Origin of the sequence: Streptomyces sp. NBC_00029 (assembly GCF_045160505.1) — a bacterium.
Lineage (GTDB): Bacteria > Actinomycetota > Actinomycetes > Streptomycetales > Streptomycetaceae > Streptomyces.
On the sequence record NZ_CP108292.1, the window covers coordinates 7,518,935 to 7,576,605 of the forward strand.

The window sequence follows — 57,671 nt, forward strand, 5'->3', positions numbered from 1 at the left end:
TGTTGTAGTCGTACGGCAGGGCGCCGACCGAGCCGTCCTTCAGCACCGCGCGGCGCACGGCGAAGGCACCCGCCAGCCGCTGTCGGTAGAAGGGGTGCAGGCTGAAGGTGGTCTGGTCGATGACGAGGGTCAGCACGATCAGGGCGATCGGCACCCCCCACTTCCACCCCGCGTGCCAGCTGCCCGCGTAGACGGCCGCCCAGGACATGAGGGCGAGGCCGAAGAACGCGACCAGGAGCAGCACCAGCCAGCACACCACGGCTTTCACCCAGCTGGTGCCGACCTGTGTGACGAGGGATGTGCCGCCCCTGGCGAACGGAGACGCCTGCTCACCGTCGGGCTTCAGCCTCTTCACCGTCCGGTGGACCGCGGTGAACCACGTACCCGCAGCGGTCGCCGCCGCCGTGATCGCGCCGAGCAGGGCGACTCCCGCCCCGCTGTCGTCCCAATATCCCCCCTTGCCGGCTTTGTGGGCCAGAGAGGCGAAGAACCAGATCACCGAAGGGAGGACGACGGAATACAGGGCCACCGCCAGTGCGAGGCCGGTGAGCGTGTTCACCGTGCTGCGCAGCCATGCGGGGCGGGACTTGCCGCTGCCGGCCCGCGTGAAGGCGTACCCGACGGACACCAGGCCGGCCAGGCCGAGCAGGGCGAGCACGGGGTACCAGACGTTCGGGTACAGATCGAGGGACGAGTCGAAGCGCTCCCCCTCCGCTGTGAGGGGGCGGAGCTCGGTCAGCGGAACGTACGCATAGAACAGGTGCAGGAACTGACCCGCCACGGTGAAGACCAGCGCCAGCATGCCGAAGGAGACGGCCATCCCCCGGAGCACCGCCCCCGCGGCGTTCACCTTCTCCTTGGGCGCGTCCGCCAGGTACTTCGCGTGCCGGCGGATGTGGTCCTCCTCCGGGCTGCCCGGCGCGAACACATCCGCGGGCTTCGAGAGACCGGGCCGAGCCGAAGGGCTCCCGCCCGGGGCCCGGAGCCCGGCATCGGTCAGAGCCAGTTGGAAGGCCCCGGCGGTGTACCCGCCGCCGGACACCGACACCAGATACGCCGCCTTGAGCAGTTGCCCCCGCAGTGCCTGCAGCGCGCCGAGGGCGACCGATGCCGACCGGATGCCGCCGCCGGAGACACAGAAGCCGAGCTCTGCGGGCTGCCGGCCGGGCGGCTGGTACGCGCGGGTGCGCCAGCGGGCCACCGCGCTGTCCTTCGGGTCCCGGGCCGCGGGCCGGCCCGGTTGCGCAGGGCCCGGGGCGGTCCATTCGGCCCGCGGCTCCCAGTCGTGGGGCGCGGCAGGCGGGAGGATCACGTCCGGATCGCTCCACCGGCTCTCCGTGCCGTCCACGAGCCTGTGTGCGTGGGCCACGACCGGACGGGGACGGTCCTCCCGCGCACTGTGCACGAAGGAGGGGTCCAGCACCCGGCGGCAGCAGAGGGTGACGACGATCAGGACGGCCGCTGCCACCAGCGGGACGACGAGCGCCCATTTCATCTGGGCGAAATGGGCCGCCCGCGTCAGGTCCGGTACCGGGTCGGCGGCCAGCCGGTTCAGAGCTCTCCAGAGGAAGACGTTCTCGACGCAGTCCGCTGCCACCGGCACGGAGGTGAGGACGAGGGCGCGCCGGGCCCACAGCCGCGTGGACTCCCGGTAGAGGAAGAGGTGCCCGAGTCCGAAGGACCCGGCCAGGGCCACCGCGTACCCGGGGATGAGCATGCGCCAGTCGAGCACGAGGCCGTTCCGGAACAGCTCGTCCCCGTTCCCGTCCGCGCCGCCGTCCACCACGGCGCGGGCCTCTTCGGCCGTCGTCGCGAACTGCAGGAGCAGTTCTCTGTTGCCCGAGGGCTTGTCCAGGAACGGCGGATTCACCGCGTACCAGACGATCACGCAGAGACCGGCTGCGAGCCCGAACAGACACAGCCCCACCGCCCAGCCCGGAATCTCTCGCAACCTCGACTGCGCCGGAGCATTCGACATGCACACAGAGTAGTCATGTGATTGCGCATTGTGGTGACACGAGGGGCTGTGGCTGCTGCCATCGGCTTTCGGACCGGGCCGGGGCGTCGAAGCCGTCGAGGGGGGTCACTCCGGTCGTTCGTACGGTGCCCGCAAATGGACGGGATCGCCGCCCCTCCACGCCATGGTCACCGTCAGGTGGCAGCCTGCGCCGGTCTTGGCGATCACGGCCCCGGCGGCGACCGAGAGGTCGATGCCGAACTGGACGGTGATGTCGTCGGGGCGGGCCTTGCGCAGCTGATCGAGGGCCACGCGCGCTGCTTCCGTGACCGGACCGAGCGCCTCCTGCAGCGTTTCCGGGAGGTCGTGGATGGCGTCGCTGATGCGGCCGGCCTTCACGGGCCCCTCGGCCGTGTCCGGAGCCTCGACCAGGACGTAGCCCCCGCCCTCCAGCGGGATCCGAGCGAGAGGTGCCACGACTCCTCCTCCGTCCGTCCTGCACGGCGACGACCCGTCCGGGCCTGCCGGCCCGGATCCCGGCCAGCGTTGCAGGGGCGGGGGCCTGTCGCATGGCACGGAGGGCCGTTCGCGTGAGGACCGGTCCCCACCCGACAGCCGTCGCACCGGGCGCGGCGGCCCGACAGCCTGATACCAGGGCGGCCCGGTCCGCCTCCTGGCCGGACCTGGAGGATCCTTCAGCGTCGGTGGCAGCAGGCAGTGGTGAGGCCCTTTCAGCAGATGCGCACGCACGTCGAGCCGGGGGCGGCCGGGGGGCGGCCGGCAACACGCGCCGAGTCCACGGCCGTTTCCGGCGAAGGCCGGCCGACGGTCCATACCCCGGCGCGGTGCTCGCTCCCGTCCCGGCCGGAGGAGTTCCAGGCCGCCGAGAGGGAGGGCAGTATCCGTGGCCGCCCGCGGCCGCCCGGGGCGTGTGCGGGTCGCCGGACCGCCTGGTAGCGTCGATTACGTGCGTTCCGTCCATATCGCCGCGGCGTCGCCCGGCGGGGCAGCCGTTGACCGGCAGAGGAACGGGATCATATGGCAGAGCACCGTTTCCGCATCGGGGCAGCAGCTGCCGCGACCGCTCTGGGATTCCTGACAGCACTGGCCCCGAGTCCGGTGGGCGCCGCACCGCCCCGCACCGGTGCCACCGGTGTCGATATCACCGGGCCCGGCAAGGCCCCCGCGTCACGCTTCGTACCGGGTCCCTGCCCCAGGACGCCTGAGCCGATCGAAGCGCTGGCCACCGCCCGGTGCGGATTCCTGGAGGTCCCGGAGAACCGCACCGGCCCCGGCGGCCGGACCATCCGGCTGGCCGTGGCGGTCATCCCGGCCACCTCCGCGAACCCGGCCCGGGATCCCGTGGTGTTCATGTCGGGCGGCCCCGGTGGTGAGACCTTCGACGACATCCCGTTCCTGGTCTCCTCCGGCCTGAACCGGGATCGCGACCTGATCATCATGGCCCAGCGCGGCAATCTCTACGACAAGCCCGACCTCGCCTGCCCGGAGCTGGACCGCTTCTACGCCACGTCCGTGGGGCTCCCCTCCTACGCGCCGCAGACGGAACGGCTCCTGCTCGACGCGGTGAAGCAGTGCCGGGACCGTCTGACCGCCGACGGGACCGACCTGAGTGCCTACAACAGCACCGAGAACGCCGCCGACTTCGCCGACCTGCGCACGGCGCTCGGCATCGAGCAGTGGAACGTCTACGGCCACTCCTACGGCAGCAACCTGGCCATGACCTACCTGCGCCTGCACCCCCAGGGGATCCGCGCGGTCGCGCTCGATTCCATCGCCCCTCCCCAGTCCGTCTCCCTGCCCTTCGCCTGGACCGGCGCCCGGGAGGGCCTCGACCACCTCTACAAGGCATGCGCTGCGGAGCCCCGTTGCAAGAGCCGCTATCCGGACCTCGAGCGCACCCTGAACGAGCAGGTGCGCAAGCTGGAAGCCCGGCCGCTGACGCTGAACGTCCGGCCGCCGCAGGGCGGAGACCCGGTGAAGGTCGTCCTCGACGGCGGCGCGCTGGTGAACCTGCTGGTCGCCAAGGCGATTCCGTTCGCCGACGTCCCGGCGGCGATCGACGAACTCCGCAGCGGACGTCCGGAGCGCTTCGCCCGGGCCCGCGCCGCCGGTTCGCTCCAGGTCGTCGGCCAGACCGCCCACGGTCTGACGAATTCGGTGGTGTGCAGCGAGTGGGTGCCGGATCACTCGGCGTCCGACGTGCTGAAGGCGGGCCGCGAGGCGTTCCCCGACTGGCCGGAGCCGGTCCTGGCCCAGGCGCCTCAACTGGCCTTCCAGGAACAGGCGTGCCGGGTCTGGAACGTCCCGGACCGCACTGCCACGCAGCGGGTGGCCCCCGTGAGCTCGGTGCCGACGCTCTTCCTCAACGGGACGTTCGACATGAAGACCGGGGCGAGCTGGGCGCAGAGGACGGCCCGTACGCTGCCCCGATCGGCCACCGTGCAGATCCCCGGCATCGGGCACTGGGTGGTCCCGCAGTCGCCCTGCGCCCAGAAGGTGCTGGCGTCCTTCCTCACCCGTCCGACCGCGCCCGACACCGGCTGCGTGGCGAGCCTCAGGTGGGAACCGTTCACGATCATCCCGAAGTGACCGGGAGGGCAGATGGCACGCCCGCACGTACGACGGTTGCGCACCGGGTCGGCCGCAGTGGCGACCGGAATCCTCGTGACCGGCTTGCTCTGCGCGCCCGCGAGCGCGCAGGAGGAGACGCCCGGAGGAGCGAGCGGCACGGTCGCCCGGACCGTGGGCGACGCCCGCTACGAGCCGGGGGCCTGCCCGAATACGCCGGAGCCGATTCCCGAACTCGAGGGGGCCCGCTGCGGAACGCTCACCGTGCCCGAGAACCGCACCGAGCCGGGCGGCAGAACGATCAAGCTCGGCGTCGCGATCGTCCCGGCGGCTGCCGCCGACCCGAAGCCAGACCCGATCGTGTGGCTGGCCGGCGGACCCGGCGACAACGCCGTCTGGGCGGCGAAGAGGGCGGTCGACGGCGGCCTGAACCGCGACCGGGACGTGATCCTCATGTCCCAGCGCGGGACGTACTCGGCCGACCCGGCGCTCACCTGCCGAAACATCGACGAGTTCGACGCACGTGCGGTCGGCCTCGTCTGGGACGCGCCCTCCACCGGGCGCGAGCACGTCGATGCGACGAAGGCCTGCCGGGAGAAGCTGGCGGGCAGCGGGGCCGACCTCACCGCCTACAACGGCATCCAGAGCTCCGCCGACCTCGCGGACCTGCGCACCACGCTCGGCCTCGAGGAGTGGAACGTCTTCGGCCTCTCCTACGGTACCGACCTGGCGCTCACGTACATGCGCCTGCACCCGGAAGGTATCCGGTCGGTCGGCATCGACGGCATCCTGCCACCGTCCAAAGCAGGACCGGCGGCGACGTGGCGCAGCGCCCGGCAGGGTTTCGACGGTGTGTTCAAGGCCTGCGCGGAGCAGCCGGCGTGCAACAAGCGCTACCCGAATCTGTCCGCCACCTTCGACCGCCTGGTCCGCGAACTGGAGGCCGATCCGGTCACCACCACCGTCACGCTCCCCGACAGCCGGACGCCGGTGAAGGTCGTCCTGGACGGCGGAGCGCTGGTGAACTGGATGGCCTCCGCCACCCACGTCGCCCCCGGCATCCCCCGCTCCCTCGACGAGCTGGCCCACGGCAACCCGCAGCGCGTCGCCGAGCACTGGGTGGGCGCCAAGACCGATCCGCACAACTTCGGCCACATCTCCCACGGCCTCGCCTACGGCGTGTTCTGCAGCGAGTGGATGCCGTACGAAACCGACGCCCAGGTCCTGCGGGCCGGCCGGGAAGCGTTCCCGGCCTTCCCCTCCTCGGTCCTGGCCCAGGCGCCGCAGCTTCCCTTCCTGCGCGAGGACTGCGACGAGGCCTGGAACATCCCGGCGGCCCCCCGCTCGGTCCGGGACGTCACGCGCAGCGACATCCCTACCCTCGTTGTCTCAGGCGGCTTCGACGCCCAGACCGGCGCCGACAACGGCCCGTACGTCGCCCGCACCCTGAGCCGCGCCACGGTCGTCACGATCCCCTACGTGCCCCACGGGGCGATCGCCTACTCGAAGTGCGCCCAAGCCATCACCGTCTCCTTCTTCGACACCGCGACCGCCCCGGACACTGCCTGTGTCAAGGACCTCAAGCCCCCGCAGTTCGAGATCGCTCCATGAGACGACCCGGCTCCGGCGTGCCCCCGAGGGACCGGTTGACGGTGGCTTTCCGGGCATCGATCGCGTCGTGGCCGCTGGACTTCAAGAAAGAAGGTGGTGTCCGTGAATCGGATGGTGTCGCTCTGCACCGCCGGGGGCGCCATGGTTGCGGTAGTACTGGCCGGTGTCGCAAACCCGCAGGCACACGCGACCGCTGACGACCGCGAGAAGCGGAGCGCGGAGGTTCTCCACGAGCTGGTGCCTTCTCCTGCCGGTCCGGGCTGCGCGGCAGCTGTCGGCAGGCGGGGAAGCGTTGTCTGGGAGGCGGGGAGAGGGAAGGCCGATCTGACGGCCGGGCGAGCCATCACCTCCAAGACGGTCTTCGACATGGCATCCAACTCCAAGCAATTCACCGCAGAAGCCGTCCTTTTGCTGGCCGGGCGGCACCAACTCGCGTTGAACGATCCCCTGTCCAACTTTCTCGACAACCCGCCCGCCTGGACGCGGGACGTCACGCTGGGTGATCTGATGCGTCATACCAGCGGCATCACCGACTACCAGGATCTGCTGGAGGCCAAAGGCGTCAAGCTGACGGATCCGGCAGGCCAGAAGGAAGCGATCGCAGCCATCCTCGGCTCACGGCCGGAAGATCCGCCAGGTGAGCGCTTCTCCTACTCCAACTCCAACTACGTTCTCCTGGCGCATGTCGTCGAGAGGGTCACCGGCAAGCCGTTCGCGACCTTCCTCCAACAGGAATTCTTCGCCCCGCTGCACCTGCGCATGGCTCTGTCCCCTGCGGTGGACGTTCCCGGCAAGGCGAAGTCGTACGACGAGAAGGACGGCTCCTTCACTCCCGTTTCCTCCCCCTGGAAACAGTACGGAGACGGGTCCGTCCAGACCACTCCTGGGGAATTCGTCCGCTGGGCCGACAATTACCGCACCGGTCGCATCGGTGGAAAGGAATTGCTCACCGGCGTCACCGAGGGAGCGGTGAGTGTGGGTGACGTTCTGCGCCGGCGTGGCATCGAAGAAGGGCGGTACGGGGCCGGCATCCTCCTTCTCCCCGACAAGAGCCTGGTGCACCGCGGCGACTGGGAGGGATTTCACAGCACCTTCATCGTGAGCCCGGACCGCAACACTGCCGTGACCGTCGCGTGCAACGTGGATTCCCCCGACAATTTCCGCGCGGCCAATCAGTTGCTGGACATATGGGCCAAATGATCGATGGGTATCATCCGTCGACCGGTTCGGACAGACCGGGGGGTCACGGATCGTGACCGCTCCGCGTGCACCCGAACGGGTCACCCGGTAGCGTCGAAGATGCGCGTTCCGCCCAAACCGTTGAGGCCCGGTCCGTCAGTGGCCGCCGCCGAAGTCGGCAGAGGAACGAGATCACATGCCAAAGCCCCGCATCCACGCGGTGACCGCTGCGGCTGCTCTGGCCTTCCTGGCAGCATGGGGCCCCACACCGAGCAGCGCCTCATCGACACCTGCCCAGGCCGCCGGGCCCGGCCCGGCAGCCCCCCGGTTCGTGCCGGGCGCCTGCCCGAAGCCGCCCGAGCCCATCGAAGCGCTGAGCGACGCGGAGTGCGGATTCCTGGAGGTCCCCGAGAACCGTTCCCGCCCCGACAGCCGGATCATCGGACTGGCCGTGGCGAGAATTCCGGCCGCGGCGGAGAAGCCGGCCGCCGACCCGGTGGTGTTCATGGCGGGCGGCCCCGGCGCCGACACGTTCGACGACATTCCGTTCCTCATCGACTCCGGTCTGAACAAGGACCGCGAGTTGATCGTCATGGCCCAGCGCGGCAACCTCTACGACCGGCCGAACCTCGCCTGCCCGGAGGTCGACCGGTTCAACGAGCAGGCTGTGGGCCTGGGGTCCGACTCACAGCAGGCGGAACAGATCATGCTGAAGGCGGTGAAGGACTGCCGGGACCGTCTGACGGCCGACGGCGCCGACCTGAGCGCCTACAACAGCACGGAGAACGCGGCGGACTTCGCCGACCTGCGGCGCGCGCTGGACATCCCCCAGTGGAACGTCTACGGCTACTCCTACGGCAGCGATCTGGCCCTCACGTACCTGCGCCTGCACCCCGAGGGAATCCGCGCGGTGGCGATCGACTCGGTCGTACCTCCCCAGACCGTGACCCTGCCGTGGGGATGGAGCAGCGCCGCTGAGGGGATCGACAACATCTTTGCGGCGTGCGCGGCGCAGCCCGCCTGCAAGGACCGGTACCCGGACCTTCCCCGACTCCTGACGGAGCAGGTGCGCAAGCTGGAGGCCAACCCCCTGACGCTGAACGTCACGCCGAAGGGCGGGGACAAGCCGGTCAGGACCGTCCTCGACGGGGGCGCGCTGCTGAACCTGATCGTCGCCTCCAACCCCCGGCCCAAGGACCTGCCGGCTGCGCTCGACGAGCTCAGCCGCGGCAACCCGGAACGCTTCGCACAGGCTCGCGCCGCCGGCTCGGTCCAGAAGACCGGCGAGTTCGCACACGGCCTGACGAACTCGATCGTGTGCAGCGAGTGGGCGCCGGGGTACTCGGAAGCCGACGTGCTGCAGGCGGGGCGCAAGGCCTTCCCCGGGTGGCCGGACACGGTCCTGGCCCAGGTGCCGCAGCTGCCGTTCGAGTATCCGGCGTGCGGGATCTGGAACGTTCCGGACCGCACGGACGTCCAGCGGGTGGCCACGGCCAGCTCGGTGCCGGCACTCGTCGTCTCCGGCACGTTCGACGTGAAGACCGGAGCGAGCTGGGCGAAGGACGCGGCCGGGAACCTGTCCCGCTCGACGGCCGTGGAGGTCCCCGGCATCGGCCACTGGGTGGTAGCGCAGTCGCCGTGCGCGCAACGCGTACTGGCCTCGTTCCTCGCTCGCCCGACCGCGCCCGACACCGGTTGCGTGGACGGTCTCGAACCCGGACCGTTCACGATCATCCCGAAGTGACCGGGAGGACAGATGACTCTCCACCAAGCGCCCCGTCGTCGCCGCACGACAGGTCGACTCCTGGCCACCTCGGCCGGAATGGCGACCGGCCTCCTCGTCACCGGCCTGCTCGCAGCGCCCTCCCAGGCTGAGCCGAGCCCCGACACCACCACCGGAGCGCCGATCGGCACGACCGCCCGGACGGTGGGTGACGCCAGGTACGAACCCGGGCCCTGCCCGAAGACGCCGGAACCGATCGAAGCGCTGGAAGGGGCCCGCTGCGGAACGCTCACCGTGCCCGAGAACCGCGCCGAACCGGGCAGCCGGACGATCGAACTCGGTGTTGCGATCGTGCCCGCCAAGTCCGACCATCCGAAACCCGACCCCATCGTGTGGCTCGCGGGCGGCCCCGGAGACGACGCGGTGGGGGAGGCGAAGCTGGCCATCGACGGCGGCCTGAACCGCGACCGTGACGTGATCTTCATGTCCCAGCGGGGCACGTACTCGGCCGACCCCGATGCCCTGTGCCCCAACATCGACGAGTTCAACGCACGCGTGGTCGGCCTCGTCTACGACGCGCCGTCCACCGAACGCCAGCACGTCGAGGCCACGAAGGCCTGCCGCGACAAGCTGGTGGCCAGCGGCATCGACCTCAGTGCCTACAACGACACCGAGAGCGCCGCCGACTACGACGACCTGCGCAAGGCGCTGGGCATCGGGCAGTGGAACCTGTACGGCATCTCCTACGGCACCAACCTGGCGCTGGCCTACATGCGCCTGCACCCCGACGGGCTCCGCTCAGTGGGCCTCGACGGCATCCTGCCGCCGTCCACCGGCGGCTCGGCCTCGACCTGGAAGAGCTTCCGGCAGGGCACCGACGGCCTGTTCAAGGCCTGCGCGGAGCAGCCGGCGTGCAACAAGCGCTACCCGAACCTGTCGGCCACCTTCGAGAAGCTCGTCAACGACCTCGAGGCCAAGCCGGTCACCACCACTGTCACGCTCCCCGGCAGCGACAAGCCGGTGAAGGTCGTGCTGGACGGCGGAATGCTGGTGAACTGGCTGACCTCCGCCACCCACACGGCCGAGTCCGTGCCCCGGGCCCTCGACGAGCTGGCGAACGGAAACCCGCAGCGGGTCGCGCAGCAGTGGGCGTCCTGGAGGACCAACCCCAAGGGCATCGGAGTGACTTCGCACGGCCTCGTCTACGGCGTCTTCTGCAGCCAGTGGACCCCGTACGAGACCCAGGAACAGGCACTCAAGGCCGGCCAGGAAGCGTTCCCGGGCTTCCCCGCCTCGGTGCAGGCCCAGGCCCCGCTGCTCACCTCCCTCCGTCCGGACTGCGACGTCTGGAACATCCCCCCGGCCGCGCGCTCGATCCGGGACGTCACGAGCGGCGACATCCCCACCCTTGCCCTGTCCGGTGCGTTCGACGCCCAGACCGGCGCGGACAACGGGCCGTACGTCGCCCGCACGCTCAGCAACGCCAAGGTCGTCACGATCCCCTACGAGCCGCACGTGGTGTTCGCCACCTCGAAGTGCGCCCAGGACATCGCCGTCTCCTTCTTCGACACCCCGGCCGCACCGAAGACCGAATGCCTGAACGGCCTCGAACCGCCCGAGTTCGAGATCGGCCCCTGAGCCGGCAGCCGCTCGACGGCGAACAGCCCGGGCCCAGCTGACCGGACACGCGAATCGTTGTAGGCTCCGGGGACCGCCCTTGACCCGCGAGAGCAGGCAGGGAGCAGACACATCGGGAGTATTCGCATGCTTCGTACCATGTTCAAGTCCAAGATCCACCGGGCCACCGTCACCCAGGCTGACCTGCACTACGTCGGCTCCGTGACCGTCGACGCCGACCTGCTGGACGCGGCCGATCTGCTGCCCGGGGAGCTCGTCCACATCGTGGACATCACCAACGGGGCGCGGCTCGAGACCTACGTCATCGAGGGCGAGCGCGGGTCCGGGGTCATCGGCATCAACGGCGCCGCCGCGCATCTGGTGCACCCCGGTGACCTGGTCATCCTCATCAGCTACGCGCAGGTCGAGGATGCCGAGGCCCGGGTGTTCAAGCCCCGCGTCGTGCACGTGGACGCCGACAACCGGATCGTCGAGCTGGGGGCGGACGCCTCCGCTCCGGTGCCGGGTACGGATCAGCGGCGCAGCCCGCACGCCGTGGCTCTCTGAGAGAGGTCCAGGAGCATGCCGATCGAGTTCCGGGACGACCGTGAAGCCGGACGGCTGCTCGCCGTCGAGGACGGGGCGGTCGTCGGCCACATCGCGTACTTCGTGCTCGCCGATGCGCCCCACGCCCTGGTCGCGGTGCACACCATCGTCGACCAGGGCCACGAGGGCCGCGGGATCGCGGGCGGGCTGGTGAAGACCTTCTACCGGATCGCCGCCGCCGAGGGCGTTCCCGTGGTGCCGCTCTGCCCGTACGCGGCGAGCTGGGCCGCGAAACACCCCGACCAGGCGCCCGAGCCGGCCGACGGGGTCGTCCTGGCGGCCAAGGCGCAGCTCGCCTCGGCCTCCGACCTCTGGTGACCGGGCTGCTCCTGCTGCACACCTCGCCCGTGCACGTCCCGGTCTTCGACGCCCTGCGCGACCGCGACCATCCGGGAGCCGTCCTACGGCACCTGGTGGCGCCGGAGCTGTTGGACCGGGCTCGCGCCGAAGGGCCGGAGTCGGTGGCTCCGGCCCTGTTGGGGCTGCTCGCCGGAGCGGGACCCGGGCCCGTGCTGGTCACCTGCTCGACGATCGGGGCGACGGCCGAGTCCCTGGCCCCGGCGCTCGGCGCCCCGGTGCTGCGGGTGGACCGGCCGATGGCCGCCTACGCGGTACGGGCCGGTGCGCGGATCGCCGTACTGGCGGCCCTGGAGTCGACCCTCGCCCCGACCCGGGAGCTGCTGGCCGAGGAGGCCGGTGAGCGGCCCGTGTCGATCGTCACGCACCTGGTCGACGGGGCCTGGGACCGCTTCGAGGCCGGGGACACCGCCGGCTACCTCGCCCGCGTGGCCGAGGCCGCCGAGGAGGCCGCCGTCACCGGCGCCGACGTCATCGTGCTGGCCCAGGCCTCCATGGCGGGGGCCGCGGACCTGGCCACGGGCCGGATCCCCGTACTCTCCAGTCCGGCCCCGGGCCTTGCCGCAGGCCTGGCCATGTGTTCGGCCTGCTAGGGGGGTGTCCTGGGCAGGCATACCTGCCGGATTCGGGGGAAAGTGGCCCGTATGGTGCGAAAGCGAGACGCAGAAGAGACGCAGCCGCCCGTCCCGGGCCCCGACCCGGTACCGGGGCCAGGGCCCGGACCGTTCCCCGACCCCGAGCCCATGCCGCGGCCCGCGCCGCCCGTGCCCGGCCCGGTTCCCGAGCCGGACCCGATCCCGCCGCCGCCGGGGCCCGCGCCGATCCCGCAGCCCGGACCCCTCAGCTGACGGTGCCCTAAGAGGAACGGACCTCGGAGCGGTCGCCGCTCCAGAGCGTGTGGAACGAGCCCTCGCGGTCGGTCCGCCGGTAGGTGTGCGCCCCGAAGAAGTCCCGCTGCCCCTGGGTGAGGGCCGCAGGGAGCCGCTCCGTGCGCAGCGCGTCGTAGTAGGAGAGTGAGGCCGCGAAGGCCGGCACGGGGATGCCCTGGCGCACCGCCGCCACCAGGACGGAGCGCCAGCCCTCCTGGGCCGCCGCGATCTCCTCGGCGAAGTACGCGTCCGCGAGCAGGCTCGGCAGCTCCGGCTGCGCCTGGTACGCCGCCCGGATCCGGTCCAGGAACGCGGCCCGGATGATGCAGCCGCCGCGCCACAGCGAGGCCACCGCGCCCAGGTCCACGTTCCAGCCGTACTCCTCGCTGCCGGCCCGGATCTGGTGGAAGCCCTGGGTGTACGAGACGATCTTCGACGCGTACAGCGCCTGCTCCACCTGGGCGGCGAACGCCTCGGCCTCCTGAGGCGAGAGCGCGGCGGCCGTCGGGCCCGCGAGCCCGCGGGCGGCCTTGCGCAGGTCGGCGTGGCCGGAGACCGCGCGGGCGAAGACGGCCTCCGCGATCCCCGACACCGGCACGCCGAGGTCGAGCGCGATCTGCACCGTCCAGCGGCCGGTGCCCTTCTGCTCGGCGGCGTCGGCCACGATGTCCACGAACGGGCGCCCGGTCCCGGCGTCCGTGTGTGCGAGCACCTCCGCCGTGATCTCGATCAGGTACGAGTCCAGGCGCCCCCGGTTCCACTCCCGGAAGGTCTCCGCGATCTTCGCGGGGGAGTAGCCCGCGACCTCGCGCAGCAGGTGGTAGGCCTCGGCGATGAGCTGCATGTCGGCGTACTCGATGCCGTTGTGCACCATCTTGACGAAGTGTCCGGCGCCGTCGGGCCCGATGTGAGAGGTGCACGGCGTGCCGTCGGAGGCCTTCGCGGAGATCTTCTCCAGCAGCGGGCCGAGGGAGGCGTAGGACTCCGTCGAGCCGCCCGGCATGATGCTCGGGCCGAGCAGCGCGCCCTCCTCGCCGCCGGAGATGCCCACGCCCACGAAGTGGATGCCCTGCTCGCGCAGTTCCCGCTCCCGGCGCCGGGTGTCCTCGAAGTGCGCGTTGCCTCCGTCGATGATGACGTCGCCCTCCTCCAGGAGCGGGGCGAACTCGTGGATCACCGCGTCGGTCGGCTCCCCGGCCTTCACCATGATGACGATGCGGCGGGGGCGCTCCAGCGCGTCGACGAACTCCTTCGCCGACTCGGCCGCCACGAAGCTGCCCTCGTGCCCGAATTCCTCCACGAGTGCGGTGGTCTTCGCGGCGGTGCGGTTGTGTACGGCCACGGTGAATCCGTTGCGGGCGAAGTTGCGGGCGAGGTTGCTTCCCATGACTGCGAGGCCGGTGACGCCGATCTGGGCCGTGCTGGTGCTCATGTGTGCGCTCCTGCGTGCTTCGGTGTGCGGGCTGTGCCGACGCTACCCCGCCGTCGGCCGCGCGGCGCTCCCGCCTCTCGGTGGATTGTCAAGTTCCGCTGAATAGCGCCCCGTTGCTCCCCTTGTCGTGCAATGATCCCGGCGTTACGTTGTGCGATTCCTGATGTCTTCCAGGGGGGCTCCCATGGGCGTACGGGGCCGGCACCGCCGGTATCAGCCGAGCAGCATCAACCGGGCCTCGCTGGCCGTGACCGCCGGCGGCGCGGGCATCGCGCTCCCGCTCATGGGAGCCGGAGTCGCGAACGCGGCCTCCGTGGACACCTGGAACAAGGTCGCGGCCTGCGAGTCGACGAACAACTGGCGCATCAACACCGGTAACGGCTACTACGGCGGCCTCCAGTTCAGCCAGAGCACCTGGCGGGCCTTCGGTGGCACCGCGTACGCGCCGCGCGCCGACCTGGCCACGAAGGACCAGCAGATAGCGGTGGCGGAGAAGGTGCTGAAGGGCCAGGGGCCCGGCGCCTGGCCCAGCTGCGGGAAGGCCGCCGGGCTCTCGCGCAGCGGCCCGGCGCCCGCGGTCGCCCCGCAGGCCCCGTCGCAGCCCAAGGCGCAGGCGCAGGCGCAGACCCCGACGCGGTCACAGGTGCAGACGAAGGCACAGGCTCCGGCCGACGGACCCCGGCCGACGGGGACCTCCGTCCTGCCGAACCCTTACGTCGTCGCACCCGGCGACTCGCTCTCCGCGATCGCCACCGACCAGCACGTCGAAGGCGGCTGGCAACGGCTGTACGAGACCAACCGGGCCACCATCGGCGGCAACCCGAACCTGATCTTCCCCGGCCAGCGGCTCACCCTGCGGGTCACCACGGCGCCGGCCGCACCGCCGCCGCCCGCCCAGAATCCGGAGAAGCCGCCGCGGACCGCCGACCCGGTGAAGCCCGTGGAGCCGGCGGCCGACAAGCCCGCCGAGAAGCCGGTGCCCAAGCCGGTCGAGAAGCCTGTCGAAAAGCCGGTCGAGAAGCCGGTCGAGAAGCCGGCGCCGGAGCCCGCCTCAGTGCAGCAGAAGCCGGCTGCGGGAGGGTTCTCCGCCCCCGTCGACGCCGCCCTCGGCACGGCGTACCGCGTCTCGGGATCCTCTTGGTCCAGCGGCTACCACACGGGCGTCGACTTCCCGGTGGCGACCGGCACCACCGTCAAGTCCGTCGGACCCGGCCAGGTCGTCTCCGCGGGCTGGGCCGGGGCCTACGGCTACCAGGTCGTGATCCGGCACACCGACGGCCGGTACTCCCAGTACGCGCACCTCTCCGCCCTCGGCGTCAAGGCCGGCCAGCAGGTCTCCGGGGGCCAGCGCATCGGCCGCTCCGGCTCGACCGGCAACAGCACCGGACCGCACCTGCACTTCGAGATGCGCACGGGACCCGGCTACGGCTCCGACATCGACCCGCTGAAGTACCTCCGCAGCCATGGGGTCCGCATCTGACCCGCGCACGTGCGAGGGCACGACGGTGAGCAGGATCAGGCCGGCGGACGCGAGCGCGGCGCTGGCCACGGCCGCCGTCGCGCCCGCCGCCCCGTACCGGAAGCCCTCGTCGAACAGCGTGATGCCGACCGTCGCCGCCACCATCGGGTTGACCACGGTCACCGTGGCCAGCGGCGCGGTCAGGCCGGCGCCCCGGTAGGCCGCCTGCGACAGCAGCAGCCCGCCGGCCGCCAGTACCGCGATCGCCGCCAGGCCGGGCCACAGGCCGGGCAGCGCGCCCGGCCCGAAGTCCTCGGCCACCGACTTGGTGAACACCGAGGCCATGCCGAAGGCCGTACCGGCGGCCGCCGCCAGCAGCACGCTGTGCAGCACCGCCCGGTGCATCCGGTGAGCCGCCAGGAACAGCGCCAGCACCACCGCCGCGGTCACCATGAGCAGGACGCGCCGCTCGTCCCCCGCCAGCGCCTGCTCGGCCCGCCCGTCCCCGCCGGTCAGCGCCAGCAGCCCGGCCAGGCCGACCGTGGCCAGTACCGCCCCGCGCCAGGCCGCCGCGCCCGCCCGGCGCCGTACGAAGACGGCGGCCATCGGCAGGGCGAAGACGATGGTGAGCGCGCCGAGCGGCTGGACCAGGCTCAGCGGCCCGTACGCGAGCGCCACCACGTGCAGCAGGGCGCCGAGGCCGTTCAGCCCCACCGCCACCCACCAGCCACCCCGGCGCAGCGGGGCGTACGGGCGGTCCGGCGTGCTCGCCGCGACCCGTTCCTGGACGATCGCGCCACCCGCGTACGCCAAGGCGGACACGAGGCACAGCAGGACCGACAGCGCCAGTGCACTCATAAGGTCCACAATGCCGGACCCACCTGCGCTATTCCTCCGCCCACAGGTGGTGATCAGTCATACTCCCGACGTAGTACGGGAGTACGCAGCGTGGCCGTGCCGACAGCGGAAAGCGACCCCTGCCGTGCCGCAAAGTCACCGGTCCGCCCCGCACAGTGACACTCCGCTCGCCGTGGGTGAGGTCGGGAGAACGGGTTTGGCTCCGGGCAGGTCGGATCCGTACAGTTGCCCTTTTGAGGACTTCCGCAGCAGGCGGATGCGGACGAGTGATCAAGGAACGGCAGCGGCAATGACGGTGACCGAAGACAGCCAGGACTACGGGCATGCCTACGGGCCCGGTATCGACCCGGACCGCCTGGCCCTCTGCCTCAGCGTGCTCGACGAGCTCGACAAGCTCGACGTCGACCACCCCGACGCGATCACCGTACGCCGCGCCACCGCCGGCCTCTACCGCACGGTCAAGCAGCGCCGCCGCCAGGAGCGCCGCGCCGCCAAGACCGCCAACGACAAGGCCGTCACCGAGGCCACCGCCACCGGTTCCGCCGAGCGGATCGACGACGAGACCGAGGGCATCCTGCCCTCCTCGGTCACGGAGGCCGGCCGGATCGCCGGGATACTCCAGCGCCCGCGCTCCTGCTACGTCTGCAAGACGCGGTACGTCGAGGTCGACTACTTCTACCACCAGCTCTGCCAGGCCTGTGCCCTCGAGAACCGGACCAGGCGGGAGGCCCGCGCCGACCTGACCGGCAAGCGCGCGCTGCTCACCGGCGGCCGTGCCAAGATCGGCATGTACATCGCGCTGCGGCTGCTGCGCGACGGCGCCCACACCACGATCACCACGCGCTTCCCCAAGGACGCCATCCGTCGCTTCAAGGCGATGGAGGACTCCGCGGACTGGATGCACCGCCTGGAGGTCGTCGGCATCGACCTGCGCGACCCGGCCCAGTCCGTGGCCCTCGCCGAGCAGGTGGCCGGGGCCGGCCCGCTCGACATCCTGATCAACAACGCGACGCAGACCGTGCGCCGCCTGCCCAGCGCCTACGCGGCACTGGTGGAGGGGGAGGGCGCCCCGCTCCCCGCCGGTGAGCTCCCCGCCCACCACGTCATCGGCGCCTTCAACTCCGGCGCGGTCGACGGCCTGGCGGCGCTGCCCGTCGGAGTGAGCGGGCTCGAGGCGCAGAAGGTCGCCGACCTCGCCCTCGTCGCGGGCAACGCCAGCCTGGAGCGGCACCTCGCCGGCACCGCCATCGACGCGGGCGGTCTGCTGCCCGACGTCGTCGACAGCAACACCTGGGTGCAGACCATCGACCAGATCTCCCCGGTGGAGCTGCTCGAGACCCAGCTGTGCAACTACACGTCGCCGTTCATCCTGATCAGCGCGCTGCGGCCGGCCATGGCGGAGGCGGCCCGCAAGGCGGCCAACGGCCGGGCGTACATCGTCAACGTCTCCGCGATGGAGGGCGTATTCAGCCGCGGCTACAAGGGCGCGGGGCACCCGAACACCAACGCCGCCAAGGCCGCCATGAACATGGTGACCCGGACCAGCGGCCAGGAGATGTTCCAGACCGACCGCATCCTGATGACCTCGGTCGACACCGGCTGGATCACCGACGAGCGCCCGCACTTCGACAAGCTGCGCCTCGCCGAGGAGGGCTTCCACGCCCCGCTCGACCTGGTCGACGGTGCGGCGCGCGTCTACGACCCGATCGTCCGCGGCGAGGCCGGCGAGGACCTGTTCGGTGTCTTCCTCAAGGACTACGCCCCGGCGAACTGGTAGCCCCGAAGCCTCCCGCTCCTAAGGGAGGCCTCCGGCCGGCCTTCGCGACCCCCTCGGCACGCCGAGGGGGTCGCGTGCGTTTCCGGCGGACCGGAGCCGGCGGGCCCCGGCGGCGACCAGCTCCAGCAGCGGCCGCCAGTCCTCCGGCACGCCCGCGTCCAGGACCGCCGCGGCGGCCGATTCCCGGGCCTGTCGCAGGGTGGCCACCGCCTCGGCGTCGGCCCCGCCGTGGGCGCCGTACCCGCCGGGCGCGCCCGACAGCCGTACCAGCCGGGTCACCCGCTCGCCCAGCAGCGGGCGGACCGACTCCGCCGCCACTCCGTGGGTAACCGCCCCGTCACTCAGACGGAGCAGTCCGTCGAGGCCGTGCACCAGGCCCGCGATCTGCAGTTCCTTGTCGAAGGGGTGCGAGCGGCGCAGCAGCGCCGCGGTCCTCAGGCCATGGCCCTCGGGGTCGGCCCGCAGAAGATCCATCAGCTCCGACACGCTTGTGATGTACGGGACTTGAGCATCGTGCACTCCGGACTCCGTCACCGTCGGCCCCCTCCGTCGCACCCTGCGCGTCCGGGGTCGAGCAGATCACCCGTTACGTGCCCGCAGCCCGACGACTTGCTGAACCAGGGGCGAAAGTATGAGGGCGCAGCGGATTTTGCCTTCCTATCGAGCGGAGGTCCGCTCATATGTGTACTCTGGGGCATCAAGACGGCCCCCATCCGGGCCGCGCTCCACTAAGGCGCCACCGCGTCCGGAAACCCTTTACATCCCTTGCCCGGCGCGCGGTCGCTCGCCGGGTTGCGCGACACAAAGGAGTGCGCGGTGACTGAGAAGACCAAGCCCGAACCGACGGTCATGGAGCGGACGGGAACGCGGGCCAAGCCCCGAACCGACGAACTGGGAAGCCTTGAGGTCTGGGCACGATCCGCCCCGATCCGGCTGGCCGGCTACGAGGACGACCTGGCGGAAGCGCACATCCTGCCCGGGATCGACTAGTCAGTACAGCGGTGCCAAGCGCCCCCTCGTGCCCACGCGCACCGGGGGCGCTGCCCTGCCCGCCGGGTCCGCCCGCAGGGTGCGCGCGAGTTCCCCCCACCACTACGCCCTGAGCGTCATCGCCGAGGGCGATCAACACTTCCGCCGCCCCACCCGCCCCGGCAGGCTGGCCCGCATGAAGCTGCTGATGCTGGGTGGTACCGAATTCGTCGGACGCACGATCACCGAGGACGCCCTCGACCGGGGCTGGGAGGTGACCGTCTTCCACCGCGGGCACCACGCGCCACCGCCGGGCACCTCCGCCCTGCACGGGGACCGCACCGCCCCCGGCGGCCTGGCCGCCCTGGAGGCGGGGGAGTGGGACCTCGTCGTCGACACCTGGAGCGGGGCCCCCACCGCGGTGCGCGACAGCGCCCGCCTGCTGCGCGAGAGGACCGGAGGGTACGCGTACGTCTCCAGCCGCTCGGTGTACGCCTACCCCGCCCCGGCCGGCCTCGCCGAGGACGGCCCCCTGGTCGAGGGCTCGCCGGACGCAGGGCCGACCGCCTACGCGGAGAACAAGAGGGGCGGCGAACTCGCCGCCGTGGACGCCTTCGGGGACCGCGCCCTGCTCGTCCGCGCCGGGCTGATCATCGGCCCGTACGAGAACGTCGGCCGGCTGCCGTGGTGGCTGGACCGCACCGCTCGCGGCGGCCCCGTGCTCGCCCCCGGACCGAGTGAACTCCCGCTCCAGTACATCGACGTACGCGACCTCGCGCGCTGGACCCTGGACGCCGCCGCGGCGCGGCGCGGAGGCGCGTACAACCTGGTCTCCCCGTCCGGGCACGCCACGATGGGCAGTCTCCTGGAGGCCTGCGCCGCCGTCACCGCGGGCGGGGCCGAACTGCGCTGGACCGGGCCGGACGGGATCCTGGAGGCGGGCGTGGAGCCCTGGACCGAGCTCCCGATCTGGATCCCCGAGGGCGAGTCCCACGACCACATGCACCGCGGGGACGTCTCCAAGGCGCTGGCGGCCGGACTGAAGTGCCGCCCGGTGGAGGAGACCGTGGCCGACACCTGGGCCTGGCTGCGCTCGCTCGGCGGAGTCGCCCCGCAGCGGCCCGACCGGCCGGTCAAGGGTCTGTCCGCGGAGCGGGAGGCGGCGCTACTCGGGCTCTGAGAGACGCGCGTCCGCGAGGCGGGTCGGCGGGAGGTACTCGCGCACCAGCGTGCGGTGCCACCACGCCCCCGTCTCGCGCAGCTCCCGCCAGGTCGTGAACCGGTAGCGGTACAGCAGGGCCCGTACATGGACGGGCGGTGCGTCCGGGAACGGGTTGTCGCGCAGCAGCCGCAACGTGTCCCGGTCGCCGGCCAGCAGCCGCTCCACGAACGGCCCGAACCAGTCCCGCGCGTAGTCGGGGGAGATCGCCGCGAACCACATCAGCCAGTCGAGCCGGAGGTGGTACGGGGCGAACTGGCGCGGCACCCTGCGTGGTTCACCCGGCTTGCCCTTGAAGCCGTACGCGCGCCAGTCGCCGTCCTCGCGCGGCACCCGGTCCGCGGTGCCCTCCACCACCACCTCCATCCGGACCCGGCCGACCGAGCCGAAGGCCCCGTAGGTGTTGACCAGGTGGAGTGCGTCGAAGGAGCGGTTCATCACCTGGCGGCGCGAGATCATGTTGAGCACCGGGTGGTGGCTCAGGAACAGGACGAGTGCGGTCACCGCGCACACCAGCACCACGAACCACACCGGCCCCGTGCGCGAGGCTGCGGCCGGGGGAGCGCCCGCGATCCCGGTGAAGTCCACGGCGGAGACGGCGAGCGTGATCGTCAGCCAGTTCAGCCAGGCGAAATTGCCGGACAGCACCAGCCACAGCTGGGTCGCGATGATGATCCCGGCGGCGTACGAGGCCACCGGCTGCGGGGTGAACAGCAGAACCGGAACGATCAGTTGGGTCACATGGTTGGCCGCGCACTCCACCCGGTGCAGCGGCTTCGGCAGATGGTGGAAGAACCAGCTCAGCGGACCGGCCATCGGCTGCGTCTCGTGGTGGAAGTACAGGCAGGTCAGCTTGCGCCAGCAGGAGTCGCCGCGCATCTTGATCAGTCCGGCGCCGAATTCCACGCGGAAGAGCAGCCAGCGCAGCAGCCACAGCACCAGGACCGGTGGTCCGGCCCGCGCATTGCCGAGGAACACGGCGAGGAAGCCCACCTCCAGCAGCAGGGACTCCCAGCCGAAGGAGTACCAGGTCTGCCCCACGTTCACGATCGAGAGGTAGAGCGCCCACAGCACCGCCCACATCGCCATGGCCGCGCCGAGCGGTACCTCGTCCCCGGCCCCGGCGGCGAGCGCCGCGGCCAGCGCCGCCCCGGCCCAGGCGCAGCCGGCGAAGAGGCGGTCGGAGTAGCGCAGTTGGAACAGGCTCGGGGCGCGCCGGAAGGGCACGTACCGGACGTAGCGCGGTACGGGCGTCATGCCGTGCGCCCCGATCAGGGCCCGGAACTGCAGGGCGGCCCCGATGAAGGCGATGAGGTAGACCCCGGCCAGGGCCCGCTGGAAGACCAGCCGGGCGAGCCAGTATCCGGGCGCCGTGAACCAGTCCATCGCCTCCAGTATCGGACCGGTCAGCCGGTGGTGGCCAGTGTGCGCAGGCGGCGGCCCAGCAGGCGGGCGTAGCTCAGCTGGAGGAAGGGGACGACCGGCCCGGCGAGGCGGGTGTACCAGCTGTTCGGGCGGCTGAAGGCGGTGACCGTGAACCACACCGTGCCGTCCGGGTCCATGTCCACGACGAAGGACTCCTCCCCGCACTCGGGGTGGCCGGCCAGGGTGCCGTAGGCGAATCCGATCCGGGCGGGCTCGTACGCCGTCCAGATCACCTGGCACGGGGCGTCGATCCGCAGGGGGCCGAGGCCGATCCCGACGACGACCCGGCTGCCGGGCCGGACCGCACCGGTATCGGCCTGTACCCGCATGCCCGAGGTCCGGTGGGCGTGGAAGGTGGTGACCGCGGTCCCGGCGGTCTCGAAGACGGCCCGGCCGTGGCCGAGGCGGGTGCGGTGGTTCAGGTGGTTGTATCCGGCGGGCAGCGGCCGGTGGGCCGTCGCGCCCCTGTCGGGGTAGTTGACGGTGTCCCGGCCGGTGCTGAGGAGGCGGGTCATGGCGAGGTCTCCAGTCGGTCGGTGGTGGTGAGGGTGTCTGCCCGGCGGCCCCGGCGGACCGGACGGGCCGGGCCGTCCGCGGGTACGGGCCCCGGCCGGTCGGCGGCCAGCCGGCGCCAGGCGAGCACCGAGCACAGGGCGAATCCGAGGGCGTTTCCGAGGCCGTGGGTGGCGGCCATCCAGGTCAGGGTGGGGTGTGCGATCCCGGTGGCCTCGCCCGCCGCCCACCACAGGGCGAGCAGCATGGTGGCCACGAGAACGGTCGCGGAGGTGGCGAGCAGGGCCCGGGTGGTCCGGTCCCCGGCGGCGGGCCGGATCTCCCGCCAGGTCAGCAGGGCCACGGCCCACATCCCGCCGGTCAGGACCACCGCGCCGAGCAGCTCGGCCCAGTCGTCGACGAAGTAGCCGAGGAGCACGAGCAGGGTGCCCGCCGGGACGCTGTACGCCGCCCAGTGCGCGAGGCCGGTCCCGGCGCGGCCGCCGGTGGCGCGGCACACCAACCCGGCGACCAGGGCAGCGGTGAATCCGGCGAAGTGGAAGTGGGGCACGGTCAGCGCCAGGATGTCGAGTTCGAAGCCGAAGAGCCGGTACCCGGCGCGCTCGGCGACCAGCGCGGTGGCGGCGATCGACGGCGAGACCAGTGCGGTGGCGACCGCGATCTCGGGCGGGCCCGGGAAGCGGTTGCGCAGCAGCAGGGCCGGGGCCCGGGCCGCGAGGGCCAGGCAGGCCGCCGCGTAGAGTGCGGCGAGCGCGGTGGCGGGCATGCCGCGCGGCAGCCAGAGGCACAGGGCCCCGGGGGCGGCCGCGACGGGCCAGAGCCGGGCCGTCCGCAGGAGCCGGGCCGGGTCGATGAGCCGCAGGCCGGCCGGGACGACGTAGAACATGCCCAGGGTGACGATCACGTTCACCAGTACCGTCACCCTGGACTCCCCCCAATGCCGCGGCCCAACGCCTTGAACGCGTTCAACTCACATGGGTGAGCCTACGACCTTCCTTGAACATGTTCAAGATGCGCTCCGGTTGCGGCTCCTGCGCGGATGCGGCAGACAAGAGGAAGCAACCGGGGCGAAAAGGGAGATTCACGTGTACGGACCGTCACTTCCGACACCTCGTCAGACGTCGCGTCGTCAGGCACCCGCCGGCGCCGCCCTCTTCGCCCTCCTCAGCCTGTTCGCCGCGGCGTGCGGCGGACCGGAGAAGACGGCGGGCGCCGCGGGCGCCGAGAGCCAGGAGGTCTACCTCCAGCCCGTCGCCTCCGCGGGCCCCGACCCCTTCACCGCCTCCTCGGCCACCGCCGAGTCCGCCCCCGTACAGCCTCCGCTGCCCAACCGGACCGGAGAGGGCATCCGCACCGTCAACGCGGCCACCCCCGGCCTGTACGGCGGTACCCAGCGGCTGGGCAGCTGCGACGTGGAACAGCAGGTCCGCTTCCTGACCGCGGACAACGCCAAGGCGCGCGCCTTCGCCGAGGCGACCAACATCGAAGAGGCGAAGATCCCCGACTTCCTGCGCGGCCTGACGCCCGTCGTCCTGCGCGCCGACATCCGCGTCACCAACCACGCCTACCGCGACGGCCGCGCCGACGGATTCCAGTCCGTCCTGCAGGCGGGCACAGCCGTCCTCGTCGACGAACACGGCATGCCCCGGGTCCGCTGCAGCTGCGGGAACCCGCTGGCCTCACCGCGCTCCGCCAAGGGATCCCCGGTGCACAAGGGAGACCCGTGGAGCGGCTACCAGGCCAATCAGGTCGTCGTCATCGAACCCACGACCCACGTGATCAACAATCTGGTGATCGTCAACATCACCGACAACACCTGGATCGAGCGCAAGCGGGGCGACGACGGAGCCCAGGACCGGGCCCCGAAGGCACTGCCCCCTTACGATCCGTCCGCCGGCATCCCCGACGGGCCCCTCACCCCGCCCGGGACCGCGACCGACGGCCCCTGCCCGGGCCAGGCGTCACCGGGCCAGGGCTCACCGGGCTCGCCCTACGCCCCCGAGGCCCCGACGGCGCCCCTCCCCGGGGCGACGGACTGCCCGCCGGACCCGCGGTCCTCGCAGAGCTCACCCGGCGAGAGCCCGCCGCAGAACCCGGGCGTGCCGTCGAACCCGGCCACCCGGCCGCAGCAGCCGCCGTCCGGCAATTCCTCGGACACCCCGACCGGCCAGCCGCTGGACCCGGCCGACCCGGCGCTGCCCCTGGAACCCGACGGATCGGCCCCGCTGCTGCCCGGCGATCCCAACGACCCGTACGCCCCGTCCGACCCCTACGCCCCGTCCGACCCCTACGCCCCGTCCGACCCTTACGCCCCGACCGACCCGAACGTCGACCCGGACCTGCTGCCCCAGCCCTCGGACGAGAGCCACTCGCTGGAGAGCGCCTGACCGGCCCGTGTGTCATGGTGGATCGGTGCCGACCACCGTATCGCTGCCGGACGACTGGCCCGCACACCCGGACCGGTCGCTCTCGCTGAACCGCATGGGCAGTTTCGACTGGGACCTGGTCACCGGTCTCATGCACATGGACGAAGCCGCCCTCGACGTCTTCGACACGACCAGCGACGAGTACGACGGCCGGCCCGAGTCCCTCAACCCCCGCGTCCCCGCCACCGAGGGGCAACGCCTCGACGCCCTCGTCTCCTCCGCCCTCAAGAGCGGCGAGGACAGCTACGGCGCCTACTTCCGCATCCGCTGCCACGACGGGCGGCTGCGCTGGACGCACACCCAGGGCCGCGTCATGCGCGACACGGACGGCCGCCCGTACCGGATCATCGGCATCGTCCGGGACGCCACCGAGGAGCTCAGCCACTCGGCGGAGCGCCTCGGCCTGGACGAGGAACGCCGCCGCCAGACGTCGGTGGTCGAGTCCACCACCGCCGCCCTCGCGCACGCCCGGACGGTGCAGGACGTCATCGACGTCATCGGCGACGCCCACGGCCTGGAACGGCTCGGCTCCATGGGCATGGTGATGGGCCTCGTCGAGGCCGGCCGGATCCACCTGGTCGCCGAGGGCCCGGAAGACAGCTTCGTCCCCGGCACCCGCTACACCCGCATCGACGAGCAGTACCCCATGAGCGAGGTCGTCCGTTCGCTGGAGCCGCGCTTCCTCGACTCGGCGCAGGAATTCGCCCAGGACTATCCGGGCCTCTGGGCGAAGATCTCGTACATGCGGATCTCGGCCGCCGCCTACCTCCCGCTCATCGCCCAGGCCCGCCCGATCGGCGCGATCGGACTGCTCTACCAGGACAAGGACGGCTTCACCCAGGAGGAGCGCAACCTGCTCGTCGCCCTGGGCAGCAGCATCGCGCAGAGTCTCCAGCGGGCCATGCTGCTGGAGCAGGAGCACGACCTGGCCGAGGGCCTGCAGCAGGCCATGCTGCCGCGGCGGATCCCCTCGGTGGCCGGCGGTGAGATCGCCGTACGCTACCGCTCCGCCCGGATGGGCCAGGACATCGGTGGCGACTGGTACGACGTCATCCCGCTGCCCGGCGGCCGGGTCGGGGCCGTCATCGGCGACGTCCAGGGCCACGACACGCACGCGGCGGCGGTCATGGGCCAGCTGCGGATCGTGCTGCGCGCCTACGCCGCCGAGGGGCACTCGCCGGGCACGGTCATGGCCCGGGCCTCCGTCTTCCTGCACGAGCTGGACACCGACCGGTTCGCGACCTGCGCGTACGTGGAGGCCGACCTCTCGACGGGCGTCCTCCAGGTGGTCCGGGCGGGCCACATCGACCCGCTGCTGCGCACCCGCGACGGGGACTGCCACCGGCTGCCGGTGGCCGGCGGGATGCCGCTCGGCCTCTCGGCGGAGTTCGGCCGCCTGGAGTACCCGGTGACCACGGTGGAGCTCGATCCGGGAGAAACGCTCCTGCTGTGCACCGACGGCCTCGTGGAACAGCCCGGCGCCGATCTCGACGACGGGATCCAGCTCCTGTCCTCCCACATCCGGGGCGGACCGGCGGACCTGCAGCTCCTGGCGGACCTGCTGTGCGAGATCGCCGACGAACGCGGCGGGGACGACGACATGGCGCTGCTGCTGCTGCGCCGCCAGGTGGTGGCGGTCCCGGAGGGCGGCGGCCGCCTCCAGCAGCACGTGGCACCGGGCGACCCGGAGGCCCTCGTGGCGGCCCGCCACATGATCGGGGCGGCCGTTCGCGCGTGGGGCGCGCGGGAACGGGCCGACGAGATCGAACTCGTCGCGGACGAACTGATCGTGAACGCCCTCATGCACACGGACGGCCCGGCGATCGTGACCCTGCGCGTCCTGGCGGGCCCCCAGCGCAGACTCCGGGTGGAGGTCGAGGACCGCTCCAGCGCCCTCCCGCGCCGCCGCGAGGCGGGGGAGTCGGGCGTCTCGGGCCGCGGCCTGATGCTGGTGGACCGCCTGGCGGACGTGTGGGGCGTGGAGCCGCGGGGCGGCGGCAAGTGCGTGTGGTGCGAGTTCGTGGTCGGCTGACCTCCCGCGCGCGCCGCAAGCGGCCGACGCCCCGGGGCGTCGCCGGCCGGAGTGGGATGTCGGTGGGGGCTGACAGGATCGCCGGCATGTCCGATCCCACCCGCGCCATCACCGAGTACTGGGACGCCGCCGCGGCCGCGTTCGACGACGAGCCGGATCACGGCCTGCGCCAGGAGCACACCCGTGCCGCGTGGGCCCGGCTGCTGAGAGCATGGCTTCCCGCCGGGCCGGCCGACGTGCTCGACGTCGGCTGTGGCACCGGCTCGCTGTCGCTGCTGCTGGCCGAGGCCGGGCACCGGGTGACCGGCGTGGACCTGGCACCCCGGATGGTGGAGCAGGCCGGGGCCAAGCTCGCGGCCGCGGGCTTCGAGGGACGCTTCCTCCTCGGCGACGCCGCGGCCCCGCCGACCGGGCAGGAGCGGTACGACGTCCTCCTCTGCCGCCACCTGCTGTGGACCCTGCCCGACCCCGGGGCCGCTCTCCGCGAGTGGGTCGCGCGGCTCTCCCCGGGAGGCCGGCTGGTCCTGGTCGAGGGACGATGGCGGGAAGCGGGCGAGAGCGGGGTGCCGTACGTCGCCGGAGCCGAATCACTGCCCTGGTACGGCGGGATCACCGCCGAGGAGCTGGCCGCCGAGGTCCGGCCCCTGGTGTCCGCACTGCACATCGAACCGCTCAGCGGCGAAGCCGAGTTGTGGGGCGGACCCGTCACCGATGAGCGGTACGCGCTGATCGCCCGGACCTGACCCGCTTGGCGGCTTCCCGTCCCCGATCGGCCGAAGAGTCGCTGGCAGGTACATGCAGTCGGCGGGTGGAATGACGGTGTGCCGCCGGACAGGGCGGTACGCACCGTCGCTGAGCCCCGCGGCCGCCCACCTGCGCCGCGGCCGACGACCAGGAGCCAGGACTTGCACCGCACCTCTCGCCTCCGCACCTCTCTCCTCTCCCTCGCCGCCGTACTGGCCGCCGCCATGACGGCCGCCGCGCCCGCCTCCGCGGCCCCCGCGGCGGCCACCGCCGTCGGGCCCGTCGTGGTCCGCCTCACCGGCCTGGGCGGCGGCCCGCAGAACATCGCCGCGGCCGCCGCCCAGGACCATCTCGCACGTCAGGCCGCCGAGCTCGGCTTCGCCGGTTCGCAGTGCCGGGTGACGGAAGGGCCGGTCTACCAGCACGTGACCGGCAACTACTACAACGCCATGATCAAGGCGACCTGCAGCGGCGATCCCGCGGTGAGCAGCCCCACCCGCAGCCTCAATCGCCTGATCGGACCGAACGGCGAACACATCAGCACCGTCTGGAACGTTCCTCCGGGCTACAGCGTCGAGGGCAGCCTCGGCCAGCTCTACACGAGCCCGCGCGAGGGCACGGTGCCGATCTACCACTGCGTCGTCCGCCGGGACAACTTCCTTTCCGCCGACGTCAACTGCGAGGGCCAGACCTACGTCTCCCGGCTCGGCTGGTTCCATCCGGGCCAGCCCGCCGACGTGGGCAGCGCGCCGCTGATGCGCTGCATGGTCGGCAAGCAGCGGGAGTTCTTCGAGTCCAACGCGACGAACTGCGAGGGCCAGACCTCCGGCGGCCAGCTCGGCTGGATCCTCACCGGCTGACCCGCCCGGGCAGAACCCGTGCGACCCCCGCCGCCCCCGAAACTCCGTTGCGGGCGCGGCGGGGGTCCGTGAGGATCGGGGGCGATGACCAACGCCATGGATGAAGTACGCCGGTTCCTCAAGAAGGACGATCTTCCCGGAGCGGTACGGTCCCTGAGGCCGCACGCCGAGACGACACCGATCGCCGAACTCGCCAAAGCCGCAAGGGCCCTGGCCGACGCCGCCGGGTTCAAGGACCTGGCCGGCGCCGCCAAGGCAGCCGCCAAACGGCCCGGCGAACCCCAGACCCTCTACGACTTCGGCTACGCCTGCGTCGAGCGCGGCATAGCCTTCCTCGCCGTCGCTCCGCTGCGCGAGGCACTCCGGCTCCTCCCGGACTCGCGGGCCCTCCGCGCCGAGCTGGTCTCCGCCCTGGAGGACGAGAACCGGCACGACGAGGTCATCGAGCTGCTCTCCGGCCGGGGCGCCGCACTGCCCGCCTGGCCCGAGACGTACCTCCTCGTCCACCACACCCTGCTGGCCGGGGATCTGGACACCGCCGCGCGCATCGGCCGCGCTCTGCCCGCCCCCGAGGACCCGCAGTGGGCGGACGCCCACGACCGCCAGACGCGCCGCCTGCACCGCACCGACCGGGCCCGCCGGGCCCGGAGCGCCGCCGGCCATGCCGATCCGCTCGGCCGCACCGACCTGCGCGGCTGGCACTACGGCCTCACCGGCGGCCTGCTGGGCACCCTCTCCCCGTACGGCTGGGACGCCGGCATGACCGGCCGGTTCGCCTACCTGGGGGACACCCACGAGACGTGCCGACACGGCCTGGCCCGCCTGGCGCTCGCCCTGGAGGCCGCCGGGCGCCGCCCCTCCACTGTCTCGCTGCTGCCCGGCCGCTCCGACCGGATCCTCGGGCTCGCCGCCGCCCGCGTGCTCGGGCTGCCCTCCGTACCGTACGAGCCCTCCCGGACGGACACCCTCGTCGTCGCGTACGACCTGAACGCGGTGGACCCGGACCTCGTCCGCACCCTCCACGCGCGCGCCGACGGCCAGATCCTGGCCGAGCACGCCACCCGCTGGACGAACCCGCCCGCGGTGAGCGCGGACTTCAGCACGCTGCTGTGCCAGTTCGTCGTCCCGCCGTGGAAGGAGGACCCGCGGCCCGAGGAGGAGATCGCCCGGGACATCGCGCGTGCCGACGCCGCCGCGGACCAGGGCGACGGCATGACCCCGCCCGACCCGGACGAGGACTTCCGGGCCTTCGCGTCCGCCGTCCGCGACGGCTGGCTCACCGGCCCGCGCGACCACGTCGCCTCTCCCGGGCCGGTGCCCAGCTCGCGCTTCGCCTGAGGCGGCGGCAGGCTGGGACCATGCCGGAACTGCCCGAGGTCGAGGCCCTGCGGGAGTACCTCGACGAGCACCTCACCGGGCGGGTGGTCGAGCGCGTCCTCCCGCTCGCCGTGAGCGTGCTCAAGACGTACGACCCTCCGCTCACCGCCCTCGAGGGGCAGCCGGCCGGCGCCACCGCCCGGTACGGCAAGTTCCTGGCCCTCCCGGTCGGCGAGCTCCACCTCGTCACGCACCTGGCCCGGGCCGGCTGGCTGCGCTGGCAGGACACCCTGCCCGCGCAGCCGCCGCGCCCCGGCAAGGGACCGCTCGCACTGCGCGTCTCCCTCGTGGGCGGCGGCGGCTTCGACCTCACCGAGGCCGGCACCCAGAAGCGCCTCGCCGTGTACGTGGTCCACGACCCGCAGGAGGTGCCCGGCATCGCCCGCCTCGGCCCGGACCCGCTCGCCGAGGGATTCGACCGGGACGCCTTCGCCGCACTGCTCGCGGGGGAGCGGCGCCAGATCAAGGGGGTCCTGCGGGACCAGAGCGTGATCGCGGGCATCGGCAACGCCTACAGCGACGAGATCCTGCACGCGGCCCGGGTCTCGCCGTTCAAGCTCGCCGCGTCCTTCACCGAGGAACAGCTCACCCAGCTCCACGAGGCCGTGCAGGGCACCCTGCGCGAGGCCGTCGGGCGGGCCCACGGCGTCGCCGCCGGAAAGCTCAAGGCCGAGAAGAAGAGCGGGCTGCGGGTGCACGGCCGGGCCGGGGAGCCGTGCCCGGTGTGCGGGGACACCGTCCGCTCCGTGTCCTTCGCCGATTCCTCGCTCGAGTACTGCCCCACCTGCCAGACCGGCGGGAAGCCGCTCGCCGACCGCCGGCTCTCGCGCCTCCTCAAATAGCAGGCCGCTGCGTAGACTCCGCCACCATGGCCGAGGAGCAGCAGCAGTCGCCGCCCCGGCGCGAGATCGTCACCGGGGTTCCCCGGGGCGCCCGCCGCCGGCCGCCCCAGCACACCCCCGCCCGCTCGGAGATCTCCGAGCAGACCACCCTCGGGGCCACCTACGTACGGGCCCTCATGCGCAGCCAGCTGCGCGCCGCTCTGGGGGCGCTGGCGGCGCTCGTGTCGCTGGTGGGGACGCTGCCGCTGGTGTTCGCGCTGTCGCGCGACGCTTCGGAGCCGCTGGTCTGGGTGGTGCTCGGCCTGCTGGTGTACCCGGTGATGTGGATCGTCGCCCGCTGGTACGTCACCCGGGCGGAGCGCAACGAGGCCGATTTCACCGGCCTGGTGATGGATCCGGCCGACCGGACGTAGCGGGCGTCCGGAGGAGGCCTACGCCGGCTCGTACGGGTCCACCGGGAGCGGGCCGAGCGGTGTCGGCGTGTGCCCCTTCGAGGGGGAGCAGGAGGCGAACGGGCCCTGCCGGGGGTCCATCAGGACCTTGAGGTGCGGATCGGCGTGCTGGATCCACCACGTCGTCATGCCGAGGGCCGAATCGTGCCGCAGGTGCTCCCAGGCCAGCCAGAGCGCGGACAGCCGGGCCCCCGCCTCCGGGTGTTCCCACCACGTCGGACACCAGGTCGCGGACGTACCGTCCAAGGGGCGGCGGACCGTGACCGCGAGGTAGTCGGTGACGAAGGCGAAGACGTCGCCGAAGTAGAACTCGGGCCCGTCGCCATAGACTTCCGACGCCGGCATGGGGAAGACGGAACGCGGTTCCCGCTTCGGCCGGGGCAGTGGGTACAGCGCCAGCAGCGAGCCCAGGGCGTCGTCACTGCGCCGGAGTTCCGTCAGGAGCCAGCCCAGGAGGAGCTCCTGCAGTTCGGCGACCTCGGCGAAGGCGTCCGCCGCGAGGGAGGCGGTGAGCCGCTCCCGCCAGTCGCCCAGCTGCCGCCTCCAGTGGTCCTCCTCCGCGGCCGAGCGGGAGCCGGCCAGGAAGCGGGCCACGGTCCAGTGGTGTTCCTTCCAGGCGTCACCATCGGCTTCGGCCGTCACCCGCGCCGCAACCCGCTGCGCGTTCTCGATCGCTTTGCTGTCCATGGAGCTGAGGAGTGCCTTTCACGCCAGGTAAGGAGTGTGCTGATCATATGAGTTCAGCCTCCTGTACCTGGGTCACGGCACTCGTGTGCGTCCCGGTTCACCGGTTCAGAACAGGTGCATCGCCAAGTGGCCGAGCGGCAGACCGAGTTGCCAGGCCGGGGTCCACACGCGCGCGTTCTCGTCCAGGCCCGGCGGGAAGTCGGTGTGGTCGGGCAGTCCGGGGTCGAGGTTGGTGGCGAACAGCTCGGTGCCGTCCAGCCAGCGCCATGCCGCTCGGGCCAGTTCCAGGTCGGGGTCCTCGCGTTCGCCGCGCTCGCGGGCCTCCTCGCCGAGGGCGAGGAACCGGGTGTGCACCCAGTCGCGCCAGGGGTGCCCGTACGCCGTGAGCGACAGCCATTCGTCGAGCTGTGAGACCACCCGGATCCCGGAGAGCTCGCCGGCGGCGTCCGAGAGGTAGATCGTCAGGGCGAGCGTGTCCCGTCCGGCCCGGAACTCCAGCGTGCTGACCGGGATGAGCCGGCCCGTGCGCAGCAGTTCGTCCGCGATGTACTCGGCGTACAGCCAGGCCATGGGCACCGCGAGCCCGCCGTCACTGGTGCCGTTACTACCCTCGGGCTGCACCGTTCCACCTTCTCCCGCGCTTCGAGCGTCCCGTCGTCAGCCCTGAGCCTTCACCGAGCGGCTCGCGGAGCGGGGGATGTTTACTCAACTTGCACGGTCTGATGCCGAAATCGACGCGTTTTATGTCCGGTCCGCATCTGTTCACGGCGATACGCGATCCGTCCCCCGGTCGCGGGATCAGGCGCCGAGACCGTATCCGTAGCCCTGGAGGTCCTTCCGCAGGGCGCGGAGGGCGTAGTACATACGGGATTTGACGGTGCCCGCCGGGATGCCGAGTTCGGCGGCGGCCTCGGCCACCGACCGGTCGCGGAAGTAGACCTGCATCAGCACCTCGCGGTGCTCCGGCCCCAGGGACCCCACGGCCCTCCTGACGTCGATCGCGGTGACCGAACCGGCCACCGCGTCCTGGGGCTCGGGAGCCTGCTCCAGTCCCTCCGGGTCCACCTCCAGCGGCCGGGACAGCCGGGCCCGCCGGGCGTCGATCGCGAGCCGCCGCGCCACCGTGAACAGCCAGGGCCGCATGGAGTCGTGCCCGCTGGCCAGGGCCTCCGGGTGCTGCCAGACCCGTACGAGGGTCTCCTGCACGAGGTCCTCCGCGCGCTGGGCGTCCCCGGCGGTGAGGCCGACCAGGAAGCCGAACAGGGCCCGCCCGTGGTCGCGCTGGAGTTCGGCCAGCGCCTCGGGATCCGTACGCAGGAGGGTGGGGGAGAGCGGCACGAGGGGCTCCTTCCGGGGTGCGTGGGGGCCGTGGAAGTGGCGACGCCTCCACCCTGACCTGCATGGAGCCGCCCCGGAACCGTCCGGCTGCGGCCTTGCGCCCAAGCACCCCGGTCGTCCGCCGGGCGGCCGTGCGGGGCGGTGAACGGTCGAATGGCGCGGCGAACGGCGGTGCCCGCCGATCGGGTGAGCCGCGGCCGGTGCGGCGGAGCCGGTCCTTGACTTACGGCGTGTAGTTATATGGATTGCATGTGATCACATGTCAGATAGTCGTATTAATGGGAGTCGGGAGTCGGGCCCATGACCACGCGAATCCGGCCGCAGGTGCTCGCCCTCCTGTCGGCCCTGCTGCTGTCCGCCGCCGCCGGATGCTCGGCGGGCGGGAACGCACCCGCCCGTCTCGGGGACTCCGGCGCACCGGCCACCCCTTCCAGCGCCGCCGGATCGCCCGCCGCCAAGGGCTTCACCCTGGTCGCGAGCGGCGACGTACTGCCGCACACCTCCGTCATCCAGCGCGCGGCGAACGACGCGGAGGGCGCCGGGTACGACTTCGGGCCGATGTTCTCCGGAGTCAGGAACGTGGTCTCCGCGGCCGACCTCGCCCTCTGCCACATGGAGACCATCTACGGGGAGGAGGGCGGGCCCTTCTCCGGCTACCCGGCCTTCAAGTCCCCGCCGGAGGTCGCCGACGGGCTGAAGGACGCCGGGTACGACGGCTGCTCCACGGCCTCCAACCACACCCTGGACGACGGCGGTGCGGGGCTGCGCCGCACCCTGGACCGCTTCGACAAGGTCGGGCTGAAGCACGCCGGCTCGGCCCGGACCGCCGCCGAGGCGGCCACCGTGACCACGTACACGGCGGGCTCCGCCAAGGTCGCCCACCTCGCGTACACCTACGACACCAACGGCTACCCGCTGCCCGAGGGCCAGCCGTGGGCAGTCAACCTGATGAAGCAGGACAAGATCATCGCGGATGCGCGGGCCGCCCGGAAGGCGGGCGCGGACGTAGTGCTGGTGAGCGTGCACTGGGGCACGGAGTGGGAGACCGAACCGGACGGGACCCAGCTCTCGCTCGGCAGGGCGCTGACCGCCTCGCAGACCGGAGGCCGCCCCGACATCGACATGATCCTCGGCACGCACGCGCACATCCCGCAGCCCTACGAGAAGGTCAACGGGACCTGGATCGTCTACGGCATGGGTGATCAGGTCGCCGGCGAGATGTTCAACCACACGGGCGCGCGCGACATGCGGGGCAACTACGGGTCGATCGGCCGCTTCACCTTCGAACCGCCGGCCGCCGCCGGGCAGCGCTGGCAGGTCACCAAGGCCGAGTTCGTGCCGCAGATGATGGACCTGTCCGCAGGCCGGGTCGTCCACCTGCCCGACGCCCTCGCCAAGGACCCCGGCCGCGAGGACTACGAGAGCGCCCGCGACGACATCAGCGAGGCCGTGCTCAGCCGCGGCGCCGCCAAGGACGGCCTGACCATGGGCAGGTAGCCGGGGGAGCGCAGGGCGCGGGAGGCGACGGAACCACAGCGCTGCCGGGCCGGCGGCCCGCCGTGACCAGGCACATTGCCACCGAGCCCACGAGGCGGCGGCCCGGCCGCGGCCGGGGGAGGTCCCGGGCCGGCCCGGCCGGCCCGCGGGACGGGCGCATCCGCTCGGCGCGCGCACCGGCCCCGCCCTCCCTACAGTGCGAACCATGAGTGCCACCGTGGAGGAGACGCGCGGAACCCGGAACCGCTTCCTGAACCGGGTGCCCGACGGATTCGGCGCGTTCTTCGGAGCGCTCGGCCTGCTGTGCGCCCTGCTCGCGCTCTCCCCCACGCTGCGGCGGCTCCTGCGGCACGTCGTGCGGTTCCTCGACCTGATCGTCGTCCCGGTCAGCGCGAACCTCGCCTACGCCGTCTTCCTCTTCCTCCTCGCCGCGGCCCTCGGCACCCGCAAGAAGGTCGCCTGGTGGATCGTCATCACCTACTTGGCCCTGCTGATCCTCGACGACGTGCTGGTGATGGCCGTCGGCGACTACTGGATCGGCATCCCCTCCATGGCCGTCGCCGTCGCCGCGATGGCCCTGCTGATCGCCGCCCGCCACGAGTTCTACGCCGCCTCCCGGCCCGGGGCCCTGTGGCACGCCCTGATCGTGCTCGGCCTCGGCATGCTCGCCGCCGTACTCGCGGGCTGGGCGCTCGTCGCCCTCTTCCCCGGCACCCTGCCCAAGGGCCAGTGGCTGGACTGGGCCGCCAAGGAGGTCTTCGGCGGGCTCTTCTCCGCCCGGCAGTTCGACGGCCACCCGCCCCGCCCGCTGTACTTCCTGCTCGGCCTCTTCGGCGCCGTCGCCCTGCTGAACGCGGCCATGACCCTCTTCCGCTCCCAGCGCCTGACCGCCGCCCTGCACGGCGACGAGGAACCCCGGATCCGCGCCCTCCTCGCCGCCTACGGACGGGGCGACTCCCTCGGCTACTTCGCCACCCGGCGCGACAAGGCCGTCATCTTCGCCCCCAACGGCAAGGCGGGCGTCACCTACCGCGTCGAGGCCGGAGTCTGCCTCGCCAGCGGGGACCCGGTCGGCGACCCCGCCTCCTGGACCGCCGCCATCGACGCCTGGCTGGCCGTGGCCGGGCGCTACGGCTGGCAGCCCGCCGTCATGGGCGCCTCCGAGGACGGCGCCACCGCCTACGCCCGCTCCGGTCTCGGCGCACTGCAGCTCGGCGACGAGGCCATCCTGCACGTCGCCCACTTCGACCTTGACGGGCGCGACATGCGCGTCACGCGCCAGGCCGTCAACCGGGTCAGGCGCACGGGCGCCACCACCGTCATCCGCCGCCACTCCGCCCTCTCCCAGGACGAGATGCAGAGGATCGTGGAGAGCGCCGACAAATGGCGCGACACCGAGACCGAACGCGGCTTCTCCATGGCCCTGGACCGGCTCGGCGACCGCTCCGACGGGGACTGCCTGCTCGTCGAGGCCTTCGACGGCAAGGGAGAACTGATCGCCCTGCTCTCCTTCGTCCCCTGGGGCAGGGACGGCATCTCCCTCGACCTGATGCGCCGCGACCGCACCGCCCCCAACGGAGTCATGGAGTTCATGGTCGCCCAGCTCTGCGCCGCGTGCCCCGGCCTCGGCGTGCACCGGATCTCCCTCAACTTCGCCGTCTTCCGCTCCGCCTTCGAGGAGGGCGGCCGGATCGGCGCCGGCCCCGTCCTGAAGCTGTGGCGCAAACTGCTCCTCTTCTTCTCCCGCTGGTGGCAACTGGAGGCGCTGTACCGCTCGAACGTCAAGTACAACCCCGAGTGGTACCCGCGGTTCCTCTGCTACCAGGACGCCGGCTCGCTCGCCCGGGTCAGCCTCGCCTCCGGCATCGCCGAGGGCTTCGTCTCCGTACCCAGCCTGCGCACCCTGTGGGGCAACGGCCACCCCAAGGGCCTCACGGCCCCCGCCACCACCGAGGGACTGCCCTCCATCGAGTCCATGGGCCTGGACGCCGTGGAGCAGGAGACCGCGGGCGCCGAGGCCGAGCGGCTGCCCGAACAGGTCCGGGTCCGCCACGCCAAACTGGACCGCATCCGGGCGGCGGGCACCGACCCCTACCCGGTGGGCATCCGCCCGCGCACGCACACGGTCGCGGAGCTGAAGGCCGCCCACCCCACCCACCCGCCCGGCTCCCGGACCGGCGCCGAGGCCACCCTCGCCGGGCGCGTGATGCTCGTACGCGACCTCGGCGGCGTGGTCTTCGCCGTCCTGCGCGACTGGTCGGGCGACATCCAGCTGATGCTCACCCGCGACGAGGCCGGGGCCGACGTACTGGACTCCTTCACCTCCCAGGTCGACTTCGGCGACCACGTGCTCGTGAGCGGCGAGGCCGGCGCCAGCAGGAGCGGCGAGCTGTCCCTCGTGGTCCGGTCCTGGCAGCTCACCGGCAAGTGCCTGCGCCCCCTCCCCGACAAGCGCAAGGGCCTCGCCGACCCGGAGGCCCGCGTCCGCCGCCGCTACCTCGACCTCGTCGCGAGCCCCGAGGCGCGCGACGTCGTACGGGCCCGCTCCAGCGCGGTCCAGGCCCTGCGCCAGGGACTGCTCGACCGCGGCTACCTGGAGGTCGAGACCCCGATGCTCCAGCAGATCCACGGAGGCGCCAACGCCCGGCCCTTCCGCACCCACATCAACGCCTACGACCTCGACCTGTACCTGCGCATCGCACCCGAGCTGTACCTCAAGAGGCTCTGCGTCGGCGGCATGGAGAAGGTCTTCGAGATGGGCCGCACCTTCCGCAACGAGGGCGTCTCCTACAAGCACAACCCCGAGTTCACGATGCTGGAGGCCTACCAGGCCTTCGCCGACTACGACGTCATGCTCAACCTGACGCGCGAGCTGATCCAGGGCGCCGCCACCGCCGCCTTCGGCTCGCCCATCGCCCACAAGGCCGGACCGGACGGGAAGCTCGTCGTCCACGACATCTCCGGAACCTGGCCGGTCAAGACCATGTACGGAGCCATCAGCGAGGCTCTCGGAGAGGAGGTCGACGCCGACACCGAGGAACAGGCGCTGCGCAGGCTGTGCGACCGCGCGTCCGTCCCGCACGCCCCCGAGGACACCCGCGGCGACGTGGTGCTGGAGATGTACGAGCGCCTCGTCGAGGAGCGCACCAAGCTGCCCACCTTCTACAAGGACTTCCCCACCGACGTCTCCCCGCTCACCCGCCAGCACCGCCGGGACCCCCGGCTCGCCGAGCGCTGGGACCTGGTCGCCTTCGGCACCGAACTGGGCACCGCCTACTCGGAGCTGACCGACCCGGTGGAACAGCGCCGCCGCCTCACCGCCCAGTCGCTGCTCGCGGCGGGCGGCGATCCGGAGGCGATGGAACTCGACAACGACTTCCTGGACGCCCTGGAGTACGCGATGCCGCCCACCGGCGGCCTGGGCATCGGCGTGGACCGCCTCGTCATGTTCCTGACGGGCCTGACGATCCGCGAGACGCTCCCGTTCCCGTTGGTCCGCCGCGGCTGACCGCTCCGCCGGCCCGTCCGGGGACGGCCCCCGGCGTGGGCCGAGCGGGTGAGGGGAAGAGGGTGCGTCCGCGCCTCTCGACAACTTCGGCCATGTCGTTGATACGTAGTAATAATGAAAAACGACGAGCCGACAGTAGGGCGGCGCACGGTCCTGCGCACCGCCGTCTTCCTCGGGGTCGCCGCCGCCACCGGCCTGATCGGGGTGGGTGGTGAGGACGGCGCCCCGGGCCCCGGAGCGGGTGGCGGGCCCGGTTCCGGGTCACCGGGCGGGCCGGGGGCGCAGCCCGCGGCGGGTGCGCCGGGGCTGCGGGCGCAGGGGATGCCGGAGAAGTCGTACCGGCTGCGGCCCATGACCGCCGAGGCACCGGTGCGCCAGGCCGCCGCGAAGCCGGCCGTACGGACCCGGCCCATCCTGGAACTGTCCGCCGAGGCCGCCGCGTCGAGCGGCATGGTGCTCACCTTCGACGACGGCCCGGACCCCCGCTACACCCCCGCCATCCTCGACACGCTCGCCCGGTACGGCGTACGCGCCATGTTCTTCGTCTGCGGGGAGATGGCCACCGAGAACCGGGACCTGCTGCGCCGGATGGTCGACGAGGGCCACGTCATCGGCAACCACACCTGGACCCATCCGCTCATCCCCAAGCTCAGCCGGCCCGCTCTCGCCTCCGAGATCGGCCGCACGAGCGAGGTCGTGCACAAGGCCGTCGGAGAGGCGCCTGTGTGGTTCCGGGCACCCTACGGAGCCTGGAACCGCGCCGCCTTCGAGATCGGGGCCGAGCTGGGCATGGAGCCGCTCGCCTGGACCGTGGACACCCTGGACTGGAAGGAACCGGGAACCACGACGATCATCTCCCGGGTCCTGGGAGGCGCCGCGCCCGGCGTGATCGTCCTCTCGCACGACGCGGGCGGCAACCGCTCGCAGAGCGTCCAGGCCATCTCCTCGTACCTGCCCCAACTGCTCGCGCAGGGCTACCGGATGACGCTCCCGGCGCTGCCGCCCCGCTGAACCGGGGGCCGGCCGCGCCGGACGCTTTGGACGGTCCGGGGCTCAGCGGGCCTCCACCATGCGGGCGAAGACGACCACGTTGCCGTCGTAGCCGCGGGCCTTGGAGTATCCGCCGCCGCAGGTGATCACGCGCAGTTCCGGATGCCCGGTGTCCCCGTACACCCGGGCTCCGGGGAAGGCCTCCTTGGAGAACACCTCCACGCCGTAGACCTCGAACACCGCGGTGCGGCCGTCGTAGCGCTCCACCTCGATGCGGTTGCCCGGCTTGACCGAGCCCAGGCCGTAGAAGACCGCGGGGCCCTGCGCGTTGTCCACGTGGCCCACGATCACCGCCGAGCCCTGCTGGCCCGGCGAGATGCCGTTGAGGTACCAGCCGGCGAGATTGCGGTCCTGCGGGGGCGGGGCGTCGATCCAGCCCTCCGCGTCCAGCCCGACCGTCATCACCGGCGCGTCCACGTTGATCGTGGGGATGCGGACGCGCTGTACCGACGAGTGCTCCAGCACCTCCATGTCCGCCGGCGGCCTCGGTGCGGCCGCGGGCAGCCGGCCGCCCGTCACCGCGACGGCGGAGGCCGCGGTGGGCTGGGGCGGCCCGTCGTCGAGGTTCACACCGTTTCGCACCATGGCGAGGCCGGTGAGCATGACCAGGGCGAGCGCGCCCCACGGTGAGCGTTTGCGCGACTGCCCGGTCTCGTCCTCGCCCATCGTTCTCCCTTCCCGACGCGGGGGTCCCGACCCGCGTTCCCGTCCCGCCCCAGTACGCCCTACTTCACGCACGCTAAGGCCGGGTCGGCAGGACGGCGAGGGGGGAGGGGCGAACGGGTGGCCGCCACCCGGAGGGGGCCGGACGGGGTGCGCCCATCCAGGTAATCGTCACATAAATGCCTGACGGGTCGTGACCTGCGGATCCGTCAGTTGCGCCGTCGGCGCTTCGGCGTGTCGCTCAACCGGGCGGCCCAAAGCCGGAAATGCGCAGATTGCGGGACGACCCGAGGGTTCGACGTGGGAGGCGTTCTCGTCGATCATCCGGGGCCGACGCTCCGGGGCGCTTCCCGCTGGAGGTTCCATCATGCGTGTTTTGCGCGCTCTTACCGTGACGGCGGCAGCCTGCGCCGCGATCGGCCTCAGTGCCCCACTCGCCTCCGCGAACCAGGATCCCGGCGGCCGGGGTGGCAACGGGGGCGGGAACGGTCCCAGCAACATCTCGGTCAACCCGTACTCCGTGCACCAGGGCGCCACGATGCAGGTGAGCGCGGCGGGCTGCGGACACGGCGGCACCGTCACGTCGCACGGAAACTTTCCGCCCGCCAACCTGTCCGCCGGGTCGATCGGCTTCGCGAACGTCCGGATCTTCAACCACGCCTCGCCGGGTCACCACACCTTGTCGGTCAAGTGCAACGACAGCAGCCTGGTGGCCACGCACCGCTTCACGATCCTCGAGGGCAACCCCTCGCAGGGCGGTATCGGCGGATCCTTCGGCCCGTCCACCGCCGAGACCGCCATCGGCGCGGGTCTCGTCGGCTCGGCGGCCCTCGGCGCCGGTGCACACGTGCTGCGCCGTCGCCGTCCGCTGCGCAGCCGGGCCTGACGGGCAGGGGCATCCAGGTATCTCCCCGGACGCAGATCCCCCGCTACCGCCGGTCGCCCCGAGTCCTGACGAGGACTCGGGGCGACCGGCGGTAGCGGGGGATGTCCGGTGGGTTCAGTGGCTGCGGTCGGACCCCCTGCGGCGCAGGGCGAAGACGGTGCCGCCCGCGGCGGCGAGGAACAGTCCGGCGCCGGCGCCGAGCTCCACGGGATCCATGCCCGCCACGCTGCCGCCGAGGCCGCCGCGCACACCGAGGGCGGAAGCGGGGGTCGGCGTGGCGGCACCGCCGATGGCGGTGCGCGTGGAGCTCGTGGTCGGCAGGGTCGTGCCGCCGGCGATCGTCAGATCGGCCGAGCCGGTCTCCCCGTTGCAGGTGAAGGAGACCGAGTAGACGGCTCCGCGCCGGGCGTCCCGGTCCACGGTGACCCGTACGGTCTGGCCGCGCGCGATGCTCACGGTGTCGAAGACCCCGGAGGAGGCGGTGGCGTAGGCGGCGTTGCAACGGCTGACCGCGAGGACCGTCTGCCCCCCGGGGGCGACGGTCGAAGGCGTGAGGGTGAAGCCGAACGACGTGATGGCGGGCTGGGCCTCGGCGGCGGTCGCGGCGGGCGCACCGAGGACGCCGAGCGCGAGGACGGCGCCCGTGGCGCCGGCGCTCAGCAGGGCGGTGGCGGAGGTTCGTATCGCACCCATGGTTGGTTCTCCGGATCCCCGAGGAGCAGCCGCGGAACGGTTTCCGCACGTGGGGGGTCGTGCGCCTCGATGTCCGACACGCTAGGTCCGGGTACGGTGACCCGCGATCAGGAACGGGCGAATGGGGCATGACCGTAGGCCGAACCGGGGACCGGAGGCCCGTCCCCGGTTTGCGGGCGGCCCGGACCGGGCCCGGTCGGGTCCGGTCGGGTCCGGGCCGGGCCGGTCCGGATCGATCCGGCTCGGTCCCCAAGGGACGGGCCGGCCGCCTAGCCGCCGAGGTCCAAGTGGGAGAACTGGGCGAGGAAGGGTTCGGCGGTGGCGGCGACGCCCCGGCCGAACGGCGCGTCGAAGTCCCAGATCAGGAACAGCAGGAACGCGATGAGGGCGCTGAAGAGGCCCGCCAGCAGCAACTCCCGGAACGACCGCCTGATCTGCAGGGTGAAGATCAGGCCGACCGTCACCAGGGCCCCGGCGATCAGCCCGAACCACACCACCCCCGGCATGGTGGCCCCGGCGCTCTGGCCGCGTGCACTGCGGGCGTCGTCGGCCACCGCGACCTGGTCGACCAGAGGCTGGTACGCCTGCCCCTCGTGGTCGGTCTGCGGCTCGTAGTCGGTGACGTCCCGGCGGATACGTTCCAGCAGCTCCCCGCCCCGTTCGGTGAGCTCGCCGTGGTCGGCCATGCGCTTCCACTCCGTGTCCACCACGTAGGTCACGTAGGCGTCGACGTCGGACCGGATCCTGGTGCGCACCTCGGCCGGGTAGACCTCGGAGCGGACGCTGATCTCGTGCAGGGCCTGCGCCTCCTGGCGCACGTATTCCTGGGCGGCTCCGCGGCCCTCCCAGACTCCGGCGATCGCCAGGCCCAGCACGATCGCATAGATCACCCCGATCATCATCGTCATGTACTCGATGACGTCCGGGGTCTCGTTCGGATCGTCGTCATCGCCGATCCTGCTGTGGTTGAAGAAGGCGATGGACAGCACCACGGCGCAAGCCGCGGCCATCGCGATGGACAGGACGAGCCATTCCGACAAGATGACTCCCAATCGGTTACTGGTCGGGCGGAAGAAGCGCTAGCGGGGACGCAGTGCGACGATCGCGAGCACCGCGGGTGCGGCGGTCATCAGGGTGAAAGTCACCGGCGAGATGTGGTGCTCGACGGGTTTGCGGGCCGCGGCGCGATACACGGGGCGGGCCACCGGTTTCGGCGGTGCGGGTTTCACCTCTGGGGCGGGTGGTGGCAGTGGTGCGGGTGGGGCTGGTGGTGGCGGTGCGGGAGCCCTGACCACGCGAGGTGGCGGTGGCGCCGGCTCGGGCGGTGGCGGCTTCGGGAGGGCGGGCTTCGGTACGGGCTTCGGTGCCGGTTTCGGCGGGGGCGGTGGGGGAGGGGGCGGCGGGGGTGGAGTCGGCTCGGGCGGCGGTGGAGTGGGCGTCGGCTCGGGTGGCGGCGTGGGCTTCGGCGGCGGCTTCGGCGGGCACGGTGGAGGGGGCGGCGGCGGTGGGCAGTGGGGGTGGCCGTGACGGCCCCCGCCATGGCCGCCCCCGCGACGTTTCCCGTGGTCGGAGCCCTGGTCGTCACCGTGATGTCCGCCACGCGGGCCGCGTCCGCGGTCGCTGTCGCCGGCCACGGCGGCCACCGCGGTGGCGGCCGGGCCGTCGCCGGAGTCGGTCGTCGCGTAGGCGCGGCTATCAGCCACGGCCGGCGTGACGGTCAAGGCCGCCCACAGCAGGACCGGGACTGCCAGCAGGCGCCTGGCACAGGCTCTGTTCACCCCGGGAGCATGGGCCCGCGCGCGCCCGGGCACGCGAGGCTCGGCCCCGGTTCGCCTGAACGGGTGGACCCGTGACCAGAGAGGTTTGAGCCACTTCTGGGGCGGTGGTGAGGTGAGGTCGATCGCCCACCGAACAATTCCCATAAGGGACTTGTCGGTATCGGTCATTCCCTCACCCGGCGTGATGGCGCCTTTGGTGTGTGACGAAGAACGGATCGCCAATTTCCGCTTTTGCTCGCCCTGTTGGGAAATGATCAGTACATTCGGCTCGGACAGGAGTCCGACCTCGGACGGACGACCGCAGGACCAACGCTTGGAGACCCCGATGGAGCGCCCCGCCTGGGCCCCGCCAGGCATCGACATATCGGTGCCGAGCGTGTCCCGCATCTATGATTACTACCTGGGCGGGTCCCACAATTTCGAGGTCGACCGGCAGACGGCACGGCGTGCCATGGAATTCATGCCGGGACTGCCCAAGATCATGCAGGCCAACCGGGCATTCATGCGCCGCGCCGTCCGGCACGCCGTGGCCGAGGGCGTCACGCAGTTCCTCGACATCGGCTCCGGCATCCCCACCTTCGGCAACGTCCACGAGATCGCCCAGGCCGCGACCCCGCAGGCCCGCGTCGTCTACGTGGACCACGACCCGGTGGCCGTCGCGCACAGCCGCGCCGTCCTCACGGGGGACGAGCACACCGGCATCGTCGCCGCCGACCTGCGCAAGCCCAGGGAGATCCTGGCCGCCCCCGAGGTGACCCGGCTGCTCGACCTCGGCCGCCCGGTCGCCCTGTTGCTCGTCGCCGTCCTGCACTTCCTGGAGGAGGCGGACGACCCGTACGCCGCCGTCGCCGAGCTGCGCGACGCGCTGGCTCCCGGCAGCCTCCTGATCCTCACGCACGCCTCGTACGAGGGGATCCCGCTCCCCGCGGAGGTCGCGGGCGGCACCGTGGGCGTGTACCGGGACATCCGCAACCCCCTCGTCATGCGCTCCGGGGAGGAGATCAGGGGCTTCTTCGACGGGTTCGAGCTGCTGGAGCCCGGCCTGGTGTCCATGCCCGACTGGCGGCCGGACCGGCCGGTGGACGGGGAGGACGCAGAGACGCCGGAGGACCCCTACGCCTTCTCGGGCTTCGGCGGCGTGGGACGCAAGGCGTGAGACTTCCGGCACAGACGGCGGGCGCGCCGGGCGCCACCGCGGCGCCCGCCGCGGCACCGGCCACGGAGTCCGCGGCGGCTCCGCACGGTGGCATCGAGGACCGGATCGCGCGCTTCGCGACGATCTGGGGACGGGCGATCTTCCCCGTCACGGCGACCTCACTGACCCGCACCGAGTTCGAACGGCACCTCCTCCCCCTGACCCGGACGCTCACCGGCGCCCTGCACGCCAGGCCCTTCGACGCCTCGATCGCCCAGCAGGTCGGGGCGGAACTCGTCGCCGTGCACTGCACCGACCCCGAGGCCCTGGCCGGCACCCTCGGGGTGATCGAGTCGTACCTGGTGCTCTACTGCGGCCCGGACGGGCCCGAGGGTTCCGGCGTGGAGGGCACCGAGGAGTACCGGTCCCGCTGCGCCCGGCTCCAGCACGGCATCGCGGCGGGATATGCCCGGGCCCTGCGCGAGCGCACCCTCCGGGAGCAGGAGGCCATCGCGCGCTCCGCACTGACCGCCCGCACCGACGCGCAGCAGGCCCTGCACGCGAGCGAGGAACGCTTCCGGGCGGTCTTCGAGGGCGCGGCCGTCGGCATCGGCATCGCCGACCTCGACGGGAACGTGCTGGAGGTCAACGACACCCTGCTGCAGATGTTCGGCGGGCTGGAGGGACACGTCCGCAGCCGCAACGTCAGCGAGTGGGGGCACCCCGACGACACCCCCCACGTCTGGCGGATGTACGGCGAGCTGGTGCGCGGCGAGCGCGAGAGCTACCGCGTGGAGAAGCCGTACTACCGGCACGACGGGACCGTGCTCTGGACCAATCTGACGGTGTCGCTGCTGCGCGACGCCGAGGGGAAGCCGCAGTACCAGCTGGCGCTGATGGAGGACACCACCGAGCGCCGGCTGCTGAATCTGCGCCTGCGCTACGAGGCCACCCACGACGCCCTCACGGGCCTGCCCAACCGGACGCTGTTCTTCGAACGGCTGGAGAAGGCCCTGAGCGGGGCCGGCGGTGACCGGTACGGCCTGTGCTACCTCGACCTCGACGGTTTCAAGGCGGTCAACGACAGCCTCGGGCACTCGGCGGGGGACCGGCTGCTGGTGGAGGTCGCCGACCGGCTGCAGAGCTGCGCGACCGGCCCCGGTGAGGTCGTCGCCCGGCTCGGCGGTGACGAGTTCGTCGCCCTGACCACCGGCGCCGACACCGAACAGAAGGTGACCGACCTCGCGGTCCGCATCCTGGCGGCCCTGTCCACGCCGATCCCGCTGGAGGGCCGGGAGCTCTCGGTCCGGGGCAGCATCGGCATCGTCGAGGGCCCGGCCAGGGAACGCACCCCGGCGGAGGTGCTGCGCAGCGCCGACATCACGATGTACCGGGCCAAGGCGGCCGGCGGCAACCGCTTCGAATTCGCCGACGCCGAGGCCGACGCCCGCGCGATCACCCGCCACGGCCTGACCAACGCCCTGCCGGCGGCGCTGGAACGCGGCGAGTTCTTCATCGAGTACCAGCCGCTGGTCCACATGCGCGACGGCAGCGTGCACGGGGCCGAGGCGCTGGTGCGCTGGTCCCACCCGCAGTACGGGGTCCTCGGCCCGGACCGCTTCATCCCGCTCGCCGAACGGACCGGGCTGATCGTGCCGCTCGGCCGCTGGGTCCTGGAGGAGGCGGTCCGCCAGGCCCGCATCTGGCAGCGCGAGCACGGAGGCGCCGCCCTGCGGATCAACGTCAACCTCTCGCCGACCCAACTGCACCACCCGGGCCTGGTCGCCGACACCGTGGCGGTGCTGGAGAAGTCCGGCCTCGCCCCGGGCGCCCTGTGCCTGGAGGTCACCGAATCGGCCCTGATAGGAGCCGACGACGAACTCCTGGAGCCGCTGCGCCGGCTCGCCGCCCTCGGCGTGGACATCGCGCTCGACGACTTCGGCACCGGCTACTCGAACCTGGCCAACCTGCGGCGGCTGCCGGTCAGCGTCCTCAAGCTCGACCGCTCCTTCACCCAGGGGATGCAGCAGCAGCCCGCCAACCCGGTCGACGTCAAGATCGTGGAGGGCATCGTCGCCCTGGCCCACAGCCTCGAACTCGCGGTCACCGTCGAGGGCGTGGAGACCGGAGTCCAGGCCGCCCAGCTGCGCGCCCTCGGCTGCGACACCGCGCAGGGCTGGTACTACGCCCGGCCCGGCGCCCCCGACCGCATCCACACCCTGTCCCTCTCGGACGCGGTGCCCTCGCCCTCCTGACGTCCGCCGTCGGGAGGGCGGATCCGGGAGCCGGGCCTGCGACGGCCTGCGCCGACTCATGCCCGCTCCAGGCCGACCTCCGTCCCGCGGCCGGGGGTCCGGACGGCCTCCAGGACCCGCTCGTACCGCTCGGCCGTGTCAGCCAGGACCTCCGCGGCCACCGGCAGCCGCTCCGCCTCGTACGCGTCGAGCACCTCCTCCCCGGCGTCCCCGGTGAGGGCCGCCGCCAGCGTCCTGCCGAGGGCCGCCGCGTCCTGGATGCCGGTGTTCATGCCGAGCCCGCCGGCTATCGGCTGCACATGGGCGGCGTCCCCTGCGAGGAAGGCCCTGCCCTCCCGTATCCGCGTGGCCATGCGGACGTTGACCCGCCAGGCCGAGATCCACGTGGCCTCGGCGAGCCGGATCCCCGGCACCCGTGCGTGGCGGTCGAAGAGCCGCTGGAAGCCTTCCAGGGAGGGCGGCAGCGGTTCACCCCGGTCGTTGCGCTCGGGCGAGGCCTGCAGCTGGAAGGAGTCCGTCCCCGGCATCGGGCAGAGCAGGATCCCGCTGCCCTCCGAGGTGAACCACTGGTGCCAGACGTCCCGGCCGAGCCCCGGCGCGCTGACGTCCCCGAGGACCATCGCGGGTTCCTCCTGACCGTTGCCCTCGAACGGGATGCCGAGCAGCTTGCGGGTGGTGCTGCGCCCGCCGTCGCACCCGGCGAGATAGCGGGCGCCGATCACGGTGCCGTCAGCCAGCTCCGCGCGCACCCCGGACCCGTCCTGGGTGATTCCGGCGAGCTCCGATCCGTACTCGACCCGCACGCCCAGCCCGGCGAGCCGGTCGCGCAGGGCCGCCTCGATCTGCCACTGCCCGATCAGCAGCCCCGCGTCGGTGGGAGTGTCGTTGATGTGTTCCCCGTCGAAGTACTTGCGCAGGACCACCCTGCGGCTGCCGATGGCGGCCAGGGTCTCGAGCACCCCGAGCTCCTCGAAGATCTCGAGGCTGCCCGGCAGCAGCCCCTTGCCGCGGGACTCGCGGTGGGGCGCGCTGCGCCGGTCGATGACGCGCACGGCGACCCCGCGCCGTGCGAGGTCGCAGGCGAGCGTCAGTCCCGTGGGGCCGGAGCCGGTGATCAGTACATCGGTCATGGGATGTCCTCTCCTCGTCGTTGCCTCAAGGAAAGCGGCTCTCGAGAGAAAAAGCAACCCGGTTAAAAAAATAACTCGGTCACCAATCCGTGCTACGCTGTGCGCATGGAGAACACGACGGGTCTGCGCGAGAACAAGAAGCTCCGTACGCGTCGCCAGCTGGCGGCGACGGCGCTGGAGCTCTTCCTGGAGCGGGGCTTCGATGCCGTGTCGGTGGCGGAGGTCGCCGCCGCGGCCGAGGTCTCCAAGCCCACCCTCTTCCGGTACTTCCCGAGCAAGGAGGACCTGCTGCTCGACCGGTTCGCCGACCATCAGGACGAGGCGGCCCGCATCGTGCGCGACCGGCCCGCCGGTCGGACGCCGGCCGGCGCGATGCGCGCGCACTTCCTGGCGGCCCTGGCCGAGCGGGACCCGATCACCGGGCTGTGCGACCATCCGAACGTGGTCGCCTTCCAGCGGCTCCTCTACAGCACCGCCAGCCTGCAGAGCCGGCTGAGGCATTACACCGACCGTGAAGTGGATCTGCTCGCCGCCGTGTTCGAGGCAGAGGCGCTGACCCCGCTCGCCGCCCGCCTGGCGGCGATGCACCTGGTGGCGGTCCGCCATGAGCTGGGCCGGGAGAACTTCCGGCGGATCGACTCCGGCCGGAGCGCCGACGAGGCCTACCCGGCAGCGGTGGCCGACGCCGATCAAGCCTTCGCGATGCTGGCCGACGGCCTCGACAGGGCCCTGCCCATATCCCCGGCCCCGGCCCCAGCCCCGGATTCGGCCCGGGCCTCCGCCGCGGAATGACCGTGTCTGCGCCCGCCTCGCCGACGCTCCGGCCCTGGCTCCGGCCGCGGCGTCGGCCGGGGCGTCGGCGGGGTCAGCCGGTGAGTATGCGCTTCAGCTCGCGGGCCGCGCGCGGCGGAGCAACGTCGGTGCGGTGAGCCAGGGCGATCGTGCGGCGCAGCGGCGAGCCGGCCAGCGGGGTCACCCGCAGGCCCGGACCGGCGCGGTCCACCACCATCGCCGGGACCACCGCGATACCGAGCCCCGCCCGGACGAAGCCGAGGACCGCGTCCATCTCGCCGCCCTCCACGGTGAAGACCGGCTCGAAGCCCTCCGCGCGGCAGGCCGCCACAGTCAGCTCCCGCAGGTCGTAGCCGTGCCGGAACATCACCATCGGCTCGTCCCGCAGCCCCGGGATGGTCAGCTCGCCGCCCCCGCCGGGCGCCGGGCGTTCCGCGGACGAGACCACCACGAGGTCCTCCGTCAGCAGCTCCACCGTGGTCAGGGCCGGAGCCGACGGGGGCAGCGGCAGGGCGATCAGAGCCAGGTCCAGGGCCCCGCGCGCCAGCTCCCGTACGAGGTCGAGCGAGCCGCTCTCCTCGATCAGGAGCTCGATCCCCGGGTGCGCGTCGTGGAAGGTCCGCAGGACGTCCGGCAGCAGGCCGGTGCAGATGCTCGGCGTGGCACCCAGTCGGACGCGACCCCGGCGCAGCTGCGCCAGCTCCTGGACCTCCAGTCGCGCGGTGTCCGCGTCCGCCAGGATCCGCCGGGCCAGCGGCAGCAGCGTCTCGCCCGCGTCGGTCAGCGTGATGTTGCCCCGCGCCCGGCTGAACAGCTCGGCCCCCAGTTCCCGTTCGAGCGCCTTGATCTGCTGGGAGAGTGAGGGCTGGGCCACGTGCACCCGCTCCGCGGCCCGGGTGAAATGCCGGGTCTCGGCGACGGCCACGAAGTAGAGGAGCTGCTGGAACTGCATCGGCCCAGGCTATCGCCCTGGATAGGCAGTGGCTATCGAGATCAGCTCCATCATGTCTTGGACCTTTCGGGACCTTCGTCCTTACCGTCGAGGACATGGCTCTGGCAACGCGGACGGATCGACGGCCGTCCATCACGCGAACGATCTGGGACTCCTCCGTCGGCAAGAAGTCCGTGATGGCCGTGTCCGGCCTGATCATGCTCGGCTACCTCGTCGTGCACATGCTCGGCAACCTCAAGATCTTCTTCGGGGCGGACGAGTTCAACGGCTACGCCCACTGGCTGCGCACCCTCGGCTCGCCCTTCCTGCACCACGAGTGGGCGCTGTGGATCGTCCGCGTGGTCCTGCTCGCCGCGGTCGCCGCCCACGCCGTGTCCGCCTACCAGCTCAGCCGCCGCGACATCAAGGCCCGCCCGGTGAAGTACGCCCACAAGCGCCGCCGCGCGAGCTACGCCACCCGCACGATGCGCTGGGGCGGGATCATCCTCGGCCTCTTCATCGTCTGGCACCTCCTCGACCTCACCACGCTCACCGTCAACGAGCGCGCCTGGGCCGGGCACCCGTACGAGAACGTCCTCTCCACCTTCTCCACCTGGTACGGGAACACCATCTACATCGTGGCGATGGCCGCCCTCGGCCTGCACGTCCGGCACGGCTTCTGGAGCGCGGCGCAGACCCTCGGCGCGGGCAGCGCCCGACGCGAGCGGACGCTGAAGTTCCTGGCCAACGGGCTGGCCCTCGTCCTCTTCGCCGGCTTCGTGTCCGTCCCCGTAGCCGTCATGACCGGAGTGGTGAACTGACCATGAGCGACCCGCAGCACGACCACCAGCAGCACGGGCACAAGCCGCACGAGCGCGAGCAGCACGAGCGCGAGCAGCACGGGCACGAACCACACCCGCACTACGCCGGCTACACGACCGGCGAGCCCGTGGCCGACACCAAGGCCCCCGAAGGCCCCGTCGCGGACCGCTGGGACCGCCGCCGCTTCGAGGCGAAGCTCGTCAACCCGGCCAACCGCCGCAAGCACACCGTCATCGTCGTCGGCACCGGCCTGGCGGGCGGTGCGGCCGGCGCGACACTCGCCGAACAGGGCTACCACGTGGTCCAGTTCTGCTTCTCCGACTCCCCGCGCCGCGCCCACTCCATCGCCGCCCAGGGCGGCATCAACGCCGCGAAGAACTACCGCAACGACGGCGACTCGGTGCACCGCCTCTTCTACGACACCGTCAAGGGCGGCGACTTCCGCGCCCGCGAGTCCAACGTCCACCGCCTCGCCCAGATCTCCGTCGAGATCATCGACCAGTGCGTGGCCCAGGGCGTCCCCTTCGCCCGCGAGTACGGCGGCCTCCTCGACACCCGCTCCTTCGGCGGCGTCCAGGTCTCCCGCACCTTCTACGCCCGCGGTCAGACGGGCCAGCAGCTGCTCCTCGGCGCGTACCAGGCGCTCTCCCGGCAGATCGCCGCGGGCAACGTCGATATGCACGCCCGCACCGAGATGCTGGACCTGATCGTCGTCGACGGCGTGGCCCGCGGCATCGTCGCGCGCGACCTGATCACCGGCGAGATCTCCACCTATTACGCGGACGCCGTGGTGCTGGCGAGCGGCGGCTACGGCAACGTCTTCTACCTCTCCACCAACGCCATGAACTCCAACGCGACCGCCGTCTGGCGGGCGCACCGGCGCGGCGCGTACTTCGCCAACCCCTGCTTCACGCAGATCCACCCCACCTGCATCCCGCGCACCGGCGACCACCAGTCCAAGCTCACCCTGATGAGCGAGTCCCTGCGCAACGACGGCCGCATCTGGGTCCCCACGGCCAAGGGCGACACCCGCGCCGCGGCCGACATCCCCGAGGCGGAGCGCGACTACTACCTGGAGCGGATCTACCCCTCCTTCGGCAACCTCGTGCCCCGCGACATCGCCTCCCGCGCCGCGAAGAACGTCTGCGACGAGGGCCGCGGCGTCGGCCCCGGCGGCCAGGGCGTCTACCTCGACTTCGCGGACGCCATCCGCCGCATGGGCCGGGACAAGGTCGCCGAGAAGTACGGCAACCTCTTCGAGATGTACGAGCGGATCACCGCGGAGAACCCGTACGAGGTCCCCATGCGGATCTACCCCGCCGTCCACTACACGATGGGCGGCCTGTGGGTCGACTACGACCTCCAGACCACCGTCCCTGGTCTCTTCGCCATCGGCGAGGCCAACTTCTCCGACCACGGAGCCAACCGCCTCGGCGCTTCCGCCCTGATGCAGGGCCTCGCCGACGGCTACTTCGTGCTCCCCTCCACGATCAACGACTACCTGGCCCGCCACCCGCACGAGGACACCGTGGACGACAGCCACCCCGAGGCCGCCGCGGCGATCCGCGAGACCCGGGACTGCCTGGCGAAACTCCTCGCTGTCGACGGCGACCGCACCCCCGACTCCTTCCACCGCGAGATCGGCGAACTGATGTGGGAGTACTGCGGCATGGCCCGCAGCGAGGAGGGACTGCGCAAGGCGCTCGACCGCATCCCCGAGATCCGCGAGGAGTTCTGGCGCCGCATCAAGGTCCCCGGCCGCGGCGAGGAGTTCAACCAGTCGCTGGAGAAGGCCAACCGCATCGTCGACTACCTCGAACTCGCCGAGCTGATGTGCCTCGACGCGCTCCACCGCGCCGAATCCTGCGGCGGCCACTTCCGCGAGGAGTCCCAGACCCCCGACGGCGAAGCAGCCCGCCGCGACGAGGAGTTCGCATACGCGGCCGCCTGGGAGTACCAGGGCACCGGCGCCGCACCCGTCCTGCACAAGGAAGACCTCGTCTTCGAGTACGTCCACCCCACCCAGCGGAGCTACGCATGAAGCTCACCCTGCGCGTCTGGCGCCAGCGCGGCGCCGACGCCCCCGGCCACATGGCCTCGTACGAGGTCGACGGCATCTCGGAGGACATGTCCTTCCTGGAGATGCTCGACACCCTCAACGAGGACCTCATCCTGCGCGGTGAGGACCCGGTCGCCTTCGACCACGACTGCCGCGAGGGCATCTGCGGCGCCTGCAGCCTCGTCATCAACGGCGACGCCCACGGCCCGGAACGCACCACCACCTGCCAGCTCCACATGCGGTCCTTCGCCGACGGCGACACCATCGACGTCGAGCCCTGGCGGGCCGCCGCCTTCCCGGTGGTCAAGGACCTCGTCGTCGACCGCGGCGCCTTCGACCGGATCATCCAGGCCGGCGGCTACATCACCGCCCCCACCGGCGCCGCCCCCGAGGCGCACGCCACCGCCGTGCCCAAGGCCGACGCCGACTTCGCCTTCGAGCACGCCGAATGCATCGGCTGCGGCGCGTGCGTGGCGGCCTGCCCCAACGGCTCGGCCATGCTCTTCACCTCCGCCAAGGTGAACCACCTGAACGTCCTCCCGCAGGGCTCGCCGGAGCGCGAGACGCGCGTGCTGGACATGGTGGCCCGGATGGACGACGAGGGCTTCGGCGGCTGCACCCTCACCGGCGAGTGCGCCACCGCCTGCCCGAAGGGCATTCCGCTGCCCTCGATCGCCGCGATGAACAAGGAGTGGCTGCGGGCGGTGCGCAAGGGGCCCCGCTGAACCCGCCCCGCCTCCTCCCCCTCTCCGCCCCCGTCTCCGCCTCTGCGGTCCCTGTCCCACCGGCCCACCGGCCCACCGGCCCACCGGCCCACCGGCCCACCGGCCCACCGGCCCGCCGGCCCACCGGCTCCCCGCCCCGTGGCCGCGGGCCCGCCCCTGCGCCGATCGGCTGACCGCCGCGGTCCGGCCCCGTGCCGCACCCCGGCGGCACCCGGGCCATGGGGGACAGTGACCCCATGCCAGAAGCCCCCGTCGGGTCCGGACCGCGCCGTCGAGCCGTGCTGGCCGCCCTTGCCCCGCTGGCCGTCTCCGCATGCTCCGGCGGCGAAGCCCCCGAAGTCCTCCGCACCCCTGCGCGCGGCCCCGAAGCCGGCCATGAATCCGGGCCCGAGGACGCGCTGATCATGGTGATCCGGCATGCGGAGAAGCCGTACGCCGGTGGCGTCGGCCGGGACGCGGACGGCGAGGACGATCCCGGCTCCCTGGCCGGCCGTGGCTGGCGCCGGGCCGAGGAGCTCCCGCGGCTCTTCCCGCCGAGCTCCGGATCCTTCCTGCCCCGCCCCGCGGCGGTCTTCGCCGCCGGCGGGAAGCCGAGCGGCAAGGAGCGCGCCCCGGCGCGCTGCCGGCAGACCGTGGCGGCCCTGGCGGCCGCACTGCGCACCCCCGTCCGCACCGAGTTCGCCGTCGGCGCCGAAGCGGCCCTCGCGCAGGCCGCGTTGGCCGCGCCCATGCCCGTACTCGTCTGCTGGGAGCACAGCGGGATCCCGCGCCTGGTCCGGTCGCTCGGCGCCCATCAGGTCCCCGGCACACCGGCGGGCTGGCCGGACCGCCACGACCTCGTCTGGATGTTCACCCGCCGTCAGGGCCGGTGGAGCTTCCGCGAACTGCCCCAGCAGCTGCTCGCCGGCGACGTCTGAGCCGCAGCCGGCGGATCGGCCCTTCCCGGCGCCGCCCCCGGACGCCCCCGGACGCCCCCGGCAGCAGCCCTATGCCTCCCCTGCCTTACCCGTTGATGCGGTCTCTGTGGTCTGTCTCTGCGGTCTCGCGCTCGCGGCCGGACCCGAGGGCCCTCGCCAGGTACGGAGCGGTACGGCTGCCCGCCGCGGCGGCCACCTCCGGCGGAGTGCCCGCGGCCACCACCCGGCCGCCCGCCGTGCCGCCGCCCGGGCCCAGGTCGATGACCCAGTCCGCGCCCGCCACCACCTCCATGTCGTGCTCCACGACCACGACCGAGTGCCCGGCGTCGACCAGCCCGTGCAACTGCCGCAACAGGACCCGCACATCGGCCGGATGCAGCCCGGTCGTCGGCTCGTCCAGCAGGTACAGCGTGTGGTCCCGGCGCAGCCGCTGCAGTTCCGTCGCCAGCTTGATCCGCTGTGCCTCGCCGCCCGACAGCTCCGTGGCCGGCTGCCCCAGCCGCAGGTAGCCGAGCCCGATCTCTTCCAGCGCCCGCAGGCTGCGCGCCGCCGCCGGCACCTCGGCGAAGAAGGCGGCCGCCGACTCCACCGTCAGGCCCAGCACCTCCGCGATGTTCAGCCCCGCGTACCGGACCTCCAGGGTCTGCGCGTTGTACCGGGCGCCCGCGCATTCGGGGCACGGGGCGTACGTACTGGGCAGGAAGAGCAGCTCCACCGAGACGAAGCCCTCGCCCTGGCAGGTCTCGCAGCGCCCGCCCGGCACGTTGAAGGAGAACCGGCCCGCCTTCCAGCCGCGGGCCCTTGCCTCGGGGGCGGCCGTGAAGAGCCTGCGCACCACGTCGAACAGCCCGGTGTACGTGGCCAGGTTGGACCGCGGGGTCCGGCCGATCGGCTTCTGGTCCACCTCCACCAGCCGCCGCACGGGAAAGTCCGGCTCCGCGAGCCGCTCGCCGACCTCCCGGGCCAGCACCTGCCCCACCAGCGTGGACTTGCCCGACCCCGACACCCCGGTCACGGCCGTGAACACCCCGAGCGGGAAATCCGCCGTCACGCCCCGCAGGTTGTGCCGGTCCACGCCGGTCAGGCGCACCGCCCCGGTCGCCCCGCGCACCGGTCGGGGCGTCCCGGCCGCCTCCCGCCCCGCGAACAGGTGCCGGGCCGTCGCCGACTCCGCCACACCGGCCAGGTCCTGCGGCGGCCCGCTGTGGAGCACCTGCCCGCCGTGCTCCCCGGCCAGCGGCCCCACGTCCACCAGCCAGTCCGCGTGCCGCACCACATCGAGGTCGTGTTCCACGACGAAGACCGTGTTCCCGGCCTCCTTCAGCCGGTCCAGTACGTCCAGCAGCGCCTCGGTGTCGGCCGGATGCAGCCCCGCCGACGGCTCGTCCAGTACGTACACCACCCCGAACAGCCCCGACCGCAGCTGCGTCGCCAGGCGGAGCCGCTGCAGCTCGCCCGCGGACAGGGTCGGCGCGGTCCGGTCCAGGCTCAGATAGCCCAGCCCCAGCTCGGTGACGGGCCCGATCCGGGAACGCAGGTCCTCGGCGAGCACCCGCGCGGCCTCTCCCTCCAGGGGCGCGGAGGCCAGTACGGCGTCCAGGTCGGCCAGCGCCAGCGCCGCCAGCTCGGCGATGGTCCGCCCGGAGAAGGTGACGGCGAGGGCCTCGGGGCGCAGCCGCCGGCCCTCGCACACCGGGCACGGCGAATCGGTGAGGAACTTCTCGGCCCGGGTCCGCAGGGTGGCGCTCTTGCTGTCGGCGAAGGTCCGCATGACGTAGCGGTGGGCGCTCATGTACGTGCCCTGGTAGGGCCGCTGGATCCGGTCGGCATCGCGCACCGGGTGCACGGTCACCACCGGCTGCTCCTCGGTGAACAGGATCCACTCGCGGTCCTTCGCGGGCAGCTCCCGCCAGGGCCGGTCCACGTCGTGGCCGAGCGCCTCCAGGATGTCCCGCAGGTTCTTGCCCTGCCAGGCACCCGGCCAGGCCGCGATGGCGCCTTGGCGGATCGACAGTTCCGGCTCGGGGACCAGGAGTTCCTCGCTCGTGCGGTGGATGCGGCCGAGACCGTGACAGGAAGGGCAGGCCCCGGCCGCGGTGTTGGGCGAGAAGGAGTCGGAGTCCAGCCGCTCCGCGCCCGGCGGATAGGTCCCGGCCCGGGAGAACAGCATCCGCAGGGAGTTGGACAGCAGGGTCACCGTCCCGACCGAGGTGCGCGAGCCCGGGGTCGAGCGGCGCTGCTCCAGCGAGACGGCGGGCGGCAGTCCGGTGACGGAGTCCACCTTCGGTGCGCCGATCTGGTGGATGAGCCGGCGGGCGTACGGGGCCACGGACTCGAAGTACCGGCGCTGGGCCTCGGCGTAGAGCGTGCCGAAGGCGAGGGAGCTCTTCCCGGACCCGGAGACCCCGGTGAACACCGTCAGCGCGTCGCGCGGGATGTCCACGTCGACGCCGCGGAGGTTGTGCTCCCGGGCGCCGCGGACCCGTACGAAGGGGTCGCCGTTGACCTGAGGTGGAGTGGGCTGGTGCATTCGTCCTATTTTAAGGGCTCGGGTTCAGAGGTCCGCGATCCGGGCCAGCCGGGCGTAGGAGTCCAGCAGTGCCGTTCGGTCGTACGTGGACGTGGTGACCAGCAGTTCGTCCGCGCCGGTCGTCGCGGCGATGTCGGCGAGCCGGTCCGCCACCCGGTCCTCGGTGCCGTGGACGTGGCCGGCGAGGGCGTCCTCGTACAGCTCGCGCTCCTTCGGGGTCATCTGCAGGGCCTCGATCTCCTCGGCCGGTCGCAGCGGGGGGAAGCTGCCCCGTGTGCGGGAGTGCGCGAGGGCCCAGGCCTCCGGGACGAGGATGCGGCGGGCCTCCTCGGCGGTGGCGGCGACCGCCACCGTGCCGGAGACCACGACGTACGGCTGCTCACCCTGGGCGGAGGGCCGGAACTCCTTGCGGTACGCCCGGACGATCTCGTCCACCCGGTCGCGGGCCCGCAGGTCGCCCACGACCAGGGGCAGCCCCGCCCGGGCGGCGATGCCGGCGCCCTCGCCGGTGGCCAGGACGTAGGCCGGGATCCGCAGTCCCTCGGCGGGCCGGGCGTGCACCTCGGGATGCGCCCGCTGGGTGCCGTCGAGCCAGCCCAGCAGCTCGGCCAGCTGTTCCTCGAACCGGTCGGCGTCGCCGGTTCCGCGGCCCAGCGCCCGCCGGATGCCGCCGGTGAAGCCGACCGAACGGCCGAGCCCCATGTCGATGCGGCCGGGGAAGAGCGACTCCAGGACCCCGAACTGCTCCGCGACCACCATCGGCTGGTGGTTGGGCAGCATGACCCCGCCCGTGCCGACCCGGATCCGGTGCGTCGCCGCGGCGACGGCGGCGGCCAGCACGGTGGGCGCCGAGCCCGCCACACCGGGCACGCTGTGGTGCTCCGACACCCAGAAGCGGTGGTAGCCGAGATCCTCGGCCGCCCGGGCCAGATCCACGGTGTCGCGCAGCGCCTCCGGGGCCGGGTGGCCCCGGCGGGTGCGCGACCGGTCGAGTATCGAGATTCTTCGGATCACACAGGACTCAACGTCCGTCGGCCGTGAGGATTCCCGGGCCGACGCCGGTCCGCCCGCTCTCCTGGGCCGGCGGGATGGGGCTCTCCTACGCTGGCCGTATGAGCGAGCACACTTCCCGGCCGCTGGCCGTCTTCGACCTCGACAACACCCTGGCGGACACCGGTCATCGCCAGCACTTCCTGGAGCGTCGCCCGCGGGACTGGACGGGCTTCTTCGCCGCGGCCCCGGCCGATCCGCCGCTCGCGCGCGGGGTCGCGCTGGCCACCGGGAGCGAGGCCGACTGCGAGGTGGTGTACCTGACCGGGCGGCCCGAACGGTGCCGGGCGGACACGCTCGACTGGCTCGCCCGGCACGGACTGCCCGAGGGG

The 57,671-nt window shown here is 72.4% G+C and carries 48 protein-coding genes and 1 pseudogene (2 of these 49 running past the window's edge); 31 read left to right on the forward strand and 18 right to left on the reverse strand.

Annotated elements, in window-relative coordinates:
• Both OG753_RS34660 and OG753_RS34665 read right to left on the reverse strand, forming a co-directional pair.
• Positions 1-1,978 carry the 5' portion of a hypothetical protein gene (locus OG753_RS34660; RefSeq protein WP_405791352.1) on the reverse strand. Its footprint begins 1,064 nt before the window's first position, so the window shows 1,978 of its 3,042 coding nt (coding positions 1-1,978); it begins with the start codon at positions 1,976-1,978; its stop codon lies off the left edge, out of view.
• A gap of 105 nt (positions 1,979-2,083) precedes the next feature.
• On the reverse strand, positions 2,084-2,434 hold the full coding sequence (locus OG753_RS34665) for a CU044_2847 family protein (RefSeq protein WP_405791353.1): 351 nt from the start codon (positions 2,432-2,434) through the stop codon (positions 2,084-2,086).
• Positions 2,435-2,995: 561 nt separating this feature from the next.
• Here OG753_RS34665 and OG753_RS34670 point away from each other — a divergent pair.
• The 8 genes from OG753_RS34670 (at position 2,996) to OG753_RS34705 (ending at position 12,232) form a co-directional block, all read left to right on the forward strand.
• On the forward strand, positions 2,996-4,567 hold the full coding sequence (locus OG753_RS34670) for an alpha/beta fold hydrolase (protein ID WP_405791354.1): 1,572 nt from the start codon (positions 2,996-2,998) through the stop codon (positions 4,565-4,567).
• Positions 4,568-4,579: 12 nt separating this feature from the next.
• Positions 4,580-6,157 (forward strand): alpha/beta hydrolase, encoded by a 1,578-nt coding sequence (locus OG753_RS34675; protein ID WP_405791355.1) that lies wholly within the window; start codon positions 4,580-4,582, stop codon positions 6,155-6,157.
• Positions 6,158-6,268: 111 nt separating this feature from the next.
• Positions 6,269-7,357 (forward strand): serine hydrolase domain-containing protein, encoded by a 1,089-nt coding sequence (locus tag OG753_RS34680; protein WP_405792913.1) that lies wholly within the window; start codon positions 6,269-6,271, stop codon positions 7,355-7,357.
• 175 nt (positions 7,358-7,532) lie between these two features.
• Complete coding sequence (locus OG753_RS34685) at positions 7,533-9,080, forward strand: alpha/beta fold hydrolase (protein WP_405791356.1); 1,548 nt, start codon at positions 7,533-7,535, stop codon at positions 9,078-9,080.
• 12 nt (positions 9,081-9,092) lie between these two features.
• On the forward strand, positions 9,093-10,697 hold the full coding sequence (locus OG753_RS34690; protein WP_405791357.1) for an alpha/beta fold hydrolase: 1,605 nt from the start codon (positions 9,093-9,095) through the stop codon (positions 10,695-10,697).
• A gap of 126 nt (positions 10,698-10,823) precedes the next feature.
• Complete coding sequence (gene panD, locus OG753_RS34695) at positions 10,824-11,243, forward strand: aspartate 1-decarboxylase (RefSeq protein ID WP_327265611.1); 420 nt, start codon at positions 10,824-10,826, stop codon at positions 11,241-11,243.
• Between the two features lie 15 nt (positions 11,244-11,258).
• Positions 11,259-11,600 (forward strand): GNAT family N-acetyltransferase, encoded by a 342-nt coding sequence (locus OG753_RS34700; RefSeq protein WP_405791358.1) that lies wholly within the window; start codon positions 11,259-11,261, stop codon positions 11,598-11,600.
• Positions 11,594-12,232, forward strand: coding sequence for an aspartate/glutamate racemase family protein (locus tag OG753_RS34705; RefSeq protein ID WP_327267005.1), 639 nt, complete (start codon positions 11,594-11,596; stop codon positions 12,230-12,232). Before OG753_RS34700 ends, OG753_RS34705 begins: the two co-directional genes overlap by 7 nt.
• A gap of 262 nt (positions 12,233-12,494) precedes the next feature.
• Here OG753_RS34705 and gndA read toward each other — a convergent pair whose 3' ends face one another.
• Entirely contained in the window at positions 12,495-13,940 is a 1,446-nt protein-coding gene (gene gndA / locus OG753_RS34710) for an NADP-dependent phosphogluconate dehydrogenase (protein WP_405791359.1), read from the reverse strand.
• A 184-nt stretch (positions 13,941-14,124) separates the two neighbouring features.
• Between gndA and OG753_RS34715 the strand changes: the two genes are divergently transcribed.
• On the forward strand, positions 14,125-15,420 hold the full coding sequence (locus OG753_RS34715; protein ID WP_405792915.1) for a transglycosylase family protein: 1,296 nt from the start codon (positions 14,125-14,127) through the stop codon (positions 15,418-15,420).
• Between the two features lie 108 nt (positions 15,421-15,528).
• On the opposite strand, the pseudogene OG753_RS34720 reads toward OG753_RS34715, so the two are convergent.
• Positions 15,529-16,257 (reverse strand): annotated as a pseudogene (locus tag OG753_RS34720) (DMT family transporter); the annotation flags it as partial.
• 289 nt (positions 16,258-16,546) lie between these two features.
• On the opposite strand from OG753_RS34720, the gene OG753_RS34725 reads away from it, so the two are divergent.
• Positions 16,547-18,034 (forward strand): SDR family NAD(P)-dependent oxidoreductase, encoded by a 1,488-nt coding sequence (locus OG753_RS34725; RefSeq protein WP_327265614.1) that lies wholly within the window; start codon positions 16,547-16,549, stop codon positions 18,032-18,034.
• 18 nt (positions 18,035-18,052) lie between these two features.
• Here OG753_RS34725 and OG753_RS34730 read toward each other — a convergent pair whose 3' ends face one another.
• Positions 18,053-18,520, reverse strand: coding sequence for a hypothetical protein (locus OG753_RS34730; RefSeq protein WP_405791360.1), 468 nt, complete (start codon positions 18,518-18,520; stop codon positions 18,053-18,055).
• Positions 18,521-18,850: 330 nt separating this feature from the next.
• Between OG753_RS34730 and OG753_RS34735 the strand changes: the two genes are divergently transcribed.
• Positions 18,851-19,024 (forward strand): hypothetical protein, encoded by a 174-nt coding sequence (locus tag OG753_RS34735; RefSeq protein WP_162500713.1) that lies wholly within the window; start codon positions 18,851-18,853, stop codon positions 19,022-19,024.
• Between the two features lie 175 nt (positions 19,025-19,199).
• A complete protein-coding gene (locus OG753_RS34740) occupies positions 19,200-20,183 on the forward strand; it encodes an NAD-dependent epimerase/dehydratase family protein (RefSeq protein WP_405792917.1) in 984 nt (327 codons plus the stop codon).
• On the opposite strand, the gene OG753_RS34745 is transcribed toward OG753_RS34740, so the two are convergent.
• The 3 genes from OG753_RS34745 to OG753_RS34755 are packed head-to-tail and all read right to left on the reverse strand — an operon-like array spanning position 20,169 to position 23,082.
• Positions 20,169-21,608, reverse strand: coding sequence for a lipase maturation factor family protein (locus OG753_RS34745; protein WP_405791361.1), 1,440 nt, complete (start codon positions 21,606-21,608; stop codon positions 20,169-20,171). The two genes, OG753_RS34740 and OG753_RS34745, sit on opposite strands and share 15 nt — an antisense overlap.
• A gap of 20 nt (positions 21,609-21,628) precedes the next feature.
• On the reverse strand, positions 21,629-22,162 hold the full coding sequence (locus OG753_RS34750; RefSeq protein WP_405791362.1) for a DUF1990 family protein: 534 nt from the start codon (positions 22,160-22,162) through the stop codon (positions 21,629-21,631).
• The gene (locus tag OG753_RS34755) at positions 22,159-23,082 is read right to left on the reverse strand and encodes a YndJ family protein (RefSeq protein ID WP_405791363.1); all 924 of its coding nucleotides are present in this window, start codon (positions 23,080-23,082) and stop codon (positions 22,159-22,161) included. Before OG753_RS34755 ends, OG753_RS34750 begins: the two co-directional genes overlap by 4 nt.
• 163 nt (positions 23,083-23,245) lie before the next feature.
• Between OG753_RS34755 and OG753_RS34760 the strand changes: the two genes are divergently transcribed.
• The 7 genes from OG753_RS34760 (at position 23,246) to OG753_RS34790 (ending at position 30,854) form a co-directional block, all read left to right on the forward strand.
• Entirely contained in the window at positions 23,246-24,547 is a 1,302-nt protein-coding gene (locus OG753_RS34760) for a DUF6777 domain-containing protein (RefSeq protein ID WP_405791364.1), read from the forward strand.
• 7 nt (positions 24,548-24,554) lie between these two features.
• The gene (locus OG753_RS34765) at positions 24,555-26,618 is read left to right on the forward strand and encodes a SpoIIE family protein phosphatase (protein ID WP_405791365.1); all 2,064 of its coding nucleotides are present in this window, start codon (positions 24,555-24,557) and stop codon (positions 26,616-26,618) included.
• Between the two features lie 86 nt (positions 26,619-26,704).
• The gene (locus OG753_RS34770; RefSeq protein ID WP_405791366.1) at positions 26,705-27,361 is read left to right on the forward strand and encodes a class I SAM-dependent methyltransferase; all 657 of its coding nucleotides are present in this window, start codon (positions 26,705-26,707) and stop codon (positions 27,359-27,361) included.
• 162 nt (positions 27,362-27,523) lie between these two features.
• Entirely contained in the window at positions 27,524-28,222 is a 699-nt protein-coding gene (locus tag OG753_RS34775; protein ID WP_405791367.1) for a hypothetical protein, read from the forward strand.
• 84 nt (positions 28,223-28,306) lie between these two features.
• Complete coding sequence (locus OG753_RS34780; RefSeq protein ID WP_405791368.1) at positions 28,307-29,560, forward strand: hypothetical protein; 1,254 nt, start codon at positions 28,307-28,309, stop codon at positions 29,558-29,560.
• A 20-nt stretch (positions 29,561-29,580) separates the two neighbouring features.
• The gene (locus tag OG753_RS34785) at positions 29,581-30,441 is read left to right on the forward strand and encodes an Fpg/Nei family DNA glycosylase (RefSeq protein ID WP_401687631.1); all 861 of its coding nucleotides are present in this window, start codon (positions 29,581-29,583) and stop codon (positions 30,439-30,441) included.
• A gap of 26 nt (positions 30,442-30,467) precedes the next feature.
• The gene (locus OG753_RS34790) at positions 30,468-30,854 is read left to right on the forward strand and encodes a hypothetical protein (RefSeq protein ID WP_405791369.1); all 387 of its coding nucleotides are present in this window, start codon (positions 30,468-30,470) and stop codon (positions 30,852-30,854) included.
• A gap of 18 nt (positions 30,855-30,872) precedes the next feature.
• On the opposite strand, the gene OG753_RS34795 is transcribed toward OG753_RS34790, so the two are convergent.
• The 3 genes from OG753_RS34795 to OG753_RS34805 all read right to left on the reverse strand — a co-directional run bounded on the left by OG753_RS34795 (position 30,873) and on the right by OG753_RS34805 (position 32,918).
• The gene (locus tag OG753_RS34795; RefSeq protein ID WP_327265626.1) at positions 30,873-31,580 is read right to left on the reverse strand and encodes a DUF4913 domain-containing protein; all 708 of its coding nucleotides are present in this window, start codon (positions 31,578-31,580) and stop codon (positions 30,873-30,875) included.
• Between the two features lie 105 nt (positions 31,581-31,685).
• Positions 31,686-32,150 carry a hypothetical protein gene (locus OG753_RS34800; RefSeq protein ID WP_327267008.1) on the reverse strand — a complete coding sequence of 155 codons (465 nt, stop codon included), beginning with the start codon at positions 32,148-32,150 and terminating at the stop codon, positions 31,686-31,688.
• A gap of 228 nt (positions 32,151-32,378) precedes the next feature.
• Positions 32,379-32,918, reverse strand: coding sequence for a sigma-70 family RNA polymerase sigma factor (locus OG753_RS34805; RefSeq protein WP_405791370.1), 540 nt, complete (start codon positions 32,916-32,918; stop codon positions 32,379-32,381).
• 300 nt (positions 32,919-33,218) lie between these two features.
• Between OG753_RS34805 and OG753_RS34810 the strand changes: the two genes are divergently transcribed.
• The 3 genes from OG753_RS34810 to OG753_RS34820 all read left to right on the forward strand — a co-directional run bounded on the left by OG753_RS34810 (position 33,219) and on the right by OG753_RS34820 (position 38,934).
• Complete coding sequence (locus OG753_RS34810; RefSeq protein ID WP_405791371.1) at positions 33,219-34,415, forward strand: CapA family protein; 1,197 nt, start codon at positions 33,219-33,221, stop codon at positions 34,413-34,415.
• A 205-nt stretch (positions 34,416-34,620) separates the two neighbouring features.
• Complete coding sequence (gene lysX / locus OG753_RS34815; RefSeq protein WP_405791372.1) at positions 34,621-37,923, forward strand: bifunctional lysylphosphatidylglycerol synthetase/lysine--tRNA ligase LysX; 3,303 nt, start codon at positions 34,621-34,623, stop codon at positions 37,921-37,923.
• A gap of 114 nt (positions 37,924-38,037) precedes the next feature.
• Positions 38,038-38,934 (forward strand): polysaccharide deacetylase family protein, encoded by an 897-nt coding sequence (locus tag OG753_RS34820; protein WP_405791373.1) that lies wholly within the window; start codon positions 38,038-38,040, stop codon positions 38,932-38,934.
• A 42-nt stretch (positions 38,935-38,976) separates the two neighbouring features.
• Here the strand turns inward: OG753_RS34820 and OG753_RS34825 are convergent, their stop codons facing one another.
• Positions 38,977-39,639, reverse strand: a complete 663-nt coding sequence (locus OG753_RS34825) for a class F sortase (protein ID WP_327265631.1) — start codon at positions 39,637-39,639, stop codon at positions 38,977-38,979.
• Positions 39,640-40,003: 364 nt separating this feature from the next.
• Here OG753_RS34825 and OG753_RS34830 point away from each other — a divergent pair, with 364 nt between their 5' ends.
• A complete protein-coding gene (locus OG753_RS34830; protein ID WP_327265632.1) occupies positions 40,004-40,522 on the forward strand; it encodes a hypothetical protein in 519 nt (172 codons plus the stop codon).
• Between the two features lie 114 nt (positions 40,523-40,636).
• Here OG753_RS34830 and OG753_RS34835 read toward each other — a convergent pair whose 3' ends face one another.
• Together OG753_RS34835 and OG753_RS34840 are read right to left on the reverse strand one after the other, a co-directional pair.
• Entirely contained in the window at positions 40,637-41,215 is a 579-nt protein-coding gene (locus OG753_RS34835; protein WP_405791374.1) for a hypothetical protein, read from the reverse strand.
• Between the two features lie 269 nt (positions 41,216-41,484).
• Entirely contained in the window at positions 41,485-42,255 is a 771-nt protein-coding gene (locus OG753_RS34840; protein WP_327265634.1) for a hypothetical protein, read from the reverse strand.
• A 1,063-nt stretch (positions 42,256-43,318) separates the two neighbouring features.
• Between OG753_RS34840 and OG753_RS34845 the strand changes: the two genes are divergently transcribed.
• The gene (locus OG753_RS34845) at positions 43,319-44,149 is read left to right on the forward strand and encodes an SAM-dependent methyltransferase (RefSeq protein ID WP_327267009.1); all 831 of its coding nucleotides are present in this window, start codon (positions 43,319-43,321) and stop codon (positions 44,147-44,149) included.
• Positions 44,146-46,383, forward strand: coding sequence for a putative bifunctional diguanylate cyclase/phosphodiesterase (locus OG753_RS34850; RefSeq protein WP_405791375.1), 2,238 nt, complete (start codon positions 44,146-44,148; stop codon positions 46,381-46,383). The genes OG753_RS34845 and OG753_RS34850 overlap by 4 nt, the downstream gene beginning before the upstream one ends.
• Positions 46,384-46,439: 56 nt before the next feature.
• On the opposite strand, the gene OG753_RS34855 is transcribed toward OG753_RS34850, so the two are convergent.
• The gene (locus OG753_RS34855; protein ID WP_405791376.1) at positions 46,440-47,513 is read right to left on the reverse strand and encodes an FAD-dependent monooxygenase; all 1,074 of its coding nucleotides are present in this window, start codon (positions 47,511-47,513) and stop codon (positions 46,440-46,442) included.
• Between the two features lie 105 nt (positions 47,514-47,618).
• On the opposite strand from OG753_RS34855, the gene OG753_RS34860 reads away from it, so the two are divergent.
• Positions 47,619-48,305 carry a TetR/AcrR family transcriptional regulator gene (locus tag OG753_RS34860; RefSeq protein WP_405791377.1) on the forward strand — a complete coding sequence of 229 codons (687 nt, stop codon included), beginning with the start codon at positions 47,619-47,621 and terminating at the stop codon, positions 48,303-48,305.
• A gap of 73 nt (positions 48,306-48,378) precedes the next feature.
• On the opposite strand, the gene OG753_RS34865 is transcribed toward OG753_RS34860, so the two are convergent.
• Positions 48,379-49,257, reverse strand: coding sequence for a LysR family transcriptional regulator (locus tag OG753_RS34865; protein ID WP_390171894.1), 879 nt, complete (start codon positions 49,255-49,257; stop codon positions 48,379-48,381).
• Between the two features lie 95 nt (positions 49,258-49,352).
• Here OG753_RS34865 and OG753_RS34870 point away from each other — a divergent pair, with 95 nt between their 5' ends.
• From OG753_RS34870 to OG753_RS34885, 4 genes are all read left to right on the forward strand, one after another.
• Positions 49,353-50,057 carry a succinate dehydrogenase gene (locus OG753_RS34870; protein ID WP_327265639.1) on the forward strand — a complete coding sequence of 235 codons (705 nt, stop codon included), beginning with the start codon at positions 49,353-49,355 and terminating at the stop codon, positions 50,055-50,057.
• Positions 50,058-50,059: 2 nt separating this feature from the next.
• Positions 50,060-52,099: a fumarate reductase/succinate dehydrogenase flavoprotein subunit gene (locus OG753_RS34875; RefSeq protein WP_405791378.1), complete on the forward strand. Its 2,040-nt coding sequence runs from the start codon at positions 50,060-50,062 to the stop codon at positions 52,097-52,099.
• A complete protein-coding gene (locus tag OG753_RS34880) occupies positions 52,096-52,842 on the forward strand; it encodes a succinate dehydrogenase/fumarate reductase iron-sulfur subunit (protein ID WP_327265641.1) in 747 nt (248 codons plus the stop codon). The genes OG753_RS34875 and OG753_RS34880 overlap by 4 nt, the downstream gene beginning before the upstream one ends.
• A gap of 236 nt (positions 52,843-53,078) precedes the next feature.
• Positions 53,079-53,759: a hypothetical protein gene (locus OG753_RS34885; protein WP_405791379.1), complete on the forward strand. Its 681-nt coding sequence runs from the start codon at positions 53,079-53,081 to the stop codon at positions 53,757-53,759.
• An 85-nt stretch (positions 53,760-53,844) separates the two neighbouring features.
• Here the strand turns inward: OG753_RS34885 and OG753_RS34890 are convergent, their stop codons facing one another.
• The gene (locus OG753_RS34890; protein ID WP_405791380.1) at positions 53,845-56,289 is read right to left on the reverse strand and encodes an ABC transporter; all 2,445 of its coding nucleotides are present in this window, start codon (positions 56,287-56,289) and stop codon (positions 53,845-53,847) included.
• Positions 56,290-56,313: 24 nt separating this feature from the next.
• On the reverse strand, positions 56,314-57,303 hold the full coding sequence (locus OG753_RS34895) for an MsnO8 family LLM class oxidoreductase (RefSeq protein ID WP_405791381.1): 990 nt from the start codon (positions 57,301-57,303) through the stop codon (positions 56,314-56,316).
• Positions 57,304-57,401: 98 nt separating this feature from the next.
• On the opposite strand from OG753_RS34895, the gene OG753_RS34900 reads away from it, so the two are divergent.
• Positions 57,402-57,671, forward strand: the 5' portion of a protein-coding gene (locus OG753_RS34900) for a hypothetical protein (RefSeq protein ID WP_327265645.1). Its footprint extends 222 nt past the window's final position; the window shows 270 of its 492 coding nt (coding positions 1-270); its start codon is at positions 57,402-57,404; its stop codon lies beyond the right edge, outside the window.

Excerpts from the sequence above, each read along its gene's own strand:
- OG753_RS34890 (WP_405791380.1), bottom strand. The coding sequence starts at position 56,289 with ATGCACCAGCCCACTCCACCTCAGGTCAACGGCGACCCCTTCGTACGG.
- OG753_RS34780 (WP_405791368.1), top strand. The coding sequence starts at position 28,307 with ATGACCAACGCCATGGATGAAGTACGCCGGTTCCTCAAGAAGGACGAT.
- OG753_RS34785 (WP_401687631.1), top strand. The coding sequence starts at position 29,581 with ATGCCGGAACTGCCCGAGGTCGAGGCCCTGCGGGAGTACCTCGACGAG.
- OG753_RS34825 (WP_327265631.1), bottom strand. The coding sequence starts at position 39,639 with ATGGGCGAGGACGAGACCGGGCAGTCGCGCAAACGCTCACCGTGGGGC.
- OG753_RS34800 (WP_327267008.1), bottom strand. The coding sequence starts at position 32,150 with ATGGCCTGGCTGTACGCCGAGTACATCGCGGACGAACTGCTGCGCACG.
- OG753_RS34875 (WP_405791378.1), top strand. The coding sequence starts at position 50,060 with ATGAGCGACCCGCAGCACGACCACCAGCAGCACGGGCACAAGCCGCAC.
- OG753_RS34770 (WP_405791366.1), top strand. The coding sequence starts at position 26,705 with ATGTCCGATCCCACCCGCGCCATCACCGAGTACTGGGACGCCGCCGCG.
- OG753_RS34675 (WP_405791355.1), top strand. The coding sequence starts at position 4,580 with ATGGCACGCCCGCACGTACGACGGTTGCGCACCGGGTCGGCCGCAGTG.
- OG753_RS34740 (WP_405792917.1), top strand. The coding sequence starts at position 19,200 with ATGAAGCTGCTGATGCTGGGTGGTACCGAATTCGTCGGACGCACGATC.
- OG753_RS34690 (WP_405791357.1), top strand. The coding sequence starts at position 9,093 with ATGACTCTCCACCAAGCGCCCCGTCGTCGCCGCACGACAGGTCGACTC.
- OG753_RS34795 (WP_327265626.1), bottom strand. The coding sequence starts at position 31,580 with ATGGACAGCAAAGCGATCGAGAACGCGCAGCGGGTTGCGGCGCGGGTG.
- OG753_RS34745 (WP_405791361.1), bottom strand. The coding sequence starts at position 21,608 with ATGGACTGGTTCACGGCGCCCGGATACTGGCTCGCCCGGCTGGTCTTC.
- OG753_RS34685 (WP_405791356.1), top strand. The coding sequence starts at position 7,533 with ATGCCAAAGCCCCGCATCCACGCGGTGACCGCTGCGGCTGCTCTGGCC.
- OG753_RS34865 (WP_390171894.1), bottom strand. The coding sequence starts at position 49,257 with ATGCAGTTCCAGCAGCTCCTCTACTTCGTGGCCGTCGCCGAGACCCGG.
- OG753_RS34820 (WP_405791373.1), top strand. The coding sequence starts at position 38,038 with ATGAAAAACGACGAGCCGACAGTAGGGCGGCGCACGGTCCTGCGCACC.
- OG753_RS34715 (WP_405792915.1), top strand. The coding sequence starts at position 14,125 with ATGGGCGTACGGGGCCGGCACCGCCGGTATCAGCCGAGCAGCATCAAC.
- OG753_RS34670 (WP_405791354.1), top strand. The coding sequence starts at position 2,996 with ATGGCAGAGCACCGTTTCCGCATCGGGGCAGCAGCTGCCGCGACCGCT.
- OG753_RS34885 (WP_405791379.1), top strand. The coding sequence starts at position 53,079 with ATGCCAGAAGCCCCCGTCGGGTCCGGACCGCGCCGTCGAGCCGTGCTG.
- OG753_RS34750 (WP_405791362.1), bottom strand. The coding sequence starts at position 22,162 with ATGACCCGCCTCCTCAGCACCGGCCGGGACACCGTCAACTACCCCGAC.
- OG753_RS34700 (WP_405791358.1), top strand. The coding sequence starts at position 11,259 with ATGCCGATCGAGTTCCGGGACGACCGTGAAGCCGGACGGCTGCTCGCC.
- gndA (WP_405791359.1), bottom strand. The coding sequence starts at position 13,940 with ATGAGCACCAGCACGGCCCAGATCGGCGTCACCGGCCTCGCAGTCATG.
- OG753_RS34855 (WP_405791376.1), bottom strand. The coding sequence starts at position 47,513 with ATGACCGATGTACTGATCACCGGCTCCGGCCCCACGGGACTGACGCTC.
- lysX (WP_405791372.1), top strand. The coding sequence starts at position 34,621 with ATGAGTGCCACCGTGGAGGAGACGCGCGGAACCCGGAACCGCTTCCTG.
- OG753_RS34845 (WP_327267009.1), top strand. The coding sequence starts at position 43,319 with ATGGAGCGCCCCGCCTGGGCCCCGCCAGGCATCGACATATCGGTGCCG.
- OG753_RS34880 (WP_327265641.1), top strand. The coding sequence starts at position 52,096 with ATGAAGCTCACCCTGCGCGTCTGGCGCCAGCGCGGCGCCGACGCCCCC.
- panD (WP_327265611.1), top strand. The coding sequence starts at position 10,824 with ATGCTTCGTACCATGTTCAAGTCCAAGATCCACCGGGCCACCGTCACC.
- OG753_RS34680 (WP_405792913.1), top strand. The coding sequence starts at position 6,269 with ATGGTGTCGCTCTGCACCGCCGGGGGCGCCATGGTTGCGGTAGTACTG.
- OG753_RS34835 (WP_405791374.1), bottom strand. The coding sequence starts at position 41,215 with ATGGGTGCGATACGAACCTCCGCCACCGCCCTGCTGAGCGCCGGCGCC.
- OG753_RS34830 (WP_327265632.1), top strand. The coding sequence starts at position 40,004 with ATGCGTGTTTTGCGCGCTCTTACCGTGACGGCGGCAGCCTGCGCCGCG.
- OG753_RS34860 (WP_405791377.1), top strand. The coding sequence starts at position 47,619 with ATGGAGAACACGACGGGTCTGCGCGAGAACAAGAAGCTCCGTACGCGT.
- OG753_RS34790 (WP_405791369.1), top strand. The coding sequence starts at position 30,468 with ATGGCCGAGGAGCAGCAGCAGTCGCCGCCCCGGCGCGAGATCGTCACC.
- OG753_RS34725 (WP_327265614.1), top strand. The coding sequence starts at position 16,547 with ATGACGGTGACCGAAGACAGCCAGGACTACGGGCATGCCTACGGGCCC.
- OG753_RS34810 (WP_405791371.1), top strand. The coding sequence starts at position 33,219 with ATGACCACGCGAATCCGGCCGCAGGTGCTCGCCCTCCTGTCGGCCCTG.
- OG753_RS34870 (WP_327265639.1), top strand. The coding sequence starts at position 49,353 with ATGGCTCTGGCAACGCGGACGGATCGACGGCCGTCCATCACGCGAACG.